The sequence below is a fragment of the Collinsella sp. OM08-14AT genome (genome assembly GCF_003438115.1).
Classification (GTDB): domain Bacteria; phylum Actinomycetota; class Coriobacteriia; order Coriobacteriales; family Coriobacteriaceae; genus Collinsella.
The window spans coordinates 57,672-115,342 of record NZ_QSTE01000004.1 but is presented as its reverse complement, the minus strand read 5'-3'; the positions used below and the strand labels follow the sequence as shown (position 1 = coordinate 115,342).

Genomic DNA, 57,671 nt, shown 5'->3' with positions numbered 1-57,671 from the left:
GAGGCAACCAGCGCCTTGGCCGTCGAGAACATCTCCCCCACGCCGATGGCAAACGCCAGCGACGTGTCCTTGACCAGCGTGATGATCTCGTTGCCCATCGCCGGCAGAATACGCTTGGCGACCTGCGGCATCACGATGTACAAAAACGTCTGCAGACGAGAGTAGCCCAGCACCTCGGCCGCCTCGTATTGACCGCGCGGAATGGACTGCAAGCCCGAGCGATAGATCTCGGCAAAGTAGCCGGCGTAGTTGATGATGAACGCAACAACGCACGCCGTCCATTTGGAATCGGGCGTGAGCGAGATACCGAACACGTAGTAAGGAGCAAAGTAGATGGCAAACATCTGCAGCATGAGCGGCGTACCGCGCATGACCGAAATGTAGATGCGCGCAATCCAGCGAAGCGGCGCAATTTTACTCATGCGCATGAACGCCACGGGGATTCCCAGCGGAATCGACCCGAGCAGCGTCAGTACAAACAACTGCAAGCTGACCAAGAATCCCTGGCCAAGCATCTGCATCATGACCTGGATAGACATTACTTGAGCACCCAATTATCGAAAGATAGACCATAGCTTGAATACTTGTCGCACAGGTCCTTGACCGTGCCGTCCTCATAGAGCGCCTTGAGCGACTCGGTCACGGCGTCGGCCGACTTGGTGTCGCCCTTCTTAAAGCCGACGGCGTAGTGCTCGCTGGACAGCGGCTTATCAAGCTGCGTATAGGCATCGGGCTTTGCGGCAAGCTGATATTGGGCAATCGAAAGGTCGCAAGCCACGACATCGACCGCGCCGCTCTCGAGCTGCATAAAGGCCGTATTGTACTCGCCGATGGTATCGAGCGTGGCAAACGTCGCCGCCAGATCCTTCTGGTCACCCTCGAGTACATCCTGCGCAGCGGAATCGGTCTGGGTGATCACCGTCTTGCCGGCAAGATCATCCCAGCTCTTGATGCCCGCATCCTTCTTGACCACGAGTACCTGCTCGTTGAGCATGTACGGCTCGGAGAACGTGTAGTCGTCCTCGCGACCCTCCATAGTAAAGCCGTTCCAGATGCAGTTGATGGCGCCGGAGTTGAGCAGAGTGTCCTTGGCATCCCAATCGATGGCCTCGTAATCGACATCCCAGCCCTGCTTATCGGCAACAGCCTTGGCCAAATCGAGATCAAAGCCAGTGTACTCGCCATCATCGCCCACAAAACCGTACGGAGGATAGGACTTGTCAAAGCCCACCACGAGTTTCTTGGACTCCGCAGCGCCCTTCACATCCTTGGCCGCGGCAGAGCCTGCAGCGGAGCCCTTGCCGGCACCACCGCCGCAGCCGACAAGACCAAGGCCAAGCACCGCGGCGAGCGAGCCGGCTAGACCAACAAACTGACGACGAGACATATCGCTATTCATGGTATTCCCCCTCGATAGCACTTTAGTTAGGTAAAGTGAGTCATGTAACGTTCAGAATCATACACTTTAGCGTGATAGAGCACAAGGCAAGTTTGCCCGCCGCGTGAGGGGTGTGGGGGTTAAGTTTCCTGCTCTACAGTCCTGCTCACGACGGAGGCCACATTAAGTGGCCTCCTGTTCGTGCGGAACTCGCGATAAACTTAACCCCCACACCCCTCACGCGGCGGGCAACCGTCGTTGGGCTTATCACTGACACGAATAAATCGCTTGTATATCGTCTGCTGGCTTGGCACGGTACAATACTTGCAGCTTTAATTCATGAATTAGTGGAGTTATTGATGGCAGAATCTCGTGCGGAGCGTAAGGCTCGTCGTGCTTTGATCGAGGCAGCTGAGGGGTCGGAGGAGAAAAAATCTTCTCAGAAATCCAAGTCGTCTCAGGATGCGAAGGGCAAGGCTAAGGCCAAGCGCCCCAGTTCTCGTCGGAGCGAGGATAAGGCATCTCAGACTCGCTCCAAGCGCTCGCATAAAGATCCGGTTTCGTCTGCGCGTAAGGTTGTGGACCCCAAGTCTCCCTGTTCGATCATGAAAGCTTGCGGTGGGTGCACGGCGCTCAATCGTCCTTATAAAAAGCAGTTGGCAGCTAAGCAGGCTGCTATGGAGGAGCTTTTTGCTGCTCTTTGCGAGCGCGAGGGTATTAGCGTCGACCCCATTCGCGGTATGGGCGTCACCTTGGGCGACCCGGGCAAGTATCCTGCGCCGCGTGGTTTTCGTCATAAGGCTGCCACTCCCTTTGCTCCCGGTAAGGAGGGCGCTGTCCGCTGCGGCTTCTTTGAGCGCGGTTCGCACAGAATCGTTGCCGTGCCCGAATGCCCCGTCGAGGTACCGGGCGCCCGACAGATTCTTAACGGCATCGCGCGTGAAGCTGAACGCCTGCACATTCCCGCCTTTAATGAGGACAAGCATCTTGGTTTGCTTCGCTATGCCGTCGTTCGCTGTGGCTGGCGCACCGACCAGATCATGGTCACCCTTGTGACCGCCCAGCGTGACTTACCGCATGCGCAGGAGTTCTTTGAGGCCGTCGCGGCACTCGATCCGCATATCGTCACCGTTGCCCAAAATATCAATGGCCGTCCCGGTAACGCCATCTTGGGTGAGGAGACTCGTATCGTCTATGGCGCCGAATGCATGCGCGATCAGCTGCTCGGCTGCGAATTCGACATCTCCCCCACCGCGTTCTACCAGACCAACCCACAGCAGACCGAACTGCTCTATCAGCTCGCTATCGACGGCATGGATTTGCACCAAGGCGATGTGCTCATGGATGCCTATTGCGGCAGCGGCACCATCGGCCTGTGCGCAGCCAAAGCCGCCCAGAACAAGGGCATCGGCATTATGCTGCTTGGCGTGGAGCGCAACCTGGCGGGCATTGCCGACGCACGTCGCAATGCCGAGCTCAACGGCCTCACCCGCAGCGCCTGGTTTATGGCCGACGATGCCACCGATTACATCCTAGATGTCGCCGACAACAACGAACGCGTCGACGTTCTTTCCATCGACCCGCCGCGCGCCGGTTCCACCACCGAGTTCCTCGAAGCCGCCTGCGCACTTAAGCCGCGCCGCATCACCTACATCAGCTGCAACCCCGTCACTCAAGAGCGCGACCTGCACCAGCTCCTTGACGGAGGCTATCGCCTGCTCAGCATTACGCCGGTTGATATGTTTCCCCATACCGACCATACCGAGACCGTCGCCGTCCTCGAACGCCGTTAATCTACTGACATAAGAAAAGGAGCGGTCCGTCTGGACCGCTCCTTTTCTCGTTACAGATTGAGCCTCGCTACATCCCCTTGCGCAGGTCGCACACGCCGGCTGCCGCCATCTCGCGCAGCAGCGTCTCGCGGTCGCGCGTCACGATCAAATCCAGCGGGAAGTGAATCTCGTCGAGCATCTTGCGCGCCTGGTCGAGCTTGCCAATGGCCATGCCAATGTGTGCGTCGGTCGAGACACCGATCCCCACGCCCAGCTCGGCGCAGCGCTCGGCAATCTTGCGACACACGTTCCAATGCTCGGCATCCGTGCCGTGCTCAAGACTATGGTTGTTGATCTCGATGATCTTGTGCTTGGCCTTGGCCGCCAACAGCACCTCATCGATATCGAACGGCACGCCCGTACGACCCGTATGCCCAAGCATGAACACCTTGGGGTGCTCCAGGGCATTGATGTACATCTCGGTCGTCTGGGCGAGCGTCGCGCCTTCGGCAATCTGCGGATTATGCACGCTTGCCACCAAATAATCCAAATTGCGCGTCACCAAATCGAACAGCGAATGCTCACGACTATACGAATCGCCGGCGATATCGAGCGTGACAGGAGTATCCTCGCCAAACAGGCTTCCGTCCAGCGAAACGATATCAGCCTCGGCACCACGCAGCACCAGCACGCCGCTCCAAATGCGCGGCCAGATATCCTGGTTAATAAAGAATTGGAAACTGCGCAGGTCATTGGGACAAGGCGTAACCATCGAGCTTAAATGATCGGCTGAACCGAGCACCTGAAGGCCGCGCTCTGCCGCCCAATAGATGTTCTCCTCGATGGTTGAGTACGCATGCGCAGAGAACATCGTATGAGTATGAATATCACAAGAAAGAAGGTAGGGCATCGGGTCTCCTTGTCCAGTATGGCCGTCGCGTATATTCATTGTACGCATAGCTTTCGGCAGTCGTAAAACTGCTTCATCCCAATCACACAACGGCATAAACAACGGGGCCTGGCTTAGCACCAAACCCCGTTTCACGTAAAACATTGCAAGCAGAGCGCTTTACTTTCGACGATATTCGTCGGCCAGTTGCTTCCAGGCAGGCAACGAATTGACGATGGTCTCGTAGCTCACACAGTAGCCAAGGCGGAACCAGCCCGGCATGCCAAAGCTATCCGAAGGCACCGCGAGCAGCTCATACTTCTTCGCGCGCTCGCAGAAGGCGTTCGCATCGGGCTCCAGCGCCTTCACCCACAGGTAGAATGCACCATCCGGCTCAACATAGGTGTAGCCATACTCCGCCAGTGCATCGGTAAGCGCGGTGCGGTTGCGTGCATAGGCCTCAACGTCACTCGGCTCATCGACGCAATCGATAATCACGCGCTGGAAGAGCGCCGGTGCGCATACAAAACCCAGCGTACGGGCAGCACCCGCAACAGCCGGCATCAGACGGGCAGCCTGCGGATTGGTGTTGGGAACCAAGATCCACCCCACGCGCTCGCCCGGCAGCGAAAGCGACTTGGAATACGAGTAACACACGATGGTGTTCTCGTAGATCGAGGGCACCCAAGGCACCTCGGCGCCATAGACAATCTCGCGATACGGCTCATCAGAGATGAGCATAATCGGATTCTCGGGATCGCGCTTGGCGTTGACCTCGCGCAGAACATTGGCCAGTCGCGTCAGCGTGTCGCGTGTATATACGGCACCGGTCGGATTGTTGGGCGAGTCGATGATGACGGCAGTCGTCTTATCGGTAATCGCCTTGAGCACGTTGTCCACGCTCAGCTGGAACGCATCTTCATCGGCGAGCGCCTCAACACACGTACAGCCGACCTTCTCAATCCACACACGATACTCCGGGAAGTACGGGGCGATAACAATGACCTCGTCACCCGGGTTCGTAACGGCGTTGAGCGTGCAGGTGAGCGAAGCCGCGGCACCCACCGTCATAAAGACGTCCTTGCCCTCATAGCTCGTGCCAAAGCGACGGTTGAGCGAGTCGGCGACGGCCGCTCGACATTGCGGCAGACCCGGCGCAGGCGTGTATCCATGCAGCTGGTCGCTCGGCAGCTCCAATGCCTTCTTAATGGACTCAGCAACAGCAGCGGGCGCCGGAACACTCGGGTTGCCCAGCGAAAAATCGAATACGTTCTCCGCACCGATCTGTGCCTTGCGCTCAAGGCCATAGCTAAAAATCTCACGGATGATGGAGCTTTCCGCACCGCGAGCATACATAGTTTCGTTGATCATCTGTTCCCCTTTCGCATAGGCGCTATTGTACGCTTTAGCCAACTAGAGCGCCACAATGTTGATTGGGGACAGACTTAAATGCGTGAAAACGCTCATTTAAGTCTGTCCCCAATCAACATATCGCTCAAAAGAAAGAGCCTCCACAGGTTTCCCCGCGGAGGCTTTCGCTACAAGAACTATTTGTCGGCGTCGATGTTGCCGTCAGCGTTGGCAGCATTGCCATCTCCGGCATCATCGGATGCGGCTTCGGCATCCTCCTGCATGGCCGCCTGCGCAAAGGCCGCGGCATCAGCCGCCAACTCCTCCTCGCTCATGCGAAGCGAGCGCTTCTTGGTCGGCATGCCAGCCGCCTTGGCGTTGCGCTCCTCCTTGGCCGCCAGGATATCGCCCTCGCGCTCAAGGTAAGCGTCCCACTCGTTGTCGAGCAGGGCGTTCACGGCGTCACCCTCGACGGTCTCGCGCTCAAGCAGCACCTTGGCCATCAGATCGAGTTGATCGCGGCGGGCATCCAAAATCTCGACCGCACGACGATGGGCCTCACGCATAATGCGCTGGACCTCGATGTCGATGCGACGCGCCGTCTCCTCGGAGTAATCCTGGTGATCGGCATAGTCGCGACCCAGGAACACCTGATGCTGCGCCTCGCCAAACACTTGCGTGCCCAACTCCTCGCTCATGCCCAAGCGCGTGACCATCTCGCGCGCCATCTTAGTCGCGCGCTCCAGATCGTTGCTCGCGCCCGACGTGATGTCGTCGCACATGAGCTCCTCGGCAACGCGACCGCCCAAGAACACGGCGAGCTCGTCGAGCATCTCGTTCTTGGTCTTGAGGAAGTGATCCTCCTGCGGAAGCTGCAGTGTGTAGCCCAGGGCCTGACCGCGGCTGACGATCGAGATCTTATGAACCGGATCGGAGTGCTCCAGGATGTGGCCCACCAAAGCGTGACCGCTCTCATGGTAGGCAATCGTGGTGCGCTCGGCTTCGGTCATCACGCGACCCTTGCGTTGCGGTCCGGCAATCACGCGCTCCATCGACTCCTCGACCTCGTCCATCGAGATCACAGAACGATGACGGCGAGCGGCCAGCAACGCAGACTCGTTGAGCAGGTTCGCCAAATCGGCACCAGTAAAGCCAACGGTCATCTGGGCGAGCTTCTCAAACTTAACGTCCTCGTCCATCGGCTTGTTCTCGGCATGCACGCGCAAGATCTGCTCGCGGCCCTTCACATCCGGACGGTCGACCGTAACCTGACGGTCAAAACGGCCGGGACGCAGCAATGCCGGATCCAGGATGTCAGGACGGTTGGTCGCAGCGATCAGGATGACCGACTCGCTTTCCTCAAAGCCGTCCATCTCGACCAGCAGCTGGTTGAGCGTTTGCTCGCGCTCGTCGTGACCGCCGCCCAAGCCAGCTCCGCGCTGACGTCCCACAGCATCGATCTCGTCAATAAAGATGATTGACGGAGCCTGAGACTTGGCCTCCTTAAAAAGGTCGCGCACGCGGCTGGCGCCGACACCCACGAACATCTCGACAAAGTCGGAACCCGAGATGCTAAAGAACGGCACGCCCGCCTCGCCGGCAACGGCCTTGGCCAGCAGGGTTTTACCGGTACCCGGAGGGCCAACCAGCAGCACGCCGCGCGGAATCTTGGCGCCCAGCTTGCGATAGCGGTCCGGATCGCTCAAAAAGTCGCGAATCTCCTCGAGCTCCTCGACTGCCTCGTCCACACCGGCAACATCCTCAAACTTGACCTTGGGGCGCGTTGCCTCGTTGGTCTTGGCGTTGGTCTTGCCAAACTGCATGTTCCTGTTGTTGGCGCCCATCATCTGGCGCATAAAGTAGAACATGATGGCGATCAGGGCGATCGTCGGAAGCACGCTCATCGCCAAGTCGCCCCAAAAATCGGGGTCATTGGTGTTGACGATGTACTTGGTATCGGGGTGCTCCGCCATAAGCTCGGCAAGCGAATCGGAACCGACGTAGGTCGAGGAGAAGCTCTTGAGCTCGCTCGTGTCACCCTTGTCCTTTTTCGTCTTCCAGTAATGACCCGCCACGCTTCCGTCTTGAACCGTATAGGTCAAATCTTCGACGCGATCCTGCTTAATGGCGTTGACCATCTCGCTCGTCGCGAGCTTTACGGTATTGCTGGAATTGGCAAAGCCGGAGCCCATGTTAAAGAAGGCGTAGCCCAGAAGCGCGCAAGCCAAAATAAAATACAGCCAGCCCGTACGCGTGGGCTTCTTGCCTCCGGGCATCCCCGGGATCTTAGGCTCCCGGGGAGTCTGGGAATTGTTATCGTTACGGTCGTCGGGCATCTTACGAATAAACCTCCGGTTTCAAAATGCCCAGATACGGAAGGTTACGATAGCGCTCGGCATAGTCGAGGCCGTAGCCCACCACAAAGGCATCGGGGCAATGGGTTCCAACATACTTGGGCGTGACGGCCGAGGTACGGTCCTCAACGTCCTTCCACAGGAAGGCGGCAACCTCCAGCGAGGCGGGCTTGCGGCTCTCGAGGTTCTTCATCAGATACTTGAGCGTCAGGCCCGAGTCCAGAATGTCCTCGACGATCAGCACGTCGCGACCGCGGATGTCGATATCCAGGTCCTTAATGATACGCACGATGCCCGAGGACTTCACACCGTCGCCATAGCTCGAAACAGCCATGAAATCGATGTTGGTCGGCAGCTCGATCTTGCGCATCAGGTCGCCCATAAAGACCACGGCGCCGCGCAGGACCGCAATCAGCACCAGATCCTTACCCGCGTAGTCGCGAGTAATCTGCTCGCCTAGGCGAGAGACGATACCGTCGATATCCTCCTGCGTAAACAGAACCTTCTCGATATCCGGATGTTGAGAAGCCATGACAACCCTTTCTTGTGCTTATCGCCCACGCACCGCCGCATGGACGCGAACTACACATTCTAGCAGCGCACGGGGTATATTTACCAGCACGTGCGCCATCAGCGCGGGAATACCGTCAACGTCGCACAGAATAGCTGGCGCGAAGCGCTATTCCGCATCGACCACACGAAGCAGATATGCCACGCGCGTTGCGGCCGTGCATTTAAAACGCTCGTCCGCGCGAACGCCCGCGACCCATACTACGGCACCTCCCGGAGCCGTTCTTACCACGGGTACGCCAGAGCGGTCTGAAACAGGAATGCGCGCCTCGTTTAACAGGTCTGACACTTTCTTGCTTCGGCCGTTCATCCCCAACGGGCACATCACGTCTCCCGGCACAGGGCTATCCACCCACAGGCGCGCCGATCGTGCCTCGGTGGGAATCTCCCCGCGCGAGCCGGCTAACATCCGCTCGCTATCGCGGTCGGCAAACCCCAGGGCCGCCGCATCCACCAAGGCCGCAACCTTTCCGGCAGCAGCAAGCTCGCGGGCACGGTGCACGATATCGCACCCCGGCTCCACAGCCATCGGCTCCGCTGTCAGCATATGCCCCGCCCCCAGCGGCAGACGACCGGGAACGGAGATCCAATCGGCCACTAAACCCTCGCGCGCCGCCGGGGCCTTGAACGCCAGCGTGCCAAACTCCACACGGGCATCAATTCCCGCAGGAAGCGTAACCGAGCCCGAACCCGCAGCGACGCAGGCGAGCACGCGCTCCACGTGCCGCATCTCCGGTCGCGCGTCGGGATCGATGCGCTTAATCGCCAATCGCACGATACGCCGTGCAATCACAACCTCAGCGGCGGCAAGACGGCGCGCATCGAGCACCAGTGCGCCCGCCGCCTCCTTGCGCAGGCAGCTTCGAAACGCCTGTGCCGAAAGCTGAGAAAGAAAGGCATCTTCGTCGCCCAGAATTTCGCAAGCGGCGCCAATCGTCTTACAGACGTTCGCGTTGCGCTGCGCCACCACCGGCATCACCCGATGGCGCACATAGTTGCGCAGGTACGAAACGTCCTCGTTGCTTTCATCTTCCCGCCACGGCTGACCGTGCACCTGCAGATAGCTCACGAGCTCATCATGCGTGAGGTCGAGCAAGGGGCGCACCACAATGTTCTGACGGCGTGGAATGCTTGATAGACCCGCGGGACCCGACCCTTTAATGGCATTCATCAAAAATGTTTCCGCGCGGTCCGACGAGGTATGCGCGGTACAGATACGAGCCGCCGTCCGCGGTGCGCCCGATTCGGCACAAAGTTCGCGAACATATCTCCGTGCCGCGGCATAGCGCACCTCGCGGGCCGCAGCCTCGATATTGCCCGATTCGTCATCAAAATAGGCATGCTCAACGCACAGCGGCAAGCCGTATTGCACGCACAAATCACGTACAAAGGCCTCGTCGCCATCGGATGCCTCCCCGCGCAGATGATGGTTTACATGCAGCACGTGCAATCGCTCGCGCGCAATGGGAGCGACGCCGCGCCCGTCCTGAATATCCAGCTTTGATGTGCAAGCCATAAGGAGCAGCGCCGTCGAGTCCGCACCGCCTGATACCATGAGCACTACGGGGGCAGCGGCCTGCCGCGTTGCCAGGGCGCTCTTATCCGTCCTCGGCGCGGCATGATGTCCATAGTGCTGAGATACCGTTGGCATTCGCTTCCTCCTCTATTCGTCCGCACCCATTGTATCCTTTGGAATCTTATGTCTCGCCTGCACCTTCATATCCTCGGCAGCGGCTCAAAAGGCAACTGCGCACTCGTCGAGGGGCCTCAGGGGCTCATCATGATCGACAACGGCCTGTCCCGCCGCGAGACACTTAAACGCATGGCGGAGCTTGGCCTCTCGGCAGACGACGTCGCCGCTCTAGTAATCACCCATGAGCATGGTGACCATATCAAGGGGCTCGATGTATGGTGCAAGCACTGGCATGGTCCCCTCTTTGCCAGCAGGGACACCCTTTCATGCAAAGAAAACCTCGCGCACCTGCCCGTAGAGGAATTTGACCCCGGCGACACGCTCCCCATTGCCGGCATCCACGTGCAAACCTACTCAACATCGCACGATGTCATCAATCCTGTCGGCTATCGATTTAATGCTCTCGATGATTCCATTGGGTTTGCCACCGACACCGGAGAGTTATCGAGCAAGGCCATAGGCATCCTCAAAGACTGTCGAGTTCTCGCGCTCGAAAGTAACCACGATGTAACTATGTTACGCGAAGGACCGTACCCACGCTTTCTTCAGGAGCGCATCCTGTCCACAAAGGGGCATCTCTCCAACAACCAGGCCGCCGAAGCCGCGCGCGAACTTGTTACCGATCGCACCGAACAGCTCATCGCCATGCATATCAGCCAGGACAATAATCGTCCAAGCCTTACCGTCAAAAGCTATGCCAACGCGCTTGATGCAAGTCTCGATGATGAACTCGGCAGTTCTGCCACCCGTCTTCAAGGGCCACGGAAGCTCTCGATACGCCCTGCAAGTCAGTATCAACCGACAACTATTCAATAGCCCCTCAAGACAACAAAAGGGGGCTGGGAATCACTTCCCAGCCCCCTTAACTCATACTCTCGATTGAAGCAGAGCCATCGTTAGTCGATGGAGATCTTCGTGACGTTCTTCTTCTCGACGATCTTAGGAACCGTAACGGTCAGGATGCCGTCAGCATACTTTGCAGAGAGGCCCTCGCTCGAAGCGTCCTTCAGATATACGCCACGCGTCGCGCTGTACGAGCTAAACTCCTTCTGGAGGAAGTTCTTACCCTCGTTTTCGGCGCTCTCCTCGACGTTCACGCTGATGGACAGGCGACCCTCATTGAGCTCAACGTCGATGTCATCCTTGGCGACACCGGTCAGATACGCCTTGACCTCGTAGCCATCGCCCTTGTCCTCAACGTCAACGGGGAACGCCTTGGAGGCAATCGAGTTGTTTGCAAGGTCGGTCATATCATCAAACAGATCGAACAGCGAGCTAGCAGAAGGACGAACGCCAAAAACCGAACGATAAGGAACCATGCTTGCCATGTTTACCACTCCTTTTAAGGACTGCCGAGCCATCTTCTAGGTGACTGGGACTTCTTTTGACGCTCTTATATATGCCCACCCAGTGCCCATATATACATCGACTATAAAGTTTTTTGAGTCCAGTACTATAAGCATATCTAAGTGTGTATGACTCAGGTTTTAGTAAGGTTAAGGTTCTTTGAACCAGAGCTTAAATAACAAGTATGTTCGCAGCTACAAATAACAAGGGGCTTACAATGAGCGCGTACACGTTGTTGGTAACGAGCTAAAGGGCATCATGGACGACCAAAACCAGAACAATATGTTTATGCCGACGCAGGGCGAAGATACTTCTACGCAGCCGCCACGGTTCCATCGCCCCCACATCTCGCAAGAGCCCATCAATGACCCAGAGCCCGATTATGTGACGAGAAACCGATATCAAACGCTCGAGGATGCCCAAACGGGACGTAAACATATGGGCGTCGCCTCGGGAGACCCTGTATATCTGAAAGACGCACCATTATCTAAAAACAGCGCAGCTAGTGATGAGCCGATGAAAGCATCCGCCGTCCATCAACAAAGAGGGCCTCGACCCAAGCAAACCTTGACGCATTCGGCTCGCTATCTCGAAACGCCAAAACAGGGAAAGTCAATCTTCGTTTCGTCAAGTAAACGACGCAAGCAGCATCAGCTGACAATTCTGCTTTTGACCATTGCGGCCATAGCAGTTGCCCTTGTTATACGATTTATTTTCTTTAAATAAAGGCTCAATACCGAAAACAACAAGATCGTCTGGTGTAATTGAGTCATTTACGCCCCGTAAACGCAAAAAAGGGGGAGGCCGCGAGGCCTCCCCATTCCAAGTTCAAGCGGACGGCTCGGTGCCGTCCACCGGTCAGCGGCGCCCTGGCCTCCCACGGGCTGGCCCCGCAGTACTCTCGGCGCGATGGGGCTTAGCTTCCGGGTTCGGAACGGGACCGGGCGTGCCCCCCATGCTCTGGCCGCTGACCGGTGGGCGGCGCCCACCGTTACGGTGTCCGGTATCGCATACACGTGCCCTGGGGGCCGCATGGCGCATAGGGGAGGTGACTCGGGGGCATCCTCGTGCCCGGACCGCGCGCATGGGCGCTGGGTCCCGCGGGCCGCGAGGTGCGGTTCCGGAAGAGCTCGGGCGATTAGTGCGGCTCGGCTGAGGACGTCGCCGTCCTTGCACCTGCCGTCTATCGACCAGGTAGTCTACCTGGGCCCTTACCGGAAGGAGAACTAATCCCTGGAACGGCTTCCCGCTTAGATGCCTTCAGCGGTTATCCGCGCCGCACGCGGCTACCCGGCCGTGCCGTTGGTCGACAACCGGTTCACCGGAGGTGCGTCCACCCCGGTCCTCTCGTACTGGGGGCAGCCTCCATCGATTCTCCTGCGCCCACGGAGGATAGGGACCGAACTGTCTCACGACGTTCTGAACCCAGCTCGCGTACCGCTTTAAACGGCGAACAGCCGTACCCTTGGGACCTGCTCCAGCCCCAGGATGCGATGAGCCGACATCGAGGTGCCAAACCTTGCCGTCGATGTGGACTCTTGGGCAAGATCAGCCTGTTATCCCCGGAGTACCTTTTATCCGTTGAGCGACGGCCCACCCACTCGGGGCCGCCGGATCACTAGAGCCTGCTTTCGCACCTGCTCGGCTTGTGGGCCTCGCAGTCAAGCCCGCTTGTACTCTTGCATTCAAAAGGACGGTTGCCGACCGTCCCGAGCGGACCTTCGCGCGCCTCCGTTACCCTTTAGGAGGCGACCGCCCCAGTCAAACTGCCCGCCTGGCACGGTCCCCGAGCCGGTTGACGGCCTCGGGTTAGGACGCCGGTCGCGCGGGGGCAGTATTCCAAGGGCGGCTCCCCGGGGGCTGGCGCCTCCGGATCGATGCCTCCTGCCTATCCTCTACACGCGGGACCAGCGGCCAATGCCAAGCTGCAGTGAAGGTTCACGGGGTCTCTCCGTCCTTCCGCGGGTAAGTCGCATCTTCACGACCAGTGCAATTTCACCGGGTCCATGGTCGAGACAGCGCCCAAGTCGTTGCGCCTTTCGTGCAGGTCGGAACTTACCCGACAAGGAATTTCGCTACCTTAGGACCGTTATAGTTACGGCCGCCGTTTACCGGGGCTTGGCTTCGGGGCTTCGCGCGATGCGCTAACTCCTCCGCGTGACCTTCCGGCACCGGGCAGGCGTCAGACCCTATACGTCGCCTTGCGGCTTCTGCAGAGTCCTGTGTTTTTGGTAAACAGTCGCTTGGGCCTCTCCACTGCGGCCCGCCTCCGCTCCCGGAGCAAGTCCGTTCACGTACGCGCGGGCACCCCTTCTCCCGAAGTTACGGGGCCATTGTGCCGAGTTCCTTGACCATGGTTGACCCGATCGCCTCGGTATGTTCTACCCACCCACCTGTGTCGGTTTGCGGTACGGGCGCGCACGCGCCTGCCTAGGGGTTTTTCTAGGGACCTCGGGCTCACTCGCTTCGCTCAGTCGCTTCGTCCGGAGCCTCGCCCTTCTGCGGACCGGATTTCCCTGGTCCGCGGGCCGCGCTCCATCACGGGGACGTCCAGAACCCCGCCGAGCCACCCCCATCCGTCGCCCCGTCGGTCGTAGCGCCGCGTGCGCGGTGCAGGAATGTCTGCCTGCTGCGCGTCGGCTACGCCTACCGGCCTCGCCTTAGCCCCCGACTGACCCTGGGAGGATTAGCCTTGCCCAGGAAACCTCGGGTTCACGGCGGACGAGTTACTCTCTCGTCTCTCGCTACTCATGCCAGCATTCTCACTCCCATGCGCTCCACCGTCGGTCGCCCTCCGGCTTCGCCGCCCATGGGAAGCTCCCCTACCGATTCTAATGAATTAAAATCCCGCCGCTTCGGTGTCCAGCTTAGCCCCGTGTATTGTCGGCGCATGTCCACTCGACCAGTGAGCTGTTACGCACTCTTTGAATGGATGGCTGCTTCTAAGCCAACATCCTGGTTGTCTGGGCGGACGCACATCCTTTGCCACTCGGCTGGAACTTGGGGACCTTAGCGGGCGGTCCGGGCTGTTTCCCTCTCGAGCACACAGCTTAGCCCACATGCTCTGACTGCCGCGCTCTGGGCCGCCGGCATTCGGAGTTCGGTTGGATTCGGTAGGCGGCGAAGCCCCCTCGTCCATCCGGTGCTCTACCTCCGGCGGTGAACGCGCGACGCTAGCCCTAAAGCTATTTCGGGGAGAACGAGATATCTCCGGGTTTGATTGGCCTTTCACCCCTATCCGCAGGTCATCGCCGCCGTTTTCAACCGACGTGCGTTCGGCCCTCCACGGGGTCTTACCCCCGCTTCAGCCTGCCCACGGATAGCTCACCCGGCTTCGCGTCCGCGGCGCGGGACTCAAGTCGCCCTGTTAAGGCTCGCTTTCGCTCCGGCTCCCTTTCGGTTAACCTCGCCCCGCGCCAGCGACTCGCTGGCTCATTCTACAAAAGGCACGCCGTCACACCATAAAGGTGCTCCGACTGCTCGTGGGCGCACGGTTTCAGGTACTGTTTCACTCCCCTCCCGGGGTGCTTTTCACCTTTCCCTCACGGTACTGGTGCGCTATCGGTCACAGGGTAGTACTCAGGCTTGGATGGTGGTCCACCCAGGTTCGGACCGGGTTTCACGTGCCCGGCCCTACTCAGGGACCGCGTCGCGCCGTCCGGTCTGGGTTCGCGTACGGGGCTGTCACCCGCTGCGGCCGGCCCTCCCATGCCGTTCCGCTCCCCAGCCGGACCTGCGCCCGGGGGCGGCAGCCCCCGGATGCGCGGCCCTGCAACCCCGCCGGCGGAACCCCTGCCGGGTATGCCCGCTCGACGGTTTGGCCATCGGTCCCCTTTCGCTCGCCGCTACTCGGGGAGTCTCGAGATTGATTTCCTCTCCTCCGGGTACTTAGATGTTTCAGTTCCCCGGGTTGTCCTCCCAGGCCCTATGTGTTCAGGCCGGGGATATGCACACTGCTGTGCATGGGTTCGCCCATTCGGAGACCCCCGGGTCGAAGGATGTGTGCTCCTCGCCGGGGATTATCGCAGCTTGCCGCGTCCTTCATCGGCTCCCTGTGCCAAGGCATCCGCCGTGCGCCCGTGGTATCTTGCGGGACCGCATCGGGCCCGCGGGATATCCACGTGTCGCTAATAAAAATTAATCGATATCATGAATAGCGCTCGTATGTCGCAATTCGGGTATCTCATACCGCGGCACAGTCTTGACTGTGCTCGCGATCAGATGCTCCTCACTCATATATAAGTGAATTCTTCTTGTTTGGATCGGATGAATGATTGCTATCATTCTTACGTTTTAATCGCAGAAAAGAATCGAGTCTGGAAGAATTGGATCTTCCATCTCTCTCCTATCGCTATGCGGCTCTCAAGGTACGCGGGTGCGACCCCGGGGACCGGGTGCTGCGGGGACTTCCCCCGGGCGACATCCACCGGACGGGCTCCTGCCCTCTATTCGAGTTAAGTTGATCTCTCTAGAAGATTTATCTCCCTAGAAAGGAGGTGATCCAGCCGCACCTTCCGGTACGGCTACCTTGTTACGACTTCACCCCCCTCACCCTCCACACCTTCGGCGCCTCCCCCCTCTCGGTTGGGCCGGCGACTTCGGGTGCAGACGACTCGGGTGGTGTGACGGGCGGTGTGTACAAGGCCCGGGAACGCATTCACCGCGGCATGCTGATCCGCGATTACTAGCAACTCCGACTTCATGGGGGCGGGTTGCAGCCCCCAATCCGAACTGGGGCCGGCTTTCCGGGATCCGCTCCCCCTCGCGGGGTGGCATCCCTCTGTACCGGCCATTGTAGCACGTGTGCAGCCCAGGGCATAAGGGGCATGATGACTTGACGTCGTCCCCGCCCTCCTCCGCCTTGACGGCGGCGGTCCCGCGTGGGTTCCCGGCATCACCCGATGGCAACACGCGGCGGGGGTTGCGCTCGTTGCGGGACTTAACCCAACATCTCACGACACGAGCTGACGACAGCCATGCACCACCTGTATGGGCTCCTCTCGGCCACGGGGTCTCCCCCGCTTCACCCATATGTCAAGCCCTGGTAAGGTTCTTCGCGTTGCTTCGAATTAAGCCACATGCTCCGCTGCTTGTGCGGGCCCCCGTCAATTCCTTTGAGTTTTAGCCTTGCGGCCGTACTCCCCAGGCGGGACGCTTAATGCGTTGGCTGCGGCACGGGGGGATCGTCCCCCCACACCTAGCGTCCATCGTTTACGGCTGGGACTACCAGGGTATCTAATCCTGTTCGCTCCCCCAGCTTTCGCGCCTCAGCGTCGGTCTCGGCCCAGAGGGCCGCCTTCGCCACCGGTGTTCCACCCGATATCTGCGCATTCCACCGCTACACCGGGTGTTCCACCCTCCCCTACCGGACCCAAGCCGCGGAGGTTCCGGGGGCTTCGGGGGGTTGAGCCCCCCGCTTCGACCCCCGGCCTGCCGGGCCGCCTACGCGCGCTTTACGCCCAATGAATCCGGATAACGCTCGCCCCCTACGTATTACCGCGGCTGCTGGCACGTAGTTAGCCGGGGCTTCTTCTGCAGGTACAGTCTCGTCTCTTCCCTGCTGAAAGCGGTTTACGACCCGAAGGCCTCCGTCCCGCACGCGGCGTCGCTGCGTCAGGGTTCCCCCCATTGCGCAAGATTCCCCACTGCTGCCTCCCGTAGGAGTCTGGGCCGTGTCTCAGTCCCAATCTGGCCGGTCGGTCTCTCAACCCGGCTACCCGTTGTCGGCACGGTGGGCCGTCACCCCGCCGTCTACCTGATGGGCCGCGGAGCCATCCCCTCCCGTCGGGGCTTTAGCCGGGGTGCCATGCGGCACCCCGGGGTATCCGGTATTACCCGTCCTTTCGGGCGGCTATCCCGGGGGAGGGGGCAGGTTCTCCACGTGTTACTCAGCCGTTCGCCACTCGCTTCCCTCCGGAGAGGGGTGCCGTTCGACTTGCATGTGTTAGGCGCGCCGCCAGCGTTCATCCTGAGCCAGGATCGAACTCTCCGTCCAAAATATTCTGGGCTTCGAGCCCGTCCGGTCCTCTCAGTCACTCGCTGATCGGTTCCGTTCGATTCATATGGTTCTGTATAGGAAAAGGAATTCCTCGGGGCCGCCTCTCGGCGGCCTTGCGAAAAACAAATCCAAGTCAGACCATTTCAAATGGTTCGATGTCTGCCCGGATGCGACACTGAATGTGTCCATCCTCGCAGTATCCGGTTCTCAAGGTGCACGCCTGGCGGCTGATCCGGTCCGACCGGGCCGCGCGGCAAGGAGATATATTGCCAGACCGGAGGGGCGCCGTGGGCGGGAATCTGGGTGTACACATTTCCTACACAATTTGGGATCCGACTAACGTTTGCCAGCCGTTAACTACCGCTCACCGAGCATCTCTTTATATAAGGCAGTCTCATGGTTAAAGCGGATACGTTCCCCTAGCTAAAGCACAGCCAGCATCGAGCAACTCATCACGTTCTTCCACCGAGAACCCCTCGGCGTAGACGCGCACCACTGGTTCGGTCCCGCTAGGACGGACCAGCAGCCACGTGTCATCCTCGAATGCTAAACGCAAGCCATCCATATGACTAACGTTTTGCGGCACCTTGCCACAAATCGACTTGGGGTTTACGCCCGGCAGCAGGGTTCGTAACGTTTCGGCATCTTCGGCCTCAAGGCGCAAATCGCGTCGACCGTAACTCGTCTTACCAAAACTGTCCTCGAGTTGGTCGACCAGAACGCCCAAAGGCGCGTCCGTCTTTGCCATAAGCTCACACAGAATCAGACAGGCGAGGATTCCATCGCGCTCGGGCATATGCGCGGCGATGCCGATACCACCGGCTTCCTCGCCGCCTATGAGGACGCCGCCCTTCTTCATCTCTGCAGCTATATATTTGAAACCGACCGGCTTAACGGTCACACGACAGCCAAGCGCCTCGGCAATGCGACGCACGAGCGTCGAGCACGAGAGATTGACGACGACACGCCCCTCCAAATTGCGGAATTGAACGAGGTCGCCCAAAACAAGCGCCATGATTTGATGCGGATGAATATATCTACCGCGTTCGTCGACCGCACCGATACGGTCGGCATCGCCGTCGGTCACCAGGCCTGCGCACGCCCCGTCCTCGACAACCGCACGCTCGCAAGCGTCCACCCACGGCTCAACAGGGTCGGGGCAAATGTCCTCTTGATCGGACGACTGTCCGGCATGAATCTCGTGCACCTCGACGCCTAGCTCCCGCAGCAGGTCGGCAAGATATCCCTGGGCCGCGCCGCCCATGGGGTCAACTACCACACGCAGGTGAGCGGCTCGAATGGCCTCGGCATCGACAAACGATGCCACCGCCTGCATATAGTCAGGAATAATATCCGCGGTGCGATAGCGTTCCTCGATCCCCATCGGCTCGGGGGCCATAGTCTCTTCGAGCTCTTCGATGACATCCTGATTGGCCGTCGAGCCATCTCCCATGCGCAGCTTAAGGCACAGATACCCCTGCGGATGATGGGATCCCGTCACCATGAGCGCACCGCAGGCCTCGCCGTCATACGCCGCCGCCCACGTAAGGGCGGGGGTCGGAACAGGCCGAGATGCGAGCACTGCGTCCAATCCGTGAGCGGCAAGCACGCCTGCCGCAAGCTCAGCGAACTCGCGCGCTAAGGGCCGAGTGTCGAACCCTATATATACCGTTTTGCCCGGATTGGTCTTTTGCCACAACTCGCCGACGGCATCGGCGATACGGGCAACGTTATCGGCAGTGAAGTCCTCATCGACGCGAGCGCGCCAACCGTCAGTTCCAAAATGAATTATCGCGCACACGCGCAGACACCTCGCAGTGTTTGGATCATGGTACGCATGAGGTATACCCGCAGCACGCACCCGGCAACCTGCCGGTACCAGCATTCACCATTTGGGCAAATGCTGCCGAGGACATGCAGGCAATAAAAAAACCGCCCCGTATGGAGCGGTTTTGCCCTTTATATATCGAGCGCCTCGGCCATCGCTGCCGTAGTGATTGCCGTGGTTCCACAGCAACTGCCCACCATTGCGGCACCGGCATGTCTCCATTCGATGCATGCGTGCGCGAAAGCTTCGGGGTTCTCGTGCCATACGGGGCCATCCTGAGTCTGGACCGGATCGCCTACGTTGGGACGCACCGTGACGGGAGTAGTCGCCGATGCAACCATCCTGGGCACCGCCGCGTTCGCGGCCGCAAGCGAACAGCAATTAACACCAACCGAGTTTGCGCCGTGTTTTTCGGCGTACAAAACGGCTGCCTCGATGTTGAGGCCATCGCCCAACAGGTCGCCTTTATCGTCAACGACAAAACTCACCAGGACAGGCATGCCGTCGGCGGCATCTCGGGCGCCGGCAAGCGTGGGCTGCAAATTACGGATAGACGTCACCGTCTCGATCAGCAGACCGTCAACACCAGCATTGAGCAAGGCGTGCGCCTGTTCGCGCGCAATGCCTCGGATTTCACGATGCTCGACAGAGTCTTCGGCAAACCACTCAATACCGATCGGGCCCATCGAGCCCAGTAGCAGCTGAGGGTGCGCCTGGCGGGCATCGTCGACGGCCCCGCGATTGACCTCCGCCACGGACGGCGCAATCTGATCGTGCTTGAGGGCATAGCTCGATGCCTGAAAGGTGTTGGTAATGAGCACCTGCGCGCCGGCGGCGACATACAAGCGATGGATACGAGAAACGGTCTGCGGCTCTGCCAGATTCCAAAACGCCGGTGGAATGTCGGCAGCATCGTACTCACTCAACAGAACACTGCCCATGGGGCCCTGCGCCAACAAGGTCTCGCTCGACAAGCGGCGCGTAAGTTCCTCGGCACCAAAGCGGTTGTAATAACTCGTATCCATATATATCCCGCTATTCCTCGACGCTGATTCCCTGCTTTTCGAGATAGGCGAGCCAGCGGTTCATCGTGTCCTCGGATAGCGCATGCTCCATCATGCAGGCCTCGGAATCGGCTCGCTCAAATTCGACACCGAGCTCCTGAACCAAAAACGTGCGGATGAGGCGATGACGGTACCAGATAGCCGTACCAACCTCGCGGCCGCGATCGGTCAGGACTACCTTGCCGTAGTGCGATTGCTCGACAAGTTCGGATGCCTTGAGCGCCGAAACCGCTTTATTGACCGATGCCTTGGAGACGCCAAGGCGCTGCGCGATGTCGACCGATCGCACGCCGTTGGTTTCCCCCTCTTCGCTTTCAATGCGAACCATGCACTCCAAGTAGTCTTCGTTCGCCACCGTCAGATGTAGTTCGCGCGAGCTATTTGTCGTATCCATGATCTTCCGTCCCTTCTGCATTCAATGGCTGATTCTACCCCATCCAAGCGTCGCGGTATGCCGTGGCATACCGTGCTAGAGTTCTTGTTGCACACGACGACCAAGATTGGAGCGATCTTTATGGAAAACACCACCACAAACCCCGATGTCCTCGAGCGCTTTTTGCGCTACGTCCAGATCAACACGCAGTCCGAGGATGCAAACTGCGACCAGGTACCCTCGAGCGCCGTTCAGTTTGACCTTGCCAACGTGCTGGCTGAAGAGCTGCGCGAGCTTGGTGCGGAAGATGCCCACGTGACCGAGCATGCCTATGTCTGCGCGCATATCCCCGCAAGTGCGGGCGCTGAGGACAAGCCCGCCCTGGGCCTGATCGCCCATCTCGACACCACCGAAGTTGCACCGGGCGCCGGCGTGAAGCCGCACATCGTACACTACGAGGGCGGCGACCTGGTCTGCGGCACGGTTGACGGTAAGCCCGTTGCCATGAGTACCGCCAAGCTTCCCGCCCTGAACGACCTCGCGGGTGAGGACCTGGTCTGCAGCGATGGCACCACGCTGCTGGGCGCGGACGACAAGGCAGGCGTCGCCGAGATCATGTCGCTTGTCGCGCGTATCGCTCAGGACCCTTCTCTGCCCCATCCCGCACTCGGCATTTGCTTCTGCCCTGACGAGGAGATCGGCCACGGAGCCGAGCTGTTGGATATCGATACCTTTGACTGCAAGTATGCCTACACGGTCGACGGTGGCCCCATCGGCGAGCTGGAGTGGGAGTGCTTTAATGCCGCTGAGGCGACCGTCTGCTTTGAGGGCCAGTCCATCCACCCGGGCGACGCCAAAGGCCGTATGGTTAACGCAGGCAATCTGTTCTGCGACTTCAACGCGTTGCTCCCCTACGTGCAGCGCCCGGAGTATACGGAAGGCTACGATGGCTTTTATCACCTTGAGGGTGTATCTGCAACCGTCGATCACGCCACAGCGCGCTATATCGTCCGCGACCATGACGCAGCCAAGTTCCAGCAGAAACTCGACCTTATTGATGCCGCCGCCTCGATGCTCAACCAGCGCTTGGGTGACAAGCGCGTGACGGTCGAGATTAAGCAGCAGTATCGAAATATGGCCGAGATCGTTCGTGACTATCCCGAGCTTATTGACGTTGCCAAGGAAGCCTACCTTGCCTGCGGCGTTGAGCCCCAAGTGCTGCCGATTCGCGGCGGCACCGACGGCGCGCAGCTGTCGTTCCGCGGTCTGCCCTGCCCCAACCTTTCCACCGGCGGCTATTGCTACCACGGCGTCAACGAGTTTGTCCCGGTCAGTTCGCTCGTCAAGATGACCGACGTCCTGCAGGAGCTCGTCGCCCGTTTCGCATAAGCCTGGCTGCATAAGCCCAAAAGACGAATCGCCCCGTCCTCTACAGAGAACGGGGCGGTTTTTTGATACAAGGGGAGTAGTCAACATCGCAGGTTGAGCCAACGTCAGCGAGCGACGTCCAAGGCGAACAAGTTGGCATGAAAAAGGCAGGGCATTGACCTTCTGGTCATGCCCTGCCTTTTGAATGACAAATTGTCGCCTTGGGCGGCGCGCAGCGTCGAGTCGTTACGGCGTTTGGTAAAACGCCGTAACTTAGTAGTTGGCCTCGTAACCGTTGCCGTCGCCGGTGGGCTGTTCGTAGTAGTCCGAATCGCTCGAATCGCTTGAGCCATCGGAATCGTCAGAGCTGACCGATGAGGTTGCGGTACCGTTTGCGTAGTCGTCAGACGTGTTGTTGCTGAGGTCACCGATCGTAGAGCTGGAACCGTCGGAAAGACCCATGGTGTTGGGACCCTTGGGATCCTTGCCGGCATCGACGCGCTCCATCATTTCCTTGAGCTCGTCCTCGTAGACAAAGACGTAGCTCACACCGTCGATCATGGTGCTGTCGTCGGCGTACGAGGGCAGGTTGGCCGAGTAGATACCGTCGACATCCATACCGCGCATGGCGTTGACCGTAGCCACGATATCCTGAACGCTCATATCGGTTACAAGCATATCGGACAGCGAATTAACCAGGCCAAAGATCTTCGTGGCATCGAAGTTATTGAGAATCTGGTTGGCAAGGGCGCCAAGCACCTGACGCTGGTGGCGCATGCGCGTGTAATCGCCGTCGGCATAGGTGTAGCGGCAGCGGGCATAGGTAAGGGCGGTGGCACCGTCCATATGCTGCTGGCCAGCGGTAATCTTAATATCCAGGTGCTCGGGGTCGTCAACATCATCGGTTGCGTTAATGTCGATACCGCCAACCGAATCAATCAGCGCCTGCATACCGTCGAAGCTGACCTCGGCATAGTGGGAAATCTGAACACCGCACAGCTCGTTGACCGCCTCGACCATGGCCTCGGCGCCGCCAACGGTATGGCAGGCGTTGATCTTCATGGTCTCGCCCTTGTACTCGACCTTGGTGTCGCGCGGAACGGAAATGAGCGTCGCCTGCTTTTGCGTGGGGTCGATGCGTGCCAGGATAATCGAGTCGGCACGATACGTATCCTCGCCCGGACGGCCGTCGGTGCCAAGAAGCAGCACGTAGAACGGATCCTTTGCCTCATCGGTGTCAACCAGAACCCGACGCAGATTGTCAGTAATGACATTAGAATCGCCGAGCTTGCCCATAATGGTGGCAAACCACAGGCCGGCAGCGGTAGTGGCACTCAGCAGCACGCCAAGCACGACAATGAGCGCGACGTGACGAATCGTGTGGCTACGGCGGCGTTGACGAGCGCGCTCGGAATAGCGAGCCACGTTATCGCGACTGTAGATCTTGGCCTGCGCACCAGTTGAGGGTCTTCGGGTGGTGGTATCCGCGAGGGGCTTTTTATTAAACATAGGCAACCTGTATTAGTAGATGACGGGATCGGGGACGGTAGCATGCTCGACATGCGCGCCGAGCGCCTGCAGCTTTTCGACAAACTGCTCGTAGCCGCGCTTGATGTGATGGATAGCCGAAACCTCGGTCGTCCCGTCGGCGATCAAGCCCGCTACGACGAGGGCCGCTCCGCCGCGCAAATCGGGCGAGGTAACCTGTGCACCCGAGAAGCCCTTGACGCCATGAATCATGGCATGATGGCTCTCGATACGAATGTCGGCACCCATGCGCACCAGCTCAGAGGCAAACATAAAGCGATTCTCGAAGATGTTCTCGGTAATAACGGAACTGCCGTCGGCAAGGGCGGAGAGCACCATAATCTGCGCCTGCATGTCGGTCGGGAAACCGGGGAACGGAAGCGTCTGGATGTCGACCGGCTTGATACGCTCGGCACGGTTCACATGGACGCCATCCTCGACGCGCTCGCAGTCGATACCCATGAGCTCCATCTTCTTGAGCACCATGCCCAAATGAATGGGGCAAAAGCCCGTGACATCGACACCGCGATCGTCCGCCATCAACGCACCGGCGACGATAAAGGTACCGGCCTCGATGCGGTCGTCCACCACGCGATGGATAACGGGATGGAGCTCTTCCACGCCTTCGATAGTCACGACGGGCGTACCGGCGCCAACAATCTTGGCGCCCATCTCGTTGAGCATGTTGGCGAGATCGACGATCTCGGGCTCGCGGGCGGCATTGTCGATAACCGTGGTGCCCTGTGCGCGCACAGAGGCCATGATGAGATTCTCGGTCGCACCGACGCTGGCGAACTCGAGCGTGACGGTGGTACCGCGCAGACCTTGGGGCGCATTAGCGTTGATGTAACCGTGGGCGGTATCGAACTCAACGCCCAGGGCCTCAAGACCAAGAATGTGCATATCGATCTTACGAGCACCCAGGTTGCAGCCGCCCGGCATGGCAATTTTGGCGCGATGGAAGCGGCCCAGCAGGGGCCCCATGACGGCGGTGGAAGCGCGCATCTTGGCAACGAGCTCGTAGGGGGCCTCCCATGAATCGACCTGAGAGGTATCAATCTCGAGCGTGTGCTCGTCGAGAACATCGATCGTAGCGCCCATGCCCTTGAGCACCTTGCCCATCACGTGGACATCGGAAATATCGGGCACGTTCTGCAGCGTCGTCTTGCCCGGCGCCAGAAGCGTTGCCGCCATGAGTTTGAGCGCGGAGTTCTTGGCGCCCGAGACGGGCACGGAGCCTCCGATGGCGTGGCCACCCTCAACGCGGATAATATCCAAGGTCTACCCTTTCAAAAAGCATGCCCGGGGTGGCTGGGCCATCCCGGGCATGATGTGTTCGCAAATGGTCGAACGCTAAATCGTTTGACTATTGGGCAAGCTTGAGCTTACACCATGCGATTTCATTATAGAGGTAGGCGCGGCGTGCATCATCCTCCGACAAATTACCCAGCTTCTCTTCAAAACCTTGAATATCAGCTTTAAGCTTGTCGGCATCGACGGTCGCCAAATCGCAAGCGCGCTCGGCGAGAACGGTCACGACATCGTCCGCAACCTGGGCATAGCCGCCGGCCACGGCAAACGTGTGGTCGACAGTGCCCATGGCCTTATCGGAAACGCGAACGTAACCGCGGTCGATCGTGCAAATCTCGCTGGAGTGAGCAGGCAGGACGCCAAACTCGCCATCCGTGGACGGAATCGACACAAACGCAGCGTCGCCCTCATAGGCGCAGCTCACGGGGCACACGATGCGGATACGCATAACCTACTTCTCCCCCATCTTGCGGGCGCGCTCGCGCACGTCCTCAATCGTGGAAGCATAGCGGAAAGCCTGCTCGGGCAGGTCATCGGCCTTGCCGTCGACAATCTCGGCGAAAGAGCGGACGGTATCCTCGACGCGGACGTAGACACCGGGGTTACCGGTGAACTTCTCGGCGACGTGGAAGGACTGCGAGAGGAACTGCTGAATCTTACGAGCACGGTTGACCGTAAGGCGCTGTTCCTCGGACAGCTCGTCCATACCCAGAATGGCGATGATGTCCTGAAGGTCGGAGTACTCCTGCAGGAGCTCCTGGACCTTGACGGCAACACGGTAGTGCTCCTCGCCGACGATCGAGGGATCGAGAGCGTCGGAGGAAGACGCGAGCGGGTCGATAGCCGGGAACAGGCCGAGCGACGAAATGCTACGCGAAAGAACCGTGGTGGCGTCGAGGTGCGTAAACGTCGTGGCAGGCGCCGGGTCGGTCAGGTCGTCTGCGGGGACGTAGACAGCCTGGACGGAGGTAATGGAGCCCGTCTTGGTCGAGGTAATGCGCTCCTGGAGGTCGCCCATCTCGGTTGCCAGCGTGGGCTGGTAACCAACGGCGGACGGCATACGGCCCAGCAGTGCGGAAACCTCGGAACCCGCCTGGGAGAAGCGGAAGATGTTGTCGATGAACAGCAGAACGTCCTGGCCGCGATCGCGGAAGTACTCAGCGGTGGTAAGGCCGGCCAGACCGATGCGCAGACGCGCTCCAGGCGGCTCGTTCATCTGACCATAGACCAAGCAGGTCTTGTCGATAACGCCAGACTCGCTCATCTCGAGGAACAGGTCGGTGCCCTCGCGGGTACGCTCGCCGACACCGGTGAACACCGAGGTGCCGCCGTGCTCCTGGGCGAGGTTGTTGATAAGCTCCTGAATCAGAACGGTCTTGCCGACGCCGGCGCCGCCGAACAGGCCGGTCTTGCCGCCACGGATGTAGGGCTCGAGCAGGTCGACGGCCTTGATGCCGGTCTCGAAGATCTCGGTCTTGGTGGTGAGCTCGTCAAAGCGGGGCGCTGCATGGTGGATGGGGTAGAACTCCTCCACCTCGGGCATGGGCTTGCCGTCGACGGGCTTGCCCATGACGTTCCAAATGCGACCGAGCGTCTTGGGACCAACGGGCATCTTCATGGGCTCACCGGTATCGGTGGCGATGAGGCCGCGCTGCAGGCCATCGGTCGAGGACATGGCGACCGTGCGGACGACGCCGCCCGGAAGCTGGCTCTCGACCTCAAGGATCGTGCTCAGATGACCGATCGGGGTCTCGGCCTCGACCGTGAGCGCGTTGTAGATCGGGGGCACCGCGCCGTCAAACTTGACGTCGACGACAGGGCCGATGATTCGCACGATGCGACCATCACCGGCAGTCGTCTTCTTGGTGGCTTCCTCGACCGCAAGCTTTACGGTGTTATTAGCCATTACTGTTCCTCCAATGCTGAGGCTCCGCCGACGATCTCGTTGATCTCGGTCGTGATCGAAGCCTGGCGCACGCGACTATACGTGCGGGTAAGGGTCGAGATGATCGCGGTGGCGTTTTCCGTCGCGGAGTGCATGGCCTTGCGGCGTGCACCCTGCTCGGCAGCCGCCGAATCGATCAGGGCCTGGTAGATGACCGTCAGGATATAAGACGGCACAAGCTTGCCGAGAACATGCTCAGGAGAGGGCACGAACTCGAACGTGGACGAGATGCGCTTAGGGGCGTCGGTCTCGTTCTTACGCGGACCGTGGGCCATAGCGATCATCTCGGGGTCGAGCGGCAACAGATGCTCGACGCGAAGCTCCTGATCCACGCGGTTCTTGGCGTGGTGGTAGACAAGCTCGACACGGTCAAGCTCACCGGCACGATACGCATCGCAGATATGAGAGGAAATCATGCGGGCCTGATTGAAATCGGGCTCAGAGGAGTTGCCCTCAAAGTGCATGACAACGTTTGCGCGGTCACGGAAATACGTGGCCGGCTTACGCCCGCACGCGATGATCTCGCACTCGATGCCGTCGTTCGCCCAAGAAGCGGCGAGCTTTTCGGCCGTGCGCTCCACCGTCGTATTGAAACCGCCGGCAAGGCCGCGGTCCGAGGCAATAACGACAATCAGGCCATGCTTGACGCTCTCATGCTTCTGCAGCATGGGATCGGTGCCCGAACAGGAGGCGTCGCCGGCGACCGTCAACATGACGTCGGTCAGCGCCTCCTTATAGGGCTCGGCCTGCTTGGAGCGATCGAGGGCACGACGGATCTTGGCCGTAGAGACCATCTCCATCGTGCGCGTGATCTGCTTGGTCGTGGTAACCGAGGAGATTCGCTTCTTAATGTCGCGAAGGTTGGCCATGGGGCTTAGTTCTCCTCTGATCCAGAAACATCCGAATGGTGCTTGGCCATGAACTGCTGCTTGAAGTCGCCGATGACGCGCAAGAGCTCAGCCTTGATGTCATCATCGATCTTCTTGGCGCGAACCTTGTCGAGCAGCGAGCCAAAGCCATTGTCCATGTACTCGATGAGCTCGGCACGGAAGGGCAGCACGTCGGCGATCTCCAGGTCATCCAGGAAGCCCTCGTTGCCAGCGAACAGCGTAACGATCTGCTCGCCAACCTCAAACGGCTTGTAACGCGGCTGCTTCAGGAGCTCGGTCATGCGAGCACCATGGGTCAGCTGCTTCTGAGTAGCCTCGTCGAGGTCGGAGCCGAACTGCGTAAAGCCAGCGAGCTCCTGGTACGAAGCGAGGTCCAGACGGAGGTTGCCGGCGACCTGCTTCATGGCCTTGGTCTGCGCATCGCCACCGACGCGGGACACGGAGATGCCCACGTCGACTGCCGGGCGCTGACCCTGGAAGAAGAGCTCGGACTGCAGGTAGATCTGACCATCGGTAATGGAAATGACGTTGGTCGGAATGTAGGCCGAGACGTCGCCGTCCTGGGTCTCGATGATCGGCAGTGCCGTCATGGAGCCGTAACCGTTCTTCTTGGACATCTTGACGGCACGCTCGAGCAGACGAGAGTGCAGGTAGAAGATGTCGCCAGGATAGGCCTCGCGTCCGGGCGGACGATGCAGCGTCAGCGACATCTGACGGTAGGCCACAGCCTGCTTGGACAGGTCGTCGTAGATGACGAGCACGTGGCCGCCGGGGTTGGTCTCGCTGGCGGGCTTGCCGTCCTCGCCGTTGTACATGAAGAACTCGCCGATAGCGGCACCGGCCATAGGCGCGATGTACTGCATAGGGGCGGAATCGGCAGCGGTGGCCGAAACGATGATGGTGTAGTCGAGCGCACCGTGCTGAGCGAGGGTCTCGCGGATGTTGGCAACCGTGGAGGCCTTCTGGCCGATGGCGACATAGATGCAGACCATGCCCTTGCCGCGCTGGTTGAGAATAGCGTCGATGGCGATGGCGGTCTTACCGGTCTTACGGTCGCCGATGATGAGCTCACGCTGACCGCGGCCAATAGGCACCATGGAGTCGATAGCGAGCAGACCGGTCTGAACCGGCTCGCACACCGGGGTACGGTCGATGACGCCGGGGGCCTTGAACTCGATGGGGCGACGGTGCGTAGCGACGATGTCGCCTAGGCCGTCGATGGGCTGGCCGAGCGGATTGACGACGCGGCCGAGCATGGCGCGGCTCACGGGGATATCCATAATGCGGCCAGTGGTGCGGCACTCGTCGCCTTCCTTGATGGAGTCGACGGCACCGAACAGAACGGCGCCGACCTCGTCACGGTCAAGGTTCTGGGCAAGGCCGAAGACGGTCTCACCGGTATCGGAGCTCTTGAACTCCAGAAGCTCGCCTGCCATGGCGCTCTTGAGGCCGGAGACGCGCGCGATGCCGTCGCCTACCTCGTCGACCGTTGAAACCTCATGCGTATCGACCGTCGCGGAGAGGCTCGTGAGCTGCTCCTGCAGTTTCTTGGCGATATCCTGGGCATTGAGGGTTTCGGACATTAGGCTTCACCTCCGTACGAATTAGCAGAGTTTGCGAGGGTCTCCTGCGCGATGCGCAGCTGCGTCTTGACGGAAATATCACGACGCTCGCCGCGGGCCTCGAGCACCAGGCCGCCCACGATAGACGGGTCGACCTGCTCGATAAGGAATACCTTGCGGCCGAAGTCCTGCTCGCATTTCTTAGTGATGGTTTGACGCAGCTCGTCGTCGAGCGGGATCGCCGTGGTGACGGTCACGCCCACTACATCCTCGTCTTCCTCGGCAACATACTTAAAGGCAGCTGCCACCTTGGGAAGAAGGTCGAGCTGGTCGCGCTTGGACATGGTGTCGAGCACGGCGATGATCTCGGGGCTGGCAGAAGCCAAGCGCTCGATCATCTCGAGGTCCTCGAACACATGGTTCTCGGCCTTAGCGGCTTCCAGAAGGGAGCGCGCGTAGGTCTCGAGCACCTTGTCCTGATAGCGGCTAGTCGGCATTCAGGCTACCTGCTTCCTGGATGTAGCGCTCGATGAGCTTCTTCTGCTCGGTCTCGTCCTCGAGTGCCTCGCCCACGATCTTGGTGGCGACGGCAACGGACAGGTCGGCGATGGAGCTCGCGGCACCGGCGTAAATGGACTTGCGCTCGTCCTCGACGGTCGTATGGGCCTTGGCGATGATCTCCTCGGCCTCCTTGTGAGCAGCCTCGATGATACGGGCGCGCTCGGACTCGGCGTCCTTACGGGCCTCGAGAACGATGTCGGCAGCCTGACGACGGGCGTCGGTGACGATCGAGTCGGACTCAGCGCGCTTGGCGATAGCCTCCTGCTTGGTCTTCTCGGCCTCGTCGAGGCTCTCCTCGATCTTCTTGCCGCGCTCCTCCATGGTTTTCATGATGCCCGGCAGGGCGACCTTGGCCAGCACGATCCAGATAATCAGGAAGGCGATAAGCGCCGGGATGAACTCCGCCATCTTAGGGATGAGGATGTCCGCACCGGCAGCGCCGTCCTCGGCGAACGCGGAAACCGGCATGAGCAGCGCGGCCGCGGACGCGGAGAGTGCGATCGCGCTCTTCTGGGATGAAAGATTCATACTTGACGCTCCGTGCTATTTAACGATCAGCGCGACAACGAAGCCGATCAGAGCCAGAGCCTCGCCGAAGGCGGAGCCCATGATGAAGACGGTGAACACGCGGCCCTGGACCTCAGGCTGACGGGCCATAGCACCCGTAGCACCCAGAGCAGACAGGCCGATAGCAAGACCAGCGCCGATAACACCGAGACCGTAACCGATAACTCCCACGATTCCTCCTTTGTCGTGCGTGTCTTATTTCACGCAGGATAACCTTTTTATAACTGCCGGGCTCCATGGGTACGGGCACCGGCGGTTTAACGAATTGCCTTACCTTGAAGACGCGAACGGAAGCCTACTCCTCCTCCGCAACCTCCTCTGCCTCAGAGACATACACGGCGGTAAGGACCGTGAAGACGTAAGCCTGGATGGCGCCGACCACAAGCTCGATCGCATAGATCAGGATGAGGATGGCAAGCCAGGCCAGCGAAGGCAGGGCGCCGACGGCGTGCGCCGCGGAAACCTGCTGAAGCAGCGGCTGCATGAACATGCTCGCCATGATGGCGAACGAACCCATGACCACGTGTCCTGCGAACATGTTGCAGAACAGACGGACGGCGAGCGTGATGAGGCGCAGGAAGGTCGAAAAGAGCTCGACGACCCACACGAGCACGTTCATCGGGAAGCTCACGCCCTGCGGGGCGAGGCTCTTGATGTAGCCGATCACGCCGTGAGCCTTGCATCCGTAGTAGATGAAGTACACGAAGGCGAAGATGGCGAGCGCGGCGGTGGAGCCGATTGCGCCGGTGCCGGGCTTCATTCCCGGGATCAGGCCGATCATGTTATTGATCAGGATGAACAGGAAAAGCGAGCACAGGAACGGGAAGTGCTTCTTCCAGTTCTCACCCACGACGCCCTTGCCGATATCGTTCTCGACGTACTCGATGATGTACTCGAAACCGTTGACGAAGAAGCCCTTGGGAACCAGGGTCTGCTTCTTCTTGAACACGGCCAGGACGATCAGGAGCACGATCGTGGAGACGATCAGCCAAAACGAGTACTGCGTGATGCCGCAGCTCAGATCGCCCACGACAGGGGTGGAGCTGAACTCGCTGACCAGATGATTAATCTCATCAGGCAGCTTTTCAAAAATTTCCACGACTTACCTTTCGACCTCATGAGGATCTCGCAGCGCCTTGGCGACGCGAACCGTGCAGGCGGCCATAAAGGCCACGAAGCCGATCGCCTCGCCCAGGAGGAACATGCGAAATGCCTCTCCGAACAACACAAACACAACCAAGGTAAAGACGAGCAGGGCGATTGCCGAGACCGCCAGACTCACCATACCCTTGAGCATGTCCGCATTCTGTCTATCGTCAAGAACCGGCTTGAGCGTAAAGACAAAGGGAAGGAAGGCGATCGCGCCCGCGATGGCACCTGCAACGATAGCGAGCAAATCGGCTATCTGAAACACTGGCGTCCTCACTTTCCCTTTTTAACGCTTCACAGAACAGTTCCCGCCAAACATTGGTGACTATTGTACGAGCCAATCGCTAAAGTACAACCGAAAAAGCATCGGTTAATACGCACCTGTTCGTTTTCTTAAGACCTTCTTTATGCCGCAGGTACGATAATACGTTTTTCTCGAACCCTGCAGGGCAAAACGTCCGTTAACAGGAGTGCGCGCGGTCGCCTTCTGTTCGTCCGCGCGCACCGTTTCTTCGTATTTGCAGCCGCGGTCGTCTTAGTCCAGCGACTAGAGCGTGCCGTAGATACGGTCGCCGGCGTCGCCCAGGCCGGGAACGATGTAGGCAGCCTCGTTGAGATGGTCGTCGATGGCGCAGGTATAGATATGCACATCAGAATCCTTCTCAGTCAGCGACTTGAGGCCCTCGGGGGCCGCGACGATGCACAGCATGCGGATGTCCTTGACACCGCGCTCGCGCAGGTAGCTGATGGCCATCTCGGCCGAACCGCCCGTGGCGAGCATGGGGTCGACAACCAGGCAGATGCGCTGGTCGATATCCTTGGGCATCTTGCAGTAATACTCGTGCGGCTCGTGGGTGACCTCGTCGCGCTCCATGCCGATGTGGCCCACGCGAGCGGAGGGCACCAAGTCGAGAATGCCGTCGACCATTCCAAGGCCCGCACGCAGGATGGGCACGATGGCGAGTTTCTTGCCGGCGAGCTGTTTGAACGTGGCGGTAGTGATGGGGGTCTCGACCTCGACGTCTTCCATAGGCAGGTCGCGCATGGCCTCGTAGCCGTCAAAAAGCGCGAGTTCGCGCACGAGCTGGCGGAACTGGTTGGTGCCGGTGTTTTTGTCGCGCAGGATCGACAGCTTGTGCTGGACGAGCGGGTGATCGACAAGCGTCACACGGGACGTATCGTAGGTGACGGTCATGGGTTGATTGCCCCTTTCGTTGCGGCCGCAATACGGCCTTGCTGACAAGGCGCGCAGCAATGTTGCCGCCGCACGCCATGCATTAGTTTAGCGGTTTGTTGTATCGAGCAGCCCATCGCAGCCCTACTGTGCGGTACTGAGCGAGCGCCTGACTGCATCACGCCAGCCCGCAAGGTTTTGTTCGCGGCGCTCGGCGGACATGTGGGGAAGGAAGGTCCTAACGATCTGGGCATTTTGCTCCAGCTCTTCTAGGTCTTCCCAATAGCCGACGGCAAGACCCGCCAAGTACGCGGCACCGATTGCCGTGGTCTCCACCGTCTCGCATTGCAGCACGGGGATATCCAGCAGGTCGGCCTGGAATTGCATGATGAACTCGTTGCGCGAGGCACCGCCATCGACAGACAGGCGCTCAATCGAAAGCCCCACGTCCTGCTCCATGGCGCGCAACACGTCGTAGCTCTGATATGCCATGGATTCGCAGGCGGCACGTACGATGGTCGCACGGCTCGAGGCGCCGGTCAGACCGCACACGATACCGCGGGCATGCTGGTCCCACCAGGGAGCACCCAAACCCGCAAAGGCGGGAACGAAGTAGCAGCCCTCGTTGTCGCTAATCGAAGCGGCGAGTTGTGCCGACTCGCTCACGCTCGAGATGATGCCCATGTTGTTGCGAAGCCAGTTCATCGTTGAGCCGGCGGCAAAAATAGAGCCCTCGAGCGCATAGCTGACTTTGCCGTCCGCAGCGATACCGATGGTGGAGACCAGGCCATTCTTGGATTCGACGATCTCGTCGCCGGTGTTCATGAGCATAAAGCAGCCCGTGCCATAGGTGTTTTTGGTCTGACCGGGACGGAAACAGCAGTGGCCGAACAGCGATGCCTGCTGGTCGCCCGCCACACCCATGATGGGCGGCATGTTGGTCATGATGTCGCTCGCGACGCGGCCGTAGTCGCCCGAGCTCCAGCGAACCTCGGGCATCATGGAACGTGGAACGTCAAAGAGTGCCAGCAGGTCGTCGTCCCAATCGAGCGTATGGATATTAAAGAGTGCCGTGCGGCTGGCATTGGTGTAGTCGGTGGCAAAGACCTGGCCGCCGGTGAGGTTGTAGATGAGCCAGGTGTCGATGGTGCCAAACATGAGGTCGCCCGCCGCCGCGCTCTCGCGTGCGCCGTCGACGTTGTCGAGAATCCACTGCACCTTGGAGGCCGAGAAATACGGGTCGAGCGTGAGTCCCGTGCGGGAGCGCACCAGCCCTTCTGCGCCCTGCTCGACAAGCTCGTCGATCAGAGGTGCGGTACGGCGGCACTGCCATACGATGGCGTTATAGATCGGCTGACCGCTCACACGGTCCCAGACCACCGTGGTCTCGCGCTGGTTGGAGATGCCGATGGCGGCAATGCGGTCGGAGTGGATACCGCTCTTAAACTGGACTTCCATCATGACCGCGATCTGGCTGGCAAGGACCGCCATGGGGTCTTGCTCTACCCAACCGGGACGCGGAAAACTCGTTTTTACGCTGCGACGTGCCTGCGCGACGATGCAGCCGTACTCGTCGACGATGGTCGCAAGTACCGAGGTGGTGCCGCAGTCGAGCGCCATGATGTAGGAACCGCCAAAGTCAAACGAGGCATCTTCCATGCCCAGGCTGCCCAGATTCAACGACATCGCTTAAACCTTTCTATTGCATCGGGTCGGACAGGACCCGTTCGATCTCTGATGCGGGAAGTGCGCCTTGGCGCAGGATCTGGAGCCCGCCGTGCTGAAACGACACGATGGTCGAGGCGTCGCGACACGGGGTCTCACCGGCGTCGACGGCAACATCGACCCCCTCCAGGATGCGACCCTCGACGGCGGCAAAGCTTGCCGGCGAGGGCGCGCCGTGCGTGTTGGCGCTCGTACAGGCAAGGGGGCTGCCGCAGGCGCGAATGAGCGCTTGGACCACGGGAGAGGCCGAAGCGCGCAGGGCCACGGTGTCGTCGGCAGCGCGCATAAAGGTCGGCACACAGGGAGCTGCCTTGACCACGATAGTCAGGGCTCCCGGCCAGCATCGTCGCGCGAGTATGCGGGCATCTTCCGGGATATCCACGCCATAGCGATCGAGTGCTTCGACGCCATCGACCAGCCAAGCGACGGTTTGCGTGAGCTCACGTTGCTTGAGAGTGAAGATACGGCGATAGCCGGTGCCGAGCGCAGGAACTGCGGCGCCATTGACGGCAGCCTGCGGATCGCGCGGCCACGATGGGAATTCGCTTGTATCTTGGGGCACGGCGTCCGAGAAGGCGCTGACTGCCACGGCGACACCGTAGACGGTCTCGGTCGGGATCAAAGCCAGGCCGCCGCGGCCGAGCACCTCGGCCGTGCGCTCGACGGCAAGCCGATGCGGCTCGCGCGTTCCCTCGTATACCCGATAGACCGTCTGCATGTGTATGCCAGCCCCTTACGCTCTGGTGCAAGTTTGTTTACTGTGGGGCATTCTCGCACGAAACGTTCAATCTATTTGCCCAGAGCGCATGTTGGTTTGGTGAGCGGCTCTAGTAGTCGGTGAAAGTGAGGGGGTTATTGGACTGCGACGAACTTCTTTGGCCTGCCGGCGTGGCGTTCTTGGGCGGCGTAGCGCTCGATGCTGTCTATCGTTATCATCCGACGGCCGTCGACGAGTTCAACATCGAGCTTTCCGGCTTTGACCAGCGCGGTAATCCGCGGAGCGGAGACTTTGAGGTCCAGCGCTGCGTCTTTAAATGTTCGGCACGCCGCTTCCCGAGCGTCCTCGTGGTCGATTTCGACTGAAAGGGCCACGACCTCGGCCGAGCGTTCGTACCCTGCCGGAGTCAAACCGTTGTTGAGGTCGTCGGCCAAAAACGCCATCAGTGCCTCGGTGGCATGGGCAATCGCGTCTTCGCGCGTATCGCCATCGGCAAAGGCGCCGGGAATCTGCGGGAAGCTGGCGCAGTAACCGTCGTCTTCTTTTATGAGAACGCAGTCATAGGTAAATCGCTGCCTCATTTTGCCTCCAACTACCGTCCAGCTTGGCGACGAATACTTGCCCACGTGCCCTTCTTTGGTCGATCACCACCAGAGCCGTTCACGGTGACAACACGATCGTTAGAAACATACTTAGCATGACTACCGACTTGCGCGACCTTCACGAATCCATCGTGCTTGAGTAGGGCAATGATTTCCCGAAAGGTAAGAGGTTGCATGGACCGACCTCTTTCAGCCGTCCTAATTATAAACTAATTTATAATTTTTGTTAACCAGTTAATAAATATTAATGGCGCTGCTTGGGCTCGGTGACGATGGCTCGGACGATGCGGGGGCGATCGGTAAGGTCATGGACGATACGTACGTCCGAAAGGCCTGCCTGGCGACAGAGCTCGGCCGCGGCATCGAGGGTACCCTCGTAGAGCTCACAGGCAAACAGGCCGCCGGCACGCAGCATATAGGGTGCCGCATTGAGCAGGCGGCGGAAGATGTCCAGGCCGTCGGCACCGCCCTCGAGCGCCAGGTCGGGCTCAAAGTCCTTGACCTCGTGCGGCAGCGAGCGCATGACATCGGTGGGGATGTAGGGCGGGTTGGAGACGAGTACGTCAAAGGTGCCCCACTCTTCACGGGGAATGGAGCTCACCAGGTTCGTGAGGCTGAAGGCGACCTCGTCGGACGTGAGGCCAAGCGCATCGCGGTTTTTGGTAGCAAGGTCGATGGCGCGCGGCTCGATATCGGTAGCAGTGCAGGTGACGTGGCCGCGACGCTCCCAGGCGATCGAGAGCGAGATACAGCCCGTGCCGCAGCCGACCTCGAGAACGCGGGCAGTGCGGGGCTCGGCTGGGGCAGGCGCAGCGGCATCCTGAGCTGAAACCGTCTCCTGGTCGGCGCCCTCGATGGCGATGTCGTATTCGTCGAGCTCGGGCTCGGCGGCTTTTGCGGCTTCGGCTTCTGCTGCTTGCGCGGCGGCTTCCTCGGCCTCGCGATCGGCAAGCTCCTCGGCATAGGCGCGGCTACCGAGCACGTCGCTACCCAGCGCAGCCTCATCGGCGGCCGTCAGGTTGGCAGCACGGCGCTCGGCGGTCGCGCGTTCGTCGGCCAGCGCCGCCTCAGCTTTGCGGGCCTGCTCGACCTCATCGTTCCAAGGCAGCTCAACACGCTGACGGGCAGCGGCCTCGGGGCTCAGCACCTCGGTATCCAGATAGTTCAGGACTTCTTCGACGAGCATCTCGGTCTCGGGGCGCGGGATGAGCACGCCGGGGGCGCACGCGACGTCGATCATGCGAAACTGCGTGCTGCCGGTGATGTACTGCAGCGGCTCGCCTTTGGCGCGACGAACGACGGCCGCATGCATGGTCTCGAGCTGGGCCGCGTTAAGCGTCTCGTCCATACGCATATATAGGTCAATGCGCGCCAGGCCCGTGGCGGCGCACAGCAGCCACTCGGCGGAAAGACGGGGATGCTCCTCGCCGCGCTCGGCCAGGTACTCCTTGGTCCACTCGAGACAACGCTTGATGGTCCAGATCTCGTTTGCCATGGGGCCCTCCCCTCTTAAGCGCCGGGCGGCGCGCGAATGTCGGAGCAGATTGTAAGCGAGGCCAGCGCTTGGCAAGGGACGATTGAAGGCGATTATCGAGAATCAGCCCAGAATTTTGCTTGGAGCCTGCCTAGAGTGTTCATTCGTCGACGTCTAAATCTGCATCCGTCAAGCTTTTGGCAAGGTTGCCCCAAAACTGACCAATATCTAACCAAGAACTTGCCAAATCACTTGACGCGCGACCCATCAAAAATCGCCCCGCGACTTCTTGGACAATTTTTCGAGCAATATTTTCGATAGCAGATATATGCCGTCAATTACCTTAAGCAGGTAAGCAGCTCAAATGACATCACAGCCGACTGAATAAAATATCAAGGCAATGTCACCAATGACTCCCTACGGATCATTTGACAACCAAGGAAACGCCGATGTTTTGGCAATGTCAGCGAGCGACGTCCAGAGCGACAAGTTGGCATGAAAAAGGCAGGGCATAGACCTTCTGGTCATGCCTTGCCTTTTGAATGACAAATTGTCGCTCTGGGCGGCGCGCAGCGTCGAGCAGTTACGGCGTTTCGTAAAACGCCGTAACTTAAACAGCCTGTGCCAGCTTCTCGGCTCGCTCGGCGGCGGCGAGTGCCTCGATGACCGTGCCGAGCTGGTCGCCCAGGAGAACGCCGTTGTAGGTGGAATTGAAGCCGATGCGGTGATCGGTCACGCGGTCCTGGGGCTGGTTGTAGGTGCGGATCTTCTCGGAACGGTTGCCGTGGCCGATCTGGCTCTGGCGCTCGGCACCGAGCTCTGCCTGCTGCTTCTCGAGCTCCATCTCGTACAGGCGGGCGCGCAGCATCTGCATGCAGACCTCGCGGTTCTGGATCTGGGAGCGCTGTTCCTGCGACTGCACCACGGTGTTGGTGGGAAGGTGGGTGATGCGCACGGCGGAATAAGTGGTGTTAACGCACTGACCGCCAGGGCCGGAGGCGCAGTAGGTGTCGATGCGCAGGTCGGACTGGTTGATCTGGACGTCGATCTCCTCGGCCTCGGGAAGCACGGCGACAGTTGCCGTGGAGGTCTGGATACGGCCCTGGGACTCGGTCTTGGGAACGCGCTGGACGCGGTGCACGCCGGACTCGAACTTCATGACGGAGTAGACGCGGTCGCCCTCGACCTTGAACTCAATGGACTTAAAGCCGCCGGCCTCGCTGGGGCTGGAGTCGAGCACGGTGGTCTTCCAGCCGCGCGACTCGCAGAAGCGCTGATACATCTTGTACAGGTCGCCGGCGAAGATGGCCGCCTCGTCGCCACCGGCGGCGGAGCGAATCTCGACGATGGTGTTCTTGTCGTCGTTGGGGTCGCTCGGGATGAGCATGTACTTAATGTCTTCCTCGAGCTGGGGAAGCTTGGCCTCGTTTTCGGAGATGTCCATCTGGAGCATCTCCTTCTCATCGGCATCGGTAGTATCGTGGAGCATTTCCTTGGCAGCCTCGATGTCATCGAGCGCGCCGATGTACTCGCGCGAGGCGGCGATGAGGTCGGACTGGTGCGCGTACTCCTTGTTGAGACGCGTGAACTCCTTGATATCGGAGGCGACGGCCGGGTCGGAAAGCTTCTTCTCGAGCTCCTCGTAGGCCTTGATAATCTTTTCGAGCTTGTCGCGCATGGCGGGACTCCTTTATATGCGTGAAGGTGAAAATCGGCAGAGCTGATGGGGCGCACGGCGCCACTGCGGGGGTAAGCCCGGCTAGAACATGTCGATCTTCAGATACATGCGCATCCCTTCGCGTATGGGGTACATAGTTGCGGTCTAACTCATACATGATAGCGTGCGCAGGCAAACCTGCATATAACCCGCACGGAATGAGTGGACGTAGCCGTTGGGGACGTTCCTTAACGGCTAGTCGTTTAAGAGCGTCCCCAACGGCTAACAAAGAGACTGTCGCTTTGTCACATTCTAGAGCGTTTGAAGCAGGGCGATGAGGAAGCGAACACCCTGGAGGTAGGCGCGGCGGGTGATGCGCTCGTTGGTGCCGTGGACGCCGCGGTTGCACTCGTCATCGTCGACCACAAACGCCGAAAAACGAATGCATTCGGAGCAAATGTGCTGGTAGTTGGCAGCGTCGGTCGCGCCGATCACGGTCGAGGGGACAATCGCCAACGGCTCGGATGATCCGTTTTCCTCCGTCCCCTTTGGATCGCGGAAATAACGGGCGGCGATGGAGCGAACCGCCTCGAGGCCGGGACCACCGATGCGCGGGGACGGCGAGGGCTCGGAGCTGCCGGGGGCCAGCTCCACTTCGACACGACCGGCAAGGTCCGCCCCGGCAACCGCCTCACGGCAGCGCGCCACAACGTCGGCCACGCTCGTGCCCTCGAGCATGCGGAAGTTAATGTTGGCCCACATATCCTGTGGCATCACGTTAGCGCCAGCGCTGCCGCCCTCGATCTGCGTGGACGCGCAGGTAGTGGTCACGAGCGGGTAGAGTTTTTTGCTGGCGAGGCACTCGCACACGATGGTGTCCTTGTTGGAGGCAATCTCGTCGGCCGAGTAGAGCCCCAGCTCGACAAGCTGTGCGGCAAGCAGATCGGTCACACGCGTCGGCCACTCGATATCGCAGATTGCGGCGATAGCGCGGCTCAGTACCTCGAGCGATGTGCCGCCGTAGGGGTTGGACGAATGCCCGCCCTCGCTCTTCGTCTTGAGCACAATATCGGCGTAGCCCTTCTCGGCAAGGTCGGCATGCATAAGCCAGCCCTCGCCCGCGCCGTACTCGGCAGCCGGAACGATGCGGTAGTCGCCCTCGTCGATCAGGAACTCGAGCTCAACACCGCGCTCCTCGAGCACGCGGCCGATAGCTCCAGCGCCGTACTGCGTGGTTTCCTCGTCCTGGCCAAAGGCGAGCAACAGCGAACGCTTGTGCTCCCAGCCGTGCGCCAACGCATACTCAACCGCCTCGAGAATGCCTGCGACCTGATCCTTCATGTCGATAGCGCCGCGACCCCAAATGTAGGTGTCGTCCACCTGTCCGCTAAAGGGGGCGTGCGTCCAGTCGGCCTCGGTACCCGGCACCACGGGGACCACGTCCATGTGGCCCATGAGCATGACGGGTTTGAGGGCGGAGTCGGAACCGCCAAGCGTCACCAACAGCGAGTGGTCGATAAGCTCGACCTCGCCCGCCGCAAACACGCGCGGCCAGGCCTGCTGCATATAGGCGCGCAGGTCGTCGAAGGGCTGCCAGTCCACCGCCTCGGCATCCATGCTCGAGATGGTCGGAAACGACAGCACGCGGCCCAAGCGCTCGCACGCGCCGGCCTCGTCCATATCGGCAAAATCGTCCTCATGCGCAAAGAAGCGCCAAACCTCGGCCATGACATCCTTTCGATTGTGACGACAAAGGCCGCCCCACGGGAGCGGCCCTGCAACGTAGGCGTTTGCGCCGGTTATTTGTCCTCGAGATAGCGAGAGAGGAACTCGCGAGTGCGCTGGTGCTTGGGATTGCCGAAGAGCTCGGCCGGCGCGGCGTCCTCGAGTACCACGCCCTTGTCCATAAAGACCACGCGGTCGGATACGGTTCGGGCAAAGGCCATCTCATGCGTGACGACGACCATGGTCATGCCGTCGGCAGCGAGCTTGCGCATGACCTCGAGCACCTCGCCCACGATCTCGGGGTCGAGCGCCGAGGTCGGCTCGTCAAACAGCATGATCTGCGGATTCATGCACAGGGCACGAGCGATGGCCACACGCTGCTTTTGACCACCGGACAGGCGACCCACGGCGGCGTGCGCGAACTTTTCGAGTCCCACGCTCGCCAGATGCTCCATCGCGACCTTCTCGGCCTCGGCCTTGCTCATCTTTTTGAGCGTGACGGGCGCGAGCGTGCAGTTGTCGAGCACGTCCATATTGTTGAACAGGTTGAAGCCCTGGAACACCATGCCGATGTCCTCGCGCAGCTTATTGATATTGCAGCGCTCGGCCGTAAGGTCCTGGCCGTGGAACCAGATGTGGCCCGCGTCCGGGGTCTCGAGCAGGTTGAGGCAGCGCAGGAAGGTCGACTTGCCCGAGCCCGAGGCGCCGATAATGGTGACGACCTCGCCGGGATTGACAGCGAGGTCGATGCCCTTAAGCACCTCGAGCGAGCCAAAGCTCTTGCGCAGGCCCTCGACGCGGATAAGCGGCTCATTGGTCTGTGCGGCGGCCGCGGTGCCGGTAGTGGCGGTATCTGCCATGATGATTCTCCTCGTCTTGAGCCTAGTTGGAGCTGGGCAGCGTTGCCGGGGCCTCGGCGCCAAGCTTTTTGCCAAAGGCCTCGAGCAGGCGGCTCGCCACGAGCGTCAGGATCAGGTAGACCACGAGCGCCACGCAGTAGACCTCCATCTGGCGGTAGTACACGCCGGCGACCGTGGTAGTAGCGTACATGAGGTCAAACACGCCGATGACCGAAAGCACCGACGAATCCTTGATGTTGATGATGAGCTCGTTGGTGAGCGCCGGAATCGCATTTTTAATGCCCTGGGGGAACACGACCTTGCGCATGGCTTGCCACTGTGACAGACCCAGCGAGCGCGCTGCCTCGGCCTGACCGGGGTCGATGGACTCGATGCCGCCGCGCAGGACCTCCATCATGTAGGCGGTAGAGTTGAGCGAGATGGTGACGAGGCCGGCAGTGAAGGTACTCCAGATCTGGTTGGCCTGGGCGGTCTCGAAGCCCATGCCGCGCAAAACGGTGAAGCCCGCGTAATAGATGAGTAGGCCCTGGACCATCATGGGCGTGCCACGCACGATGGTGGAGTAGATGGTCGCAAAGCCGCGGCCGACACTCTTAAAGAAGCGCACCAGGTCGTTGTCCACGCGATCGAAGGTCTGAATGCGCAAAAACACAAAGAGCAGCGCAAGGAAAAAAGCGATGACGGTACCGAAGGTCGCAAGTGCGATGGTGATCTCGATGCCGCGGATAAAGAAGTCCCCGCTCTTGTAGGTCATGTAGACCAGGCTCGACAAAAAGTCGCTGGGGTTGGAGTCCGAGACAATACTCACCTGCACCAGGTCGATAAACGACATGACGCAGCGGTCGACAAAGAAGATCGCCGCGATGACGACCACGACATAGCTGCCCAGGCGCGCGCCGCGACGGAAACGCTCGGATGCAAACGGTGACTTTTCGCGATAGTCGCTCCAGTGCATAACCTTGGTGACGAGCGCTGCCGCCGACACGACGATCCAGGCCCAAAGAATCGCCCAAAGGCAATCTTGGAAGATGCCGGTGGGCGCCAAAAAGCTCAGCGGCGTGGGGTTGCGCTGGCTAAATGCCAAGCCGAGCGCCGCGATAACGCTCGTGCCCAGGTACACATAACGGTGGTCGGCCTTGATAAAGGAGGCCAGACGATTGATGCCTTTCATGCTGCCTCCCTATGCCGGCTGACGGTCGAGGCACGCGTCCCACATTTGGTCGCGCTCCTCTTGGCTAATGCCCTTGAGTGTCTTGTCGATGAGCTTAAGCAGTTTGTCCGATCCCTTGCGGCAACCGACATTCGCCGTGACCTCCTGCTTAAAGCCCTCGCCCTCGGCAAAGTGGATGGGGACGATACCGGGATTTTGGGCCATATAGCCCTTTTCGTTCTCAGTGTTGTAGGTCACGGCGTCGCACGTGCCCTGCAGCAGATTCGAGAACACCGTGGGGACCGAATCGACCGGGTTCTTGTGCACAACGCCCGGAATCTCGTCGATGACGGTATCGAGCATGGTGTCCTTTTGGCCGAGCACCGTGGCACCGCTGAAGTCGCTGAGCTTGGTGGCGTTTTGGTAGGGCGAGCCCTCTTTTACGAACAGGCCAAAGTAGCCAATGAAGTACGGGTCGGAAAAGCCGACGGACTCCTCGCGCTCGGGCGTGGCGCTCATGCCGGCGATGATGAGGTCAATCTGGCCGTTGTTGAGCGAGTCGATAAGGCCCGAGAAGCTCTGCTTGACGGCAACGGGCTCGCCGCCGAGAGCCTTGCAGACGATCTTGGCGATCTGCACGTCGTAGCCATCGGCGTAGGCTCCCTGCACGTTATCGATGGGGATCGTGAACTCGCTGGCCTCGGAAACCTGCCAGTTGTACGGGGCGTAGGCCGCCTCCATGCCAATGCGGATCTTATCCTTGCCGATCACAGAATCGGACAGGTCGTCGCGACCGCCGCCCGTCGTGGACTGAACTACTTCCAGCGTGGAGGGACGCTGGCAGCCGGCAAGTGCGCCGGCGACGACAGAAGCGCTCGCAGCGAGAGCGCTACCCAAAAAGATGCGACGGCTGCATACCGGCTGTGGATGCGCGTCGCGTTGATGGGGAGAATGCATAATCTGCCTTCCCTGTTGAATCGTATGCTGACGACTTAACAGGATATACGCCAGCGACCAGCAGCGCAGCACAAGCTCGAAAAATTAATAGACACACGGTAGTCATTGGGAGCGTCGATGTTTTGGCAATGCCAGCAGGCGCCACCCAGAGCGAACAAGTTAGCATGAAAAAGGCAAGGCATAGACCTTCTGGTCATGCCTTGCCTTTTGAATGACAAATTGTCGCTCTGGGCGGCGCGCAGCGTCGACCGGTCCGCCGTTCGTCAGAACGGCGGAACCTCTAGAGCAAGGTGGCGCTAAAGCTGCGGACGTCCGTCTCGCCCGGCGCCAGCGTGATGGTGTTGACCTTGTGCTCAAAAACATCGTCCTCGGTGTCCATGGTGGTATGACCGGTCCAGGGCTCGAGCGCCACAAACGGAGCGTCGTTGGCGGCAGACCACACGCCAATGTACTTAAAGCCCTCAAAGTCGATCTTGACGCCGTGGCCCGACTTGCGGCCGCGCAGTGTGAGCGTGGAGCCCGGAGTATCGGTGAACATGATGGCATCGTTATCGAAGCTGCGGTGCGTGATGGGCAGCACGTCCGAGTTATCGGGAGCCTTGTAGCTACCCTCGAACGTCATAAGACCGTCGGGCGTGATGATGGGAGCCTCGTTGGTCCAAGCCTCGGTAAACGCCAACTCGTAATCCTCGAACGCCTCGTCCTCGGCACCGGGGACGGGCACGTTAAATGCGGGGTGGCCGCCCACCGAGAACGGCAGGTCCACGTCGCCGGTGTTGGTGACGGCGAAGGTCTGCGTGAGGGTGGCGTCGCCGGTCAAGGCATAGGTCATGTTGAGCTTAAAGTGGAAGGGGAACGCCTTGAGCGACTCAGGCGTGTCAGTGATCTCGTAGGTAACGGACGAGCCGTCCTCGGAGACCTCGACCAGCTTGTGCTCGACGATGCGCGCGAGGCCGTGGCGCGGCATCTCGCAGGTGCCGGCTGCAGACGTCGCTGTGTTGTTGCGCAGCGAGCCCACAATGGGGAACAGGATGGGCGCATGCTTGCCCCAAAAGGCGTGGTCGCCCTGCCACAGATACTCGTTGCCGTTGAGGGCAAGGCTCGTGAGCTGGGCGCCCATGGAATCGATGGCCGCGGTGAGGCCGCCGCGCTTGATGGTAGTGACGGTGGACATGCTACTTCCTCCAATAGTAAACAACGGTGTCGAGGGCTATTGTCCCACTCTTGACGGCAAGGAGAAGCGACAGGCGCAGTTATTGAGCGATTGCGTAAAGGTCGAACCCGCCCTGCGGCGTACTGTCGACCGTATCGGGCGCCTGCGAGTTAAAGCTCACGGGAACCATGCGCTTTGAGGCGCGGAAGCGCGTTCCGTCGGTGGCGACGGGCGGTTCATCGACGGTGAGCTCGTAGTCACCGGGCTTGAGTTCGATGCCGTCACCAGCGGAATTGACGTATTGATACTCGTCAATCGTCTGCCCTTTGAGCGTGCGCCCCACGATGTGGACGAGCATTTGGCTGTCGCCGCGCGCGGTGTCCCACGTCGCGCCGTCCTTGACCTCGACCGACACATGTACCGAGCGCGTGCGGCCGAGCGATTGCTCGACGGACATCTCGACCTTGGCGGCATCTTTGCGTTGTTGTTCCACATGGCTCCAGACATTTCCGATCGCCGAGCAGGCGATAACGCCGGCCATAAAGGCGATAAGGATGGGGCCGAGCGGCGAGCGACGTCCTGCATCTCCCTCGCGAGCCAGGTCGGGGCGATGCGTGGGCGCGGGCGCCTGGGCACCCTGCGAGGGCACGTCGAGAATACTGAAGGATGCCGTGCTATCGGGGTCGATAGTGTGACGCGGCCGCGGGGTCTTTGCCGGCGAGATGGACATGTCGGCTGGCTCACCCAGTGTGGCCGTGGCATCGGCCTTTGCCTCGTCAGCCTCAGCCTGGGCCCAGGCCTGCTCAAAGGTTAGGGGTTCGGCGGCATCGGAGGCGGCTTCAGGCTCGACACCGGCATCATTGCCGGCCTCGTCCTCGTCGCTCGACACGTCACACGGCGCGGGCTCGTCCCACTCTTCGTCCGGAGCCTCGCCCTCGCTATACCACCATTCAAAGTTATCGATATCCATACGGGGCGCCCCCTTGGCCTCGCAAATAAACACTTGCCAGCCTTATACCCCCAGATGGCACGGCGGCTCGCCGGCACAGGCAGGAAAACCGTCACAACATTCGACGCTTTTCCTCGATTTCGAGATTTTCATCGAATGTTGTGACGGTTTGGGCGGCAGCCACGCCGCGAATGTGACAAAGGGACTGTCCCTTTGTCCCTTCTGTTAGAGTTGCAGGGATTGAATCCCGCTTATTCATGCGACATTGGAGTGACAACCTTGACCGCCGCAACCACGTCTAAAAGTAAATCAACCGCCGCCGCGCTCTCCCCCGCGCGCACCAAGCTCTGCCTGGCGCTGCTCGTGCTGTTGGGATTCTCGCTCGGCTGCTCCGAGTTCGTGGTCATCGGTATCGAGAGCGACTTGGCAACGGAGCTCGGCATCTCGCTTGCCACTGCGGGCCAGCTCGTCAGCGTGTTCGCGCTCGTCTACGCCATCGCGACGCCGGTGCTCGCGCTCAGCACGGGGCGTTTTCGCCGCTACCAGCTGCTCGTGTGCTATAGCATCGTCTTTGTGCTCGGCAACCTGGTCATGGCGTTGGCGCCCAACTTCCAGGTACTGTTTATCTCGCGCATTGTCCTGGGCTCTGTCTCGGGTGCGCTGCTCGCCGTGGGTGTGACGTACATCCCCGAGCTGCTGTCCCCGCAGCAAACCTCGCTTGCCATCTCGGTCGTGTACGGTGCGTTTTCCGTGGCAATGGTCTTTGTCACTTCGATCGGCAAGTTTGTGGCCGACACGCTCGATTGGCACGTGGCCATGTACGGCACGCTGACCTTTGCCGTTCTGATCTGCGGAGCGCTCGTGGCGTTTATGCCGCGCACTGGGCAAACCGACGAGCCTGCCACCTTTCGCGAGCAGGCGGGGCTTCTACGCGAGCCGAGCATCATCACCGGCATGCTCATCTTTTTGTTTGGCGTAGGCTCGGTCTATGTGTTCTACGGCTACGTGACGCCTTATCTTGAGCAGGTGCTGGGTATGGGCACCGTTCAGGCGAGTACCACGCTCATGGCCTATGGCGTGTTCTGCCTGATCTCGAACATCCTGGGCGGATGGATCGATGCGCGCTTTGGCATGAAGGCGCTGCTTGTGACGTTTGTGTTGCAGGCTGCGGCGTTACTCGGGCTGTTTGCCGTGGGCGGCACCATGCCGCTCGCGCTGGTCTTTGTCTTTAGCTTGGCGCTGCTCATGTACCTGTTCTCGGTGTCGTGCATCACGCACTTTATGGACGTGGCACGCAGCCGCCATCCCAAGTCGATGGTACTCGCAAGTTCGGTTGAGCCCATGGCGTTTAACGTCGGTATCTCGTTTGGCACTGCAGTGGGCGGCGCCGTGGTAAGCAGCATTGGCATTGCGTACGTGGGCGCCGTGGGCGCCGCGTTCTCGCTTGTGGCCTGGGCGCTTACGCTGGTGACGATTAAGTTGGCTCGCTGGGAGCGCCACCGCGGGTAGCGCAATTGCAGCTAAAAGCCGCAGCACCGCCCACCATCTTTTGACCGCCTGGCGCTCGCTCCTGCAGCCATGCAACACGTCGTCTGCCGCCCAAGTCAGTATCTTTCCCGGCGCTATTTAACCACGCAAAACGCATCCTGTTAAGATTATCGCTATCGTTTTTCGCAATCTGAAAATCGATAGAATCGCAGGTAAAGCTTTCGTAGTCTGAAATGGTCAATCCACACGAAAGGGGTTTACCACATGGACAAGAAAGCAGTTGTAATCGCCGGGGCCGGCAGCACCCACACTCCCGGCATCATCCAGAGCCTATTGCAGAAGAAAAACGAATTACCGCTGCGTAAACTCGCCCTGTACGACATCGACGAGAAGCGCATGCATCTCGTCTACGACATCATGAAGCAGTTCATCGAGCAGGAAGCTCCTGACATCGAAGTTGTCGTGACGACCGACCCCGAAAAGGCATTCACCGATGTCGACTTCGTCTTCGCGCAAATCCGCCAGGGTGGCCTTCAGATGCGTCGCCAGGACGAGCGCATCCCTCTTAAGTACGGTTGCGTGGGACAGGAAACCTGCGGCGCCGGCGGTTCGATCTCCTATGGCATCAGGTCCATCCCCGGCGTCTTCGACCTCGTACGCTACGCCAAGAAATACAGTCCAGACGCCTGGATCCTCAACTATTCCAACCCTGCCGCAGTTGTCGCCGAGGCCACACGTCGCGAGTTTGGCAACGACCATATCCTTAACATCTGCGATATGCCCACGGCTATCTTGCTCTCGTACTCTAAGATGCTCGGACTTCCCAGCTGGCGCGATATCGACCCCATGTATTTTGGACTCAATCACTTTGGCTGGTTTACCAAAATCTACGACAAGCAGGGACGCGATCGTCTGCCGGAGCTCCGTCAGATGATTCTCGAGCACGGCATGGCCGTGAGCGACAAGCATCACAAGGACAAGGACTGGATGCACACCTGGGGTCAATACGTCAAGATTGTGAAGGACTATCCCGAGTATCTGCCCAACAGCTACCTGCAGTACTACCTGTACTCCAAAGACATGGCAGATGACATGGACCCCAACTGGACGCGCGCCGACAACGTCATCAACGGACGCGAGAAGGAGATGTTTGCCGAGCACGACAAGTACCTGGCAGATCCCGCCAATTACAAGAGCCCCGTACAGAGCTTCACGGTCTTTGGCGACTTTATCGTCGACGCAGCCGCCTCTATCGCCTACAACAAGTGCGAACGTTATCTCGTAATCGTCGAGAATAACGGCGCCATCCCCAATCTGCCCGACGACGCCATGGTCGAGGTTCCCGCCTACCTGCGCTCTTGGGGCCCCGAACCCATCAGCCAGCCTGCTATCCCCACCTTCTACAAGGGGCTTATCGAAGAGCAGAATGCCAGTGAGAAGCTCGCCGTCGACGCATATTACGAGCATTCCTACCAGAAGGCGCTCGAAGCCATCGCAATCAACAAGACCGTCCCTTCGACTACCGTCGCGCGCCAAATCCTCGACGACCTGATCGAAGCGAACGGCGATTATTGGCCGACCCTGTCCTAACTCCCCGCGCATCGAAGGAACATCATGAAAGAAAGCAAGCTCTACAGCGAGTTCCAGAGACTCGGCAAGGTGCTCATGGCGCCGGTCCTCCTCCTGCCCGTTTCCGGCATTTTGGTCGGTCTGGGCTCCGCCCTTTCCAATGCTAACCTCATCTCGCTCTGCCCGTTTTTGGGCACCGAGCCAATGGTGATCTTTAGCACGCTCATCAAAGCAGCCGGTAACGTTATCAATGGTAACATCTCGGTTCTCTTTGCGATCTGCATCGCCTACGGTTACGCCAAGGCCGAGAAGGCGACCGCCGCACTCTCAGGCTTCATCGGCTACATGACCATGAACACGATCATGGGTCAGCTGCTTATCCTGCTGGGCACCATCGATCCCGCCAACCTGCAGACCGGTCAGAACGCCATCCTGGGCGTAACCACACTCGACACCGGCGTATTCGGCGGCATCATCATCGGCTTGGTAGTCGCGTGGATCCACAACCGATTCTATAAGGTGCAGCTTCCGCCGGTGCTCGGCATCTTCAACGGCACACGCTGCGTCCCCGCCCTCACCGTCGTTTTCGCAAGCCTAGTGGGCGTTGCGCTCGCCTTCGTGTTTCCGTTTGTGCAAACCGGCCTAAAGGCCGCCTCGACACTCATCGATTCCACCGGGGTGTTTGGCGCGTTCATCTATGGCTTCTCCGAGCGCATGCTTCTGCCCTTCGGCCTGCATCATTTCATCTATCTGCCGTTTTTCTTCACTTCTTTGGGCGGTAGCATCCAGGTTGACGGCCAGACCGTCGAGGGTGCTGTCAACATCTACAACGCCATGCTCAACACGCCCGGCATGATGTACGACATCGACATCTCAAAATACGTCATGAACGGCAAGGTGCTGTTCGCCATGTGCGGCCTGCCTGCGGCGGCGCTCGCCATCTACCACTGCGCCCGTCCCGAGAATAAAAAGAAGGTCGGCTCTCTCATGATCGCCGCCGTTATTCCGGCCGCCATCATGGGCATAACCGAACCGCTCGAGTACTCCTTCCTCTTTGTAGCGCCCGTACTCTACGTGGTCCACGCCCTGCTGTGCGGCATCGCGTATGTACTCACCTACCTAGTACAGTTCAATGTGCCCGGACCTTCCGCCTTCGGCGGACCGCTCCTCTCGTGGATCTTCAACGGCATCATGAACGCCGATAAAGGCTCCAACTGGTTCTGGCTTATTCCGCTCGGCATCGCTTACTTCGGAATCTATTACGTGCTGTTCCGCACCTTTATCAAGAAATTTGACCTCAAAACCCCGGGCCGCGAGGATGATGACACGCAGGCAGCGGATGACACGTCGGCCATCGACTCCAAAGCACCTGTCCAGGTAAGCGAGCTCATCCCGCAGATCGTGGAAGCCGTGGGCGGCGCCGATAACATCTCGGGTGTCAACGCCTGCTTCACTCGCCTGAGGCTCAGCCTCAAAGACACCGCCCTGGTCAAGGACGATAGCGTCTTCACCAAAGACCTCGGCGCCAGCGCCATCGTGCACGTTGGCGGCGGTGTTCAGATCGTTTACGGCAATAAAGCTTCTGTCTACAAAGTCGAAATGAGAGAATACTTGGGCATGGAATAAATCCGTCCCATAGCTTCACCACAATGCCCCGGAGACGGCATATCCGCTCCGGGGCATTATTGTTTGGAGTGATTTGAATGTCGATGTACGAGGTCTATTCGAACCTCAGGTCTTGTATCGAAGACGTCGAGAAGGGCGGCAGCCTTGACGCCCACATCGCACTCTACGCCCTTTCCCATCACGACGAGATCCCAGAGCTCTCAATAGAAGAACTTGCCCGCGCGTGCAATACATCGCCCGCGACCATCTCGCGCTTCTGCAGGCGCGTGAACGGCTCGAGCTTTCGATCGTTCAAAGAGCAAGTTGACGACTTCAACGCTTGGCTCCAGCGCGAGACAACCGAGGCAAGGGCGCATAAGCAAATCGATATACCCTGGTATTTCGATATCGTAGAGACCTCTTTGCTTGAAACAAAACGCCTGCTCACTGAGGATCGACTCGAGCAGGCCGTTGACTGGCTTCTCGATGCGCAAAATGTCTACGTATACGGAAGCTCATTCTCCAATCTCGCCGCCCGCTCACTCTGCGAAAAGCTGAGCCGCGTAAACCGACTGTGCTTCTCATTTGGCTCCGTCAAGGGACAGGAAACGTCGCTCTGTCTGCTCCAACCCGACGATCTAGCCATCTTTGTATCGTTCTCAGGGAAGACGAGCCATATCTTCAATCTTTACGTTGAGGCCAAGCGGCGAGGTTGCCGCGTTATTTGGATATCGAGCAACATGGCATTCGATAACAACGGGGCGCGCGAGCTCTTGCTACCCGTGAGCGCGGAGTCACTCAGCGAGTACTCGACCGCCTTGGTTGAGGGCATGAGCCTACAAAGCGCGGTTAACGCTCTGTATATCAGCTGTGCAAATCGACTTCGGGCGCAGCGCTAGCCGCAAACACGCTAGAACCGAAAAGAACGCACCTCACCGTCGCAAGGCGTCCGAATACACGATAGGCAGCGCCAAAAGAGAGCAGCGAGCACGTCATGTACTTGCCCATTCGCCCCAAAACAGCACAGGTCGGCGCCCGATTGAAGGATCGGGCGCCGACCTGTATTAATCTTGATCGTGTGTTTGAGTCGTTTACTCCATACCCAGTAGCTCGCGCATCTGAGTTGCGTAGTTAGATGCCATGTTGCCGTAGACAATCTGCACGCCGCCGTTAACATGCACGATGCCACGCGCTGCAAGCTTTTCGGTAAACTCGGCGTCGTCAACCACCTTGTCACAGTCATTGAGCTGGATGCGCAGACGGGTGAAGCAGGCCTCGACAGACTTAATATTGTTGTCGCCGCCCACTGCCTCAACGATGGCGGGAATGAGGTCGCTGATCACAGTCTTGGGAGCCTTTGCGGCCTCATCGTCGGACTCTTCCTCACGGCCGGGGGTCTTAAGGTCCTTCTTAAGAATGATGAACTTGAAGACGAAGTAGTACACCACGAAGTAGATGGGGCCGAGGAACAGGATAACCTGCCAGTTGGAGCCCTTGGCTGCACCCATAATGCCGTTAAAGATCAACGACAAGAGCGGGCCGCCGAAGGACGCGGAACCGGCCACGTTGAACTGCAGGATATAGGTCAGCGCATAGGCAAGACCAGCCATGAGAGCGTGGAACACGTAGAGGATGGGCGCGATAAACAGGAAGGAGTACTCGAGCGGCTCGGTAATGCCGGAGAGGATGCAAGGCACCACGATGGCAATCATGAGCGCTGCGGTCTTCTTCTTGTTCTTGGGAAGCGCCGTCTTGTAGAAGGCGAGTGCAGCGCCAGGCAGGCCGAACATGGCGAAGATAACCTTGCCGTTCATGACAAAACGGCTGACCTCGATGTTAAACGGCGTGCTGGGAGAGCCCAGGATCGCGTTGTAGATATTGATAGCGCCCTGAACAGTCTGGCCGTCGATGGTCTCGACGCCGCCGAGCGACGTGAAGAAGAACGGCAAATAGACAAAGTGATGCAGGCCAAAAGGCAGGAGCATGCGCTCGCCGGCGCCGTAGACAAATGCACCAAAGGCACCCGTAGTCTTGATGAACTCGGACAGCGCACCGAGAGCGTTCTGAATAAACGGGAAAACAAAGGACATGACCAATGCGAGGATGCTGCATGAGAGCAGCGTCACCGCTGGGATAAAGCGCGTGCCGTTGAAGATGGAGAACACGGCAGGCAGCTCAATCTTGTAGTAACGGTTATGCAACCATGCGACGATTGCGCCCACCAGAAGACCGCCGATAACGCCAGTGTCGAGCGTGGTGATGCCGAGGATCGTGCTCTGGCCCGTCGTAAGATTCGCGGGATCGATGACGCCAGTCGCCGTAAGGAACGTGCCCATCACGGAATTCATGCACATGTAGCCCAAAAAGCCACAAAGCGCCGCGGTAGCCTTCTCGGACTTGGCGAAGCCATAGGCGAGACAAATCGAGAAGATAACCGGGATGTTGTTCATAACGATGCTGGCAGCGGCCTTGAGAATCGAAAAGAAGATCGCAAAGCCCGGAGCAGCAAGCCAGGGAACAGCTGCCGTAAGGGTGGGGCTGGTAAAGGCATTGCCAAAGCCCTGAAGGATGCCGGCGATTGGCAGGATCAAGACAGGCGTCATGAGGACTTTGCCCAGGCGCTGGAACTTTGCCAGCAGCTCATCTTTGTTCATGGGATACCCCTCTTAAAGAAACGGGGCGTGCAGCTCCACAGCCCACACGCCCCATAACAGTTATCAAGCGCTATGGAACTAGCTACTTAAGCTCCGGCCAGTAATCCTTATTGGCCTCGATGAGCTTGTCGAGCACTTTGCGAGCCTTCTTTGCGTCACCGACCAGACGATTAAGCGTGAGTGCCTGCAGAGCCTTCTCGTAGGAACCCTCCATCCAAGCCTCAACAGTCAGGCGCTCATAGGCGTACTGGTTCTCCATAAGGCCGCGATAGAAGGTACCGATCTTGCCAACAGCATAGGGCTGCGGGCCATTGGCGCCCACGCTTGCCGCGACCTCGACCATGGCGTCATCGGGCATGCCCTCGATAATGCCGTTGTTGGGCACGATGACAATGAAGGTCTTGTTGGTGTTGCGATAAATGGCCGAGGTGATTTCCACGATCATATCGCCATGAGCGTCGTTTTGCACAACCGAGGAGTTCTTTGCGGTGCCGACTTTGGCAACACGCTCGCACTCGGCGAACACGCGCTTTTCACGACCGTTGATAACCTCGTCGGAGCGAGTGTAGTCGGGGTCGAGGTGAGCGACCTTGTACTCGGGATACAGATAGTACTGCAGATAAGTGTTGGGCAGATAGTCGGGGAAGTCCTCGAGCATGTCCTTGACCATGGCGTAGGTATCAAGCCAGGACTGGTCACGCTGCTCGGCATCGGCAGGAAGGAAGCCGTTCTTCTCCGTGTACTCCTTAATCTGCGGGACGAGGTCATGGCCCTCTTCATCGTAGATGTGCTTGAACCAACCGAAGTGATTGAGGCCGAAGTACACGGGCTCCGTCTTGCTCATATCGCGACCGAGCAGGCGACCGTAAGAGCGCATGAGGTTGACAGGCTGGTCGCAGATGTTGAGGACGCGATGCTCATCGGGCAGGACGCGCTCGAGACCATACGCCACAATAGCAGCCGGGTTGGTGTAGTTGATAATCCACGCCTCCGGGCTATGAGCGCGAACGTCGTTGACGATCTCAACCATGTCATGCATGGAGCGCATACCGTAAGCCATGCCGCCAGGGCCCACCGTTTCCTGGCCGATGATTCCCATATGCAGCGGAATCTTCTCGTCCTTGCTACGCATCTCGTAGCCGCCGGTACGAATCTGGCAGAGCACAAAGTCGACGTCGGTGTAAGCCTCGTCCTTATCGGTGGTGTAACCGAACTCCACACCGGGCTCCTCCTCGGCGAAGAGGATCTTGCCAAACTCGCCGATCGGACGCTGACGCTCGGCATCGATGTCATAGAGCATCACGCGGTTCAGCGGCAGAATGTCCATGTGCTTGGTCAGGGCTTTAAGAATGCCAGGGCACCACGTGGAGCCGCCGCCAACGATCACAATATTGAGCTTATCCTTCATGTTCCGTCCCTCCAGGGTTGGCTGATCGGTGTTCTCGAAGACCTTGGGCTCCGCGGTTGTCCTCGGCTTGCTTCGTTTCGATTGATATTTTGCGATATAAGGTCATTTGAGAGTCCCCGTGTGGGCCAATGCGAAACGGGGACACATGATTTCGCTCACGACACAGATATGTGTAGGCAGACACACGCGTTTGCCCAGTTCATGGGCAATAGGCAATCTTGACCGATTACCGATTTCTCACCTGGCTACACAAAGCGGTACCATATGTACGGCGAGATGCGAGGGGCTGAAACATCTTATGAAAGATCAAGAATCTTTTTATGATCATGTGCGGGCTGGCGAGAGCAAGCTCAACGATCTCGAAAGCGAGATCATGCGCTACATCATCGAGCTGCGTGATGATATTGACGATGTCACGCTTAAGAGCGTTGCTGAACGGTTCTTCGTCGCTCCCAATACAATCGTCAGGCTTGCCCATAAGCTTGGCTTCTCGGGGTTTACGGAGCTCAAACAATCGTATTCCGCCTCGCTCGACCGCAATCGATTCACTATCGAGGCACTTCCTCTTGATACCCAGCTCGTACAGACCAAAGATCTGCTTAACGACAGGGTCATCGATTCGGTTGTGAGTCTTATCCAGGATGCCTCGCATATCGTGTTCTTCTGCTCGGGCTTTTCGAAATACCCGTGCCTCGAGATGGCTGAAAAGCTCAAAATAATGGGCAAGAACACCGATACGCTCAGTGAACGTCATGTCATGAGGCATTACGCAGAACTCCTCGGCAAAAACGACCTGGTCTTCAGCGTTTCCGTAAGCGGCGAGACGCAGGTGTCTATTGACGCCACATCGATAGCCAAAACGCGCGGATGCAAGGTCGTCACACTCACCGGCTTTTCTCGAAATTCTCTCTCGAAACTAGCCGACTACCCTATCTACACCGTGCAAAAAGAAATCCGCTTGGGCAGCATGGACCTCGACAGTCGATTGATGTTCTATTACGTTTTCGAATTGATATTTGAGCGTTACTTCAAACTGGCCAAGAAATAAAACTTGGCATGCGCCCGGCTTCGACTCCTTAGCAGCCCTCTATATGAAAGGAACCGCGCATGCAACGTGTACTGTTTATCTGTTATGGAAATATCTGCCGCTCGACGATGGCTGAATCGGTGTTTACCGAGCTGGTGCACCGCGCCGGGCGCGCGGGCGAGTTTGTCATTGATTCCGCCGCGACCTCGACTGAGGAGATTGGCAACCCACCGCATCGTGGCACTGTTGCCAAGCTGCGCGAGGTCGGGATTCCCGTCGTCGCACATCGCGCGCGCCAGGTGCGTCGCGCGGAGTATGGCGACTGGGATCACATTGTCTATATGGACGATGAGAACGCCCGCGGCCTGCACCGCATCTTTGGCGACGACCCCGACGGCAAGATTACGCGCTTGCTCGATTGGACCGAGCGCCCCGGCGACGTGGCCGATCCCTGGTACACCGGCAACTTCGATGCCACCTACCGCGACGTACTCGACGGTTGCACTGCCATGCTCGAGCAGATGTAGGTTTGCGGGCGCACAAACCGCGCGAACCGCGTCATCGGTATACATCGAGCGTGGATTTTCTCTCGTATACAGATCGAGCGTGGAAAATCTCCCACTTTGAGCGTTCAAGTGCGCTCTAAACGGGAGAAAATCCACGCTCATTTTCTCGGGCAGTGGAACTCGATACGACCAAGGGACTGCCCCTTTGTCACATTCGGGACTGGCCCTAGACCGGCTTGACCTCCAGCTTTATCCCCTCGGCACGGGAGTCGCCCAAAACATCCGAAAGGACCCAGGTCGCATATAGCGGCAAATAAAGAACAGCTCCGTTGCGCTCAACGTTGCCTCTCGAGAAAACAATCCCGAGCCTTACGCCATATTCGGCCGTATCAAGCACATGACCGAGCGCAGCGTGCGCGTGGTAATAGGAGCCCGATTTAACCTCGATCGGGACAGCCGTCCCATCCGGTCCGTCGACCACAAAGTCCACTTCGCCGCGCTTTTTCGTCTGATAGTAGTAAAGCTGGCGATTCTGGACAGCCAGCTGCTGGGCCACCACGTTTTCGTAAATGCCGCCCAGATTGGGCTCCTTGCTATCAAGATACGCCGCCTGGGCGACTCCAACGGGGTAGCGCGCCATCAACATGCCCGTATCCGATTGATATAGCTTGAACTGCGATGGCCGCGCCGTCTTGAGCAGGGGCGATTTTGGCTCGGTTACGATATCGGCCTTGAGAGCAACGCCGGCATCGACAAGCCAGACAAAATCTCGCTGGTACTTGTCGTAATGCGCCTTGGGGTCAATGGAATTGAGCACGAAGCGTTTGTTTTCGCCCTCGAGCATAATAGGGAGCTGATCGTAAATGCTCTGCACCTGAAGGGCTCGCCCGCTTGCATACTTGGAGATATCCCGCCGGTACTGTTCGTTGAGCTCTGACTGTAGCTGACGAACAGAGGCAAGGTCGCCCTGCGTGTCAAGGAAACGCTGCACGACCTCCGGCATTCCGCCGACAACGGTATAGGTCCTGAAGTTTGCCATCATCGCGTCATGAATGTAATCAGGAATGGGCTTCTCGCTGATACACGCATCGCGTATCGTTTGGCGAGCTCCCTCGCTCACCCCGATCGCCCAGCAAAACTCCTCAAAATCGAGCGGGAACATCCTAAGCTCGTGAACATATCCCACAGGATAGGACCTAACGCCCTTGAACTGGGTCCCGAGCATTGACCCCGAAAACGCCCAGTGGCACCTCCCGTCCTCAACAAGGAACTTTGCCATCGTCGTGATGTCGGGGGCCTCTTGGACCTCATCGATAAACACGAGCGTTTTGCCTGGCGCTATCGGCTTTCCCGAAAGAAGCGTCACCCTGCTGATGAAATCATCGGCATCCCGTGCCTCGAGAAGAGCATCTTTTGCCTGGCGATTTTCCGCGAGATTGAGCTCGATATAGGTTGCGTAGTTTGACTTACCGAACTCGCGAATCGAGTAGCTCTTACCGATTTGGCGAGAACCCGTGACGAACAACGCCTTTCGTTCAATGGATCTCTGCCAACAATCAAGCTCATCAGCGATTTTCCTGCGCAACATAAGCTCTCCCATCGCCTCGATAAATGAAATGCAGATATTTATATCGACTATTATCGATGAAATGCAGAGATTTTTAGTACCGAAATTGGATGAAATGCAGAAATTTGAGCTTACTCGCGCACAGAACAACGACGCGTGCGCCTAAGCATGGGCATAAGTGAGGTCGGGATTCTCGCATACAAATCG

The 57,671-nt window shown here is 59.2% G+C and carries 48 protein-coding genes and 3 rRNA genes (1 of these 51 only partly in view); 10 read left to right on the top strand and 41 right to left on the bottom strand.

All coding sequences use genetic code 11. The features are described from left to right. Together DXC18_RS03920 and DXC18_RS03915 are read right to left on the bottom strand one after the other, a co-directional pair. Positions 1–539 carry the 5' portion of an amino acid ABC transporter permease gene (locus tag DXC18_RS03920; RefSeq protein WP_099432382.1) on the bottom strand. 115 nt of this gene lie to the left of the window's left edge, so the window shows 539 of its 654 coding nt (coding positions 1–539); its start codon is at positions 537–539; its stop codon lies off the left edge, out of view. Beyond that, positions 539–1,399: a transporter substrate-binding domain-containing protein gene (locus DXC18_RS03915; protein ID WP_117716392.1), complete on the bottom strand. Its 861-nt coding sequence runs from the start codon at positions 1,397–1,399 to the stop codon at positions 539–541. The genes DXC18_RS03920 and DXC18_RS03915 overlap by 1 nt, the downstream gene beginning before the upstream one ends. Positions 1,400–1,737: 338 nt before the next feature. Here DXC18_RS03915 and rlmD point away from each other — a divergent pair, with 338 nt between their 5' ends. Further along, complete coding sequence (gene rlmD / locus DXC18_RS03910) at positions 1,738–3,171, top strand: 23S rRNA (uracil(1939)-C(5))-methyltransferase RlmD (protein ID WP_117716391.1); 1,434 nt, start codon at positions 1,738–1,740, stop codon at positions 3,169–3,171. A gap of 67 nt (positions 3,172–3,238) precedes the next feature. Here rlmD and DXC18_RS03905 read toward each other — a convergent pair whose 3' ends face one another. The 5 genes from DXC18_RS03905 to tilS form a co-directional block, all read right to left on the bottom strand. Further along, complete coding sequence (locus DXC18_RS03905; RefSeq protein WP_117716390.1) at positions 3,239–4,060, bottom strand: phosphatase; 822 nt, start codon at positions 4,058–4,060, stop codon at positions 3,239–3,241. A 159-nt stretch (positions 4,061–4,219) separates the two neighbouring features. Then, a complete protein-coding gene (locus DXC18_RS03900) occupies positions 4,220–5,410 on the bottom strand; it encodes a pyridoxal phosphate-dependent aminotransferase (RefSeq protein WP_117716389.1) in 1,191 nt (396 codons plus the stop codon). A gap of 176 nt (positions 5,411–5,586) precedes the next feature. Continuing rightward, positions 5,587–7,725 (bottom strand): ATP-dependent zinc metalloprotease FtsH, encoded by a 2,139-nt coding sequence (gene ftsH / locus DXC18_RS03895; protein ID WP_117716388.1) that lies wholly within the window; start codon positions 7,723–7,725, stop codon positions 5,587–5,589. Position 7,726: 1 nt separating this feature from the next. Next, complete coding sequence (gene hpt, locus DXC18_RS03890; protein WP_055251779.1) at positions 7,727–8,275, bottom strand: hypoxanthine phosphoribosyltransferase; 549 nt, start codon at positions 8,273–8,275, stop codon at positions 7,727–7,729. Positions 8,276–8,422: 147 nt separating this feature from the next. After that, positions 8,423–9,964 carry a tRNA lysidine(34) synthetase TilS gene (gene tilS, locus DXC18_RS03885; RefSeq protein ID WP_199412190.1) on the bottom strand — a complete coding sequence of 514 codons (1,542 nt, stop codon included), beginning with the start codon at positions 9,962–9,964 and terminating at the stop codon, positions 8,423–8,425. 48 nt (positions 9,965–10,012) lie between these two features. Here tilS and DXC18_RS03880 point away from each other — a divergent pair, with 48 nt between their 5' ends. Next, the gene (locus DXC18_RS03880) at positions 10,013–10,822 is read left to right on the top strand and encodes an MBL fold metallo-hydrolase (protein ID WP_117716387.1); all 810 of its coding nucleotides are present in this window, start codon (positions 10,013–10,015) and stop codon (positions 10,820–10,822) included. Between the two features lie 80 nt (positions 10,823–10,902). Here the strand turns inward: DXC18_RS03880 and DXC18_RS03875 are convergent, their stop codons facing one another. Further along, on the bottom strand, positions 10,903–11,334 hold the full coding sequence (locus tag DXC18_RS03875) for an Hsp20/alpha crystallin family protein (protein WP_117635977.1): 432 nt from the start codon (positions 11,332–11,334) through the stop codon (positions 10,903–10,905). A 277-nt stretch (positions 11,335–11,611) separates the two neighbouring features. Here DXC18_RS03875 and DXC18_RS03870 point away from each other — a divergent pair, with 277 nt between their 5' ends. Then, on the top strand, positions 11,612–12,079 hold the full coding sequence (locus DXC18_RS03870) for a hypothetical protein (protein WP_055251785.1): 468 nt from the start codon (positions 11,612–11,614) through the stop codon (positions 12,077–12,079). Positions 12,080–12,209: 130 nt separating this feature from the next. Here DXC18_RS03870 and rrf read toward each other — a convergent pair. The 6 genes from rrf to DXC18_RS03840 all read right to left on the bottom strand — a co-directional run bounded on the left by rrf (position 12,210) and on the right by DXC18_RS03840 (position 20,637). After that, positions 12,210–12,325, bottom strand: a 5S ribosomal RNA gene (gene rrf, locus DXC18_RS03865). A gap of 146 nt (positions 12,326–12,471) precedes the next feature. Further along, positions 12,472–15,446, bottom strand: a 23S ribosomal RNA gene (locus DXC18_RS03860). 396 nt (positions 15,447–15,842) lie between these two features. Next, positions 15,843–17,348, bottom strand: a 16S ribosomal RNA gene (locus tag DXC18_RS03855). The 16S, 23S and 5S rRNA genes sit together here, the layout of an rRNA operon. Before the next feature lie 403 nt (positions 17,349–17,751). Beyond that, positions 17,752–19,152, bottom strand: a complete 1,401-nt coding sequence (locus DXC18_RS03850) for a phosphoglucomutase/phosphomannomutase family protein (RefSeq protein WP_117716386.1) — start codon at positions 19,150–19,152, stop codon at positions 17,752–17,754. 158 nt (positions 19,153–19,310) lie between these two features. After that, positions 19,311–20,204, bottom strand: a complete 894-nt coding sequence (locus DXC18_RS03845) for a homocysteine S-methyltransferase family protein (RefSeq protein ID WP_117716385.1) — start codon at positions 20,202–20,204, stop codon at positions 19,311–19,313. Positions 20,205–20,214: 10 nt separating this feature from the next. Then, on the bottom strand, positions 20,215–20,637 hold the full coding sequence (locus tag DXC18_RS03840) for a metal-dependent transcriptional regulator (protein ID WP_035138800.1): 423 nt from the start codon (positions 20,635–20,637) through the stop codon (positions 20,215–20,217). 120 nt (positions 20,638–20,757) lie between these two features. Here DXC18_RS03840 and pepT point away from each other — a divergent pair, with 120 nt between their 5' ends. Further along, positions 20,758–22,005, top strand: coding sequence for a peptidase T (gene pepT / locus DXC18_RS03835; RefSeq protein WP_117716384.1), 1,248 nt, complete (start codon positions 20,758–20,760; stop codon positions 22,003–22,005). A 252-nt stretch (positions 22,006–22,257) separates the two neighbouring features. On the opposite strand, the gene DXC18_RS03830 is transcribed toward pepT, so the two are convergent. The 24 genes from DXC18_RS03830 to DXC18_RS03715 form a co-directional block, all read right to left on the bottom strand. After that, complete coding sequence (locus tag DXC18_RS03830; protein WP_233508993.1) at positions 22,258–23,409, bottom strand: LCP family protein; 1,152 nt, start codon at positions 23,407–23,409, stop codon at positions 22,258–22,260. 96 nt (positions 23,410–23,505) lie between these two features. Continuing rightward, on the bottom strand, positions 23,506–24,789 hold the full coding sequence (murA, locus tag DXC18_RS03825) for a UDP-N-acetylglucosamine 1-carboxyvinyltransferase (protein ID WP_117716382.1): 1,284 nt from the start codon (positions 24,787–24,789) through the stop codon (positions 23,506–23,508). 88 nt (positions 24,790–24,877) lie between these two features. Further along, positions 24,878–25,270 carry an ATP synthase F1 subunit epsilon gene (atpC, locus tag DXC18_RS03820; RefSeq protein WP_006235718.1) on the bottom strand — a complete coding sequence of 131 codons (393 nt, stop codon included), beginning with the start codon at positions 25,268–25,270 and terminating at the stop codon, positions 24,878–24,880. A gap of 3 nt (positions 25,271–25,273) precedes the next feature. Beyond that, complete coding sequence (gene atpD / locus DXC18_RS03815) at positions 25,274–26,728, bottom strand: F0F1 ATP synthase subunit beta (RefSeq protein ID WP_006235717.1); 1,455 nt, start codon at positions 26,726–26,728, stop codon at positions 25,274–25,276. Next, positions 26,728–27,636 (bottom strand): ATP synthase F1 subunit gamma, encoded by a 909-nt coding sequence (atpG, locus tag DXC18_RS03810; RefSeq protein ID WP_006235716.1) that lies wholly within the window; start codon positions 27,634–27,636, stop codon positions 26,728–26,730. The genes atpD and atpG overlap by 1 nt, the downstream gene beginning before the upstream one ends. 5 nt (positions 27,637–27,641) lie before the next feature. Next, entirely contained in the window at positions 27,642–29,240 is a 1,599-nt protein-coding gene (gene atpA / locus DXC18_RS03805) for a F0F1 ATP synthase subunit alpha (protein WP_117716381.1), read from the bottom strand. Next, entirely contained in the window at positions 29,240–29,716 is a 477-nt protein-coding gene (locus DXC18_RS03800) for a FoF1 ATP synthase subunit delta (protein WP_006235713.1), read from the bottom strand. The genes atpA and DXC18_RS03800 overlap by 1 nt, the downstream gene beginning before the upstream one ends. Continuing rightward, entirely contained in the window at positions 29,706–30,308 is a 603-nt protein-coding gene (gene atpF / locus DXC18_RS03795) for a F0F1 ATP synthase subunit B (RefSeq protein WP_117716380.1), read from the bottom strand. The genes DXC18_RS03800 and atpF overlap by 11 nt, the downstream gene beginning before the upstream one ends. A 15-nt stretch (positions 30,309–30,323) precedes the next feature. Then, positions 30,324–30,518, bottom strand: coding sequence for an ATP synthase subunit C (locus tag DXC18_RS03790; RefSeq protein WP_022094262.1), 195 nt, complete (start codon positions 30,516–30,518; stop codon positions 30,324–30,326). A gap of 124 nt (positions 30,519–30,642) precedes the next feature. Continuing rightward, entirely contained in the window at positions 30,643–31,446 is an 804-nt protein-coding gene (atpB, locus tag DXC18_RS03785; RefSeq protein WP_022094263.1) for a F0F1 ATP synthase subunit A, read from the bottom strand. A 3-nt stretch (positions 31,447–31,449) separates the two neighbouring features. Next, positions 31,450–31,761, bottom strand: coding sequence for a hypothetical protein (locus tag DXC18_RS03780; protein ID WP_117637669.1), 312 nt, complete (start codon positions 31,759–31,761; stop codon positions 31,450–31,452). A 282-nt stretch (positions 31,762–32,043) separates the two neighbouring features. Continuing rightward, positions 32,044–32,691, bottom strand: a complete 648-nt coding sequence (gene upp, locus DXC18_RS03775) for a uracil phosphoribosyltransferase (RefSeq protein ID WP_117716379.1) — start codon at positions 32,689–32,691, stop codon at positions 32,044–32,046. Positions 32,692–32,814: 123 nt separating this feature from the next. Beyond that, positions 32,815–34,356, bottom strand: coding sequence for a glycerol kinase GlpK (gene glpK / locus DXC18_RS03770; protein WP_117716378.1), 1,542 nt, complete (start codon positions 34,354–34,356; stop codon positions 32,815–32,817). A gap of 13 nt (positions 34,357–34,369) precedes the next feature. Then, on the bottom strand, positions 34,370–35,113 hold the full coding sequence (locus DXC18_RS03765) for an L-threonylcarbamoyladenylate synthase (protein WP_117716377.1): 744 nt from the start codon (positions 35,111–35,113) through the stop codon (positions 34,370–34,372). 134 nt (positions 35,114–35,247) lie between these two features. Further along, complete coding sequence (locus DXC18_RS03760; RefSeq protein WP_147330254.1) at positions 35,248–35,739, bottom strand: type II toxin-antitoxin system HicB family antitoxin; 492 nt, start codon at positions 35,737–35,739, stop codon at positions 35,248–35,250. Further along, positions 35,706–35,891 carry a type II toxin-antitoxin system HicA family toxin gene (locus tag DXC18_RS10820; protein WP_117716376.1) on the bottom strand — a complete coding sequence of 62 codons (186 nt, stop codon included), beginning with the start codon at positions 35,889–35,891 and terminating at the stop codon, positions 35,706–35,708. Before DXC18_RS10820 ends, DXC18_RS03760 begins: the two co-directional genes overlap by 34 nt. A 68-nt stretch (positions 35,892–35,959) precedes the next feature. Next, the gene (locus tag DXC18_RS03750) at positions 35,960–37,210 is read right to left on the bottom strand and encodes a HemK/PrmC family methyltransferase (protein WP_117716375.1); all 1,251 of its coding nucleotides are present in this window, start codon (positions 37,208–37,210) and stop codon (positions 35,960–35,962) included. Between the two features lie 589 nt (positions 37,211–37,799). After that, positions 37,800–38,867, bottom strand: a complete 1,068-nt coding sequence (gene prfA / locus DXC18_RS03745) for a peptide chain release factor 1 (protein WP_055252487.1) — start codon at positions 38,865–38,867, stop codon at positions 37,800–37,802. 291 nt (positions 38,868–39,158) lie between these two features. Further along, on the bottom strand, positions 39,159–40,574 hold the full coding sequence (locus tag DXC18_RS03740) for a M20/M25/M40 family metallo-hydrolase (protein ID WP_117716374.1): 1,416 nt from the start codon (positions 40,572–40,574) through the stop codon (positions 39,159–39,161). Between the two features lie 71 nt (positions 40,575–40,645). Beyond that, positions 40,646–41,431 carry an amino acid ABC transporter ATP-binding protein gene (locus DXC18_RS03735; protein ID WP_117637675.1) on the bottom strand — a complete coding sequence of 262 codons (786 nt, stop codon included), beginning with the start codon at positions 41,429–41,431 and terminating at the stop codon, positions 40,646–40,648. 22 nt (positions 41,432–41,453) lie between these two features. Then, complete coding sequence (locus DXC18_RS03730; RefSeq protein WP_117637676.1) at positions 41,454–42,602, bottom strand: amino acid ABC transporter permease; 1,149 nt, start codon at positions 42,600–42,602, stop codon at positions 41,454–41,456. Between the two features lie 9 nt (positions 42,603–42,611). Continuing rightward, entirely contained in the window at positions 42,612–43,538 is a 927-nt protein-coding gene (locus DXC18_RS03725; RefSeq protein ID WP_117637677.1) for a transporter substrate-binding domain-containing protein, read from the bottom strand. 280 nt (positions 43,539–43,818) lie between these two features. Further along, positions 43,819–44,712 (bottom strand): aldose 1-epimerase family protein, encoded by an 894-nt coding sequence (locus DXC18_RS03720; protein ID WP_117716373.1) that lies wholly within the window; start codon positions 44,710–44,712, stop codon positions 43,819–43,821. Positions 44,713–44,791: 79 nt separating this feature from the next. After that, on the bottom strand, positions 44,792–45,661 hold the full coding sequence (locus DXC18_RS03715) for a hypothetical protein (protein WP_117637679.1): 870 nt from the start codon (positions 45,659–45,661) through the stop codon (positions 44,792–44,794). Between the two features lie 258 nt (positions 45,662–45,919). On the opposite strand from DXC18_RS03715, the gene DXC18_RS03710 reads away from it, so the two are divergent. The 4 genes from DXC18_RS03710 to DXC18_RS03695 all read left to right on the top strand — a co-directional run bounded on the left by DXC18_RS03710 (position 45,920) and on the right by DXC18_RS03695 (position 51,201). Next, a complete protein-coding gene (locus DXC18_RS03710; RefSeq protein WP_233508992.1) occupies positions 45,920–47,149 on the top strand; it encodes an MFS transporter in 1,230 nt (409 codons plus the stop codon). A 243-nt stretch (positions 47,150–47,392) separates the two neighbouring features. Next, complete coding sequence (locus DXC18_RS03705) at positions 47,393–48,718, top strand: 6-phospho-alpha-glucosidase (RefSeq protein WP_089573123.1); 1,326 nt, start codon at positions 47,393–47,395, stop codon at positions 48,716–48,718. A 24-nt stretch (positions 48,719–48,742) separates the two neighbouring features. Beyond that, positions 48,743–50,323, top strand: coding sequence for a PTS transporter subunit EIIC (locus DXC18_RS03700; RefSeq protein WP_117716372.1), 1,581 nt, complete (start codon positions 48,743–48,745; stop codon positions 50,321–50,323). A 77-nt stretch (positions 50,324–50,400) separates the two neighbouring features. Further along, positions 50,401–51,201, top strand: coding sequence for a MurR/RpiR family transcriptional regulator (locus tag DXC18_RS03695; RefSeq protein WP_117716371.1), 801 nt, complete (start codon positions 50,401–50,403; stop codon positions 51,199–51,201). A gap of 192 nt (positions 51,202–51,393) precedes the next feature. Here DXC18_RS03695 and DXC18_RS03690 read toward each other — a convergent pair whose 3' ends face one another. Continuing rightward, positions 51,394–52,956, bottom strand: coding sequence for a PTS transporter subunit EIIC (locus DXC18_RS03690; protein WP_117716370.1), 1,563 nt, complete (start codon positions 52,954–52,956; stop codon positions 51,394–51,396). 82 nt (positions 52,957–53,038) lie between these two features. Continuing rightward, complete coding sequence (locus DXC18_RS03685) at positions 53,039–54,364, bottom strand: 6-phospho-alpha-glucosidase (RefSeq protein ID WP_089573127.1); 1,326 nt, start codon at positions 54,362–54,364, stop codon at positions 53,039–53,041. A gap of 298 nt (positions 54,365–54,662) precedes the next feature. Between DXC18_RS03685 and DXC18_RS03680 the strand changes: the two genes are divergently transcribed. Both DXC18_RS03680 and DXC18_RS03675 read left to right on the top strand, forming a co-directional pair. Further along, complete coding sequence (locus tag DXC18_RS03680) at positions 54,663–55,412, top strand: MurR/RpiR family transcriptional regulator (protein WP_117757480.1); 750 nt, start codon at positions 54,663–54,665, stop codon at positions 55,410–55,412. A gap of 59 nt (positions 55,413–55,471) precedes the next feature. After that, positions 55,472–55,918, top strand: a complete 447-nt coding sequence (locus DXC18_RS03675) for a low molecular weight protein-tyrosine-phosphatase (protein WP_117716368.1) — start codon at positions 55,472–55,474, stop codon at positions 55,916–55,918. Between the two features lie 205 nt (positions 55,919–56,123). Here the strand turns inward: DXC18_RS03675 and DXC18_RS03670 are convergent, their stop codons facing one another. Continuing rightward, the gene (locus tag DXC18_RS03670) at positions 56,124–57,614 is read right to left on the bottom strand and encodes an ATP-binding protein (RefSeq protein ID WP_199412188.1); all 1,491 of its coding nucleotides are present in this window, start codon (positions 57,612–57,614) and stop codon (positions 56,124–56,126) included. Between the last annotated feature and the right edge of the window lie 57 nt (positions 57,615–57,671).

What these genes read in the sequence shown, in the direction of transcription:
- DXC18_RS03915 (WP_117716392.1), bottom strand. Translation starts at nt 1,399, where the DNA reads ATGAATAGCGATATGTCTCGTCGTCAGTTTGTTGGTCTAGCCGGCTCG.
- rlmD (WP_117716391.1), top strand. Translation starts at nt 1,738, where the DNA reads ATGGCAGAATCTCGTGCGGAGCGTAAGGCTCGTCGTGCTTTGATCGAG.
- DXC18_RS03905 (WP_117716390.1), bottom strand. Translation starts at nt 4,060, where the DNA reads ATGCCCTACCTTCTTTCTTGTGATATTCATACTCATACGATGTTCTCT.
- DXC18_RS03900 (WP_117716389.1), bottom strand. Translation starts at nt 5,410, where the DNA reads ATGATCAACGAAACTATGTATGCTCGCGGTGCGGAAAGCTCCATCATC.
- ftsH (WP_117716388.1), bottom strand. Translation starts at nt 7,725, where the DNA reads ATGCCCGACGACCGTAACGATAACAATTCCCAGACTCCCCGGGAGCCT.
- hpt (WP_055251779.1), bottom strand. Translation starts at nt 8,275, where the DNA reads ATGGCTTCTCAACATCCGGATATCGAGAAGGTTCTGTTTACGCAGGAG.
- tilS (WP_199412190.1), bottom strand. Translation starts at nt 9,964, where the DNA reads ATGCCAACGGTATCTCAGCACTATGGACATCATGCCGCGCCGAGGACG.
- DXC18_RS03880 (WP_117716387.1), top strand. Translation starts at nt 10,013, where the DNA reads ATGTCTCGCCTGCACCTTCATATCCTCGGCAGCGGCTCAAAAGGCAAC.
- DXC18_RS03875 (WP_117635977.1), bottom strand. Translation starts at nt 11,334, where the DNA reads ATGGCAAGCATGGTTCCTTATCGTTCGGTTTTTGGCGTTCGTCCTTCT.
- DXC18_RS03870 (WP_055251785.1), top strand. Translation starts at nt 11,612, where the DNA reads ATGGACGACCAAAACCAGAACAATATGTTTATGCCGACGCAGGGCGAA.
- DXC18_RS03845 (WP_117716385.1), bottom strand. Translation starts at nt 20,204, where the DNA reads ATGGATACGAGTTATTACAACCGCTTTGGTGCCGAGGAACTTACGCGC.
- DXC18_RS03840 (WP_035138800.1), bottom strand. Translation starts at nt 20,637, where the DNA reads ATGGATACGACAAATAGCTCGCGCGAACTACATCTGACGGTGGCGAAC.
- pepT (WP_117716384.1), top strand. Translation starts at nt 20,758, where the DNA reads ATGGAAAACACCACCACAAACCCCGATGTCCTCGAGCGCTTTTTGCGC.
- atpC (WP_006235718.1), bottom strand. Translation starts at nt 25,270, where the DNA reads ATGCGTATCCGCATCGTGTGCCCCGTGAGCTGCGCCTATGAGGGCGAC.
- atpD (WP_006235717.1), bottom strand. Translation starts at nt 26,728, where the DNA reads ATGGCTAATAACACCGTAAAGCTTGCGGTCGAGGAAGCCACCAAGAAG.
- atpG (WP_006235716.1), bottom strand. Translation starts at nt 27,636, where the DNA reads ATGGCCAACCTTCGCGACATTAAGAAGCGAATCTCCTCGGTTACCACG.
- atpA (WP_117716381.1), bottom strand. Translation starts at nt 29,240, where the DNA reads ATGTCCGAAACCCTCAATGCCCAGGATATCGCCAAGAAACTGCAGGAG.
- DXC18_RS03800 (WP_006235713.1), bottom strand. Translation starts at nt 29,716, where the DNA reads ATGCCGACTAGCCGCTATCAGGACAAGGTGCTCGAGACCTACGCGCGC.
- atpF (WP_117716380.1), bottom strand. Translation starts at nt 30,308, where the DNA reads ATGAATCTTTCATCCCAGAAGAGCGCGATCGCACTCTCCGCGTCCGCG.
- upp (WP_117716379.1), bottom strand. Translation starts at nt 32,691, where the DNA reads ATGACCGTCACCTACGATACGTCCCGTGTGACGCTTGTCGATCACCCG.
- glpK (WP_117716378.1), bottom strand. Translation starts at nt 34,356, where the DNA reads ATGTCGTTGAATCTGGGCAGCCTGGGCATGGAAGATGCCTCGTTTGAC.
- DXC18_RS03765 (WP_117716377.1), bottom strand. Translation starts at nt 35,113, where the DNA reads ATGCAGACGGTCTATCGGGTATACGAGGGAACGCGCGAGCCGCATCGG.
- DXC18_RS10820 (WP_117716376.1), bottom strand. Translation starts at nt 35,891, where the DNA reads ATGCAACCTCTTACCTTTCGGGAAATCATTGCCCTACTCAAGCACGAT.
- DXC18_RS03750 (WP_117716375.1), bottom strand. Translation starts at nt 37,210, where the DNA reads ATGGCAAACGAGATCTGGACCATCAAGCGTTGTCTCGAGTGGACCAAG.
- prfA (WP_055252487.1), bottom strand. Translation starts at nt 38,867, where the DNA reads ATGCGCGACAAGCTCGAAAAGATTATCAAGGCCTACGAGGAGCTCGAG.
- DXC18_RS03740 (WP_117716374.1), bottom strand. Translation starts at nt 40,574, where the DNA reads ATGGCCGAGGTTTGGCGCTTCTTTGCGCATGAGGACGATTTTGCCGAT.
- DXC18_RS03735 (WP_117637675.1), bottom strand. Translation starts at nt 41,431, where the DNA reads ATGGCAGATACCGCCACTACCGGCACCGCGGCCGCCGCACAGACCAAT.
- DXC18_RS03730 (WP_117637676.1), bottom strand. Translation starts at nt 42,602, where the DNA reads ATGAAAGGCATCAATCGTCTGGCCTCCTTTATCAAGGCCGACCACCGT.
- DXC18_RS03725 (WP_117637677.1), bottom strand. Translation starts at nt 43,538, where the DNA reads ATGCATTCTCCCCATCAACGCGACGCGCATCCACAGCCGGTATGCAGC.
- DXC18_RS03720 (WP_117716373.1), bottom strand. Translation starts at nt 44,712, where the DNA reads ATGTCCACCGTCACTACCATCAAGCGCGGCGGCCTCACCGCGGCCATC.
- DXC18_RS03715 (WP_117637679.1), bottom strand. Translation starts at nt 45,661, where the DNA reads ATGGATATCGATAACTTTGAATGGTGGTATAGCGAGGGCGAGGCTCCG.
- DXC18_RS03705 (WP_089573123.1), top strand. Translation starts at nt 47,393, where the DNA reads ATGGACAAGAAAGCAGTTGTAATCGCCGGGGCCGGCAGCACCCACACT.
- DXC18_RS03700 (WP_117716372.1), top strand. Translation starts at nt 48,743, where the DNA reads ATGAAAGAAAGCAAGCTCTACAGCGAGTTCCAGAGACTCGGCAAGGTG.
- DXC18_RS03695 (WP_117716371.1), top strand. Translation starts at nt 50,401, where the DNA reads ATGTCGATGTACGAGGTCTATTCGAACCTCAGGTCTTGTATCGAAGAC.
- DXC18_RS03690 (WP_117716370.1), bottom strand. Translation starts at nt 52,956, where the DNA reads ATGAACAAAGATGAGCTGCTGGCAAAGTTCCAGCGCCTGGGCAAAGTC.
- DXC18_RS03685 (WP_089573127.1), bottom strand. Translation starts at nt 54,364, where the DNA reads ATGAAGGATAAGCTCAATATTGTGATCGTTGGCGGCGGCTCCACGTGG.
- DXC18_RS03680 (WP_117757480.1), top strand. Translation starts at nt 54,663, where the DNA reads ATGAAAGATCAAGAATCTTTTTATGATCATGTGCGGGCTGGCGAGAGC.
- DXC18_RS03675 (WP_117716368.1), top strand. Translation starts at nt 55,472, where the DNA reads ATGCAACGTGTACTGTTTATCTGTTATGGAAATATCTGCCGCTCGACG.